Origin of the sequence: Affinundibacterium seohonense (genome assembly GCF_014284305.1) — a bacterium.
Classification (GTDB): domain Bacteria; phylum Pseudomonadota; class Gammaproteobacteria; order Burkholderiales; family Burkholderiaceae_D; genus Undibacterium; species Undibacterium seohonense.
In genome coordinates, this window is record NZ_JACOFW010000001.1 from 1 (window position 1) to 57,671 (window position 57,671).

Consider the following 57,671-nt stretch of genomic DNA (forward strand, 5'->3'; position numbering starts at 1 on the left):
TATCGAGGTGCAATGATGTAGTCGCTGAGGGAAGTATTGAAGTCGAAAAAGTGTTTCAGCAGTAATTGCGAATTTTTGAAGTGATGGCAAACAGGTTAGACCGGCGCTTGAATCACCAGCCTATTGAGAAGGCCCACTGTCTTGAAAGAGATAAGGTCGCTAGGGCGTTCTGGAGCAAGCGCGCAGATTCCATTATGGCTCGGGCGCGACGGTGCCCAGATAGAAGCCGGATATACGCGAGCAGTTACACCTTTTGTTTGAACAAAAAAATTTGCAATATTGGAGGAGTCCATATACGCAATAGCGTTAGCGTATTGCGCCGCAAGAAGGCTGTGCAACAATAAAAATGGTTGTTCACCTCAAAAAATCTCATTATTCAATGAAGATTTATGCATTCCATTCGGCGCAATACGCTGTCGCTATTGACGCCCTACATTTTGTTTCTCTCCAAATATTCATGCAGAAGAAACAAAATCACCAAACTCAATTCAAGTGCGTTTTTGGTTTTAATAGCAGCACTAGCCAGCGATTACCAGCAGCGTAAGCGGCACTCCAAACAGCAAAAAAACAAACCGCCGCCTTCAACATAAGATCTTCTCCTACGCCAATAAACAACAGCAATTATGTAGATCTAGCATCATCGCTGTAGAGATTAACGCCCAAATTTCAGCCGATTCTCTCCAAAAGTGTGGCGTCTCAGGTAATCACCCCACAAGCAGTGATCTATCTGCGATCCAGTAAGTTTAGTGTAAGACTTGCGGTCTAGAGTTCAGAGTCATAAGGAGAAGCACATACAAAAAGTGCGCTCTTTACCGAGGAAGGTTTGTTGTTCTGTGCTCTCTTTAAGAAAATAAAGATGCTAGTTCAACGACACGATTGGCGATAGATTAAACGCCAATTTTCCCCGAAAGATCTAGGTTTTCCGACAGATTGATTCGACCGTTTTTTAGTAAATCGGTATGAAGATTTGTGAAATTAGGTGGACAAACCGAGTACTAAAAAACTAAAAGGAGACATAGCATGAGTAATTCAGGTGTTGTAAATCAAGGTGTGAGTAGCTCACATACCGCAAGTCAGGATATGACAAAAGAGGAGCGTAAGGTTATTTTCGGATCCTCATTGGGAACCGTTTTTGAGTGGTATGACTTTTATCTGTACGGCACACTTGCTGCCATCATCGGTAAGAAATTCTTTACTGCTCTAGACCCAAATTCACAGATGATTTTCTCACTGTTGGCATTTGCCGCAGGTTTTATTGTTCGTCCGTTTGGTGCGCTGGTTTTTGGGCGTCTTGGCGACATGATTGGACGTAAATATACTTTCCTAGTCACGATCGTCCTCATGGGCGGAGCAACATTTGTCGTAGGTTTACTACCAGGCTATCAACAGATAGGTATCGCGGCACCGATCCTGCTAATACTTCTGCGCATGTTGCAAGGCTTAGCACTTGGCGGTGAATACGGCGGTGCTGCGACTTATGTGGCAGAACATTCGCCGCGCAATAAGCGCGGGTTCTATACCTCGTTTATTCAGACCACGGCAACATTGGGTCTATTTCTCTCATTGCTCGTTATCCTCGGATCGCGCACAATTGTAGGTGAAGAAGCGTTCGCAGATTGGGGATGGCGCATTCCGTTCTTGTTCTCAGCCATTTTGCTCGGCGTCTCAGTTTGGATTCGGATGACGATGCATGAATCTCCAGCTTTCGCAAAAATGAAGGCAGAAGGCAAGGTTTCTAAAGCACCGTTGACGGAGTCTTTCGGTAAATGGGGTAATCTTAAAATCGTCATTTTGGCTTTGGTTGGCTTAACGGCAGGACAAGCGGTTGTTTGGTATACCGGTCAGTTTTACGCCTTGTTCTTTTTGACGAATACCTTAAAAGTTGATAACGCTACAGCGAATTTGATGATTGCTGCGTCGCTTGTGATTGGCACGCCATTTTTTGTCGTGTTCGGTGCCTTGTCAGATAAGATAGGTCGCAAACCTATCATCATGGCAGGCTGTTTGATTGCTGCTTTGACGTATTTTCCTTTGTTTAAGGCATTGACTGAGGCAGCGAATCCAGCGCTTGCTGCGGCACAAGCGGCGAACAAGATTGTGGTCACTGCGAATCCTGCTGAATGTTCATTTCAATTTAATCCTACAGGTGTCGCTAAGTTCACAACGTCATGCGATATCGCCAAACAGGTCTTAGCAGCCAATTCAGGAAGTTATGAAACTGTTGAAGGCACTGGCGTTGCTACAATTGCGATTGGCAATACGATTATCGAATCCTACACATCAACTGGCCTCGCTGCTCCGGAAGCTAAAGCTAAAAAGGCAGCATTTGAGAAAGCGGTGACTTCTGCGTTAGTTGCTGCAGGATATCCTGCTAAAGCAGACCCAAAAGGAGTCAATAAGCCATTGGTCATTTTGATCCTGTCTATCTTAGTGATTTACGTCACGATGGTATATGGCCCAATCGCAGCGATGTTAGTTGAAATGTTCCCAACTCGCATTCGTTATACGTCAATGTCCTTGCCGTATCACATCGGCAACGGCTGGTTCGGTGGACTTTTACCTGCCACTGGCGTCGCGATTGTCGCCCAAACCGGCAATATGTATAACGGCTTGTGGTATCCAATCATCATTGCCAGTGTGACCTTCGTAATCGGTATGCTTTTCGTCAAAGAAACTAAGGATGTCGACATTTATGCAGGCGATTAATCGAGACCTCTGCATGAAGTAGACTAAGTCCTTAAAGTAGCCAAATGAAAAAATGCCCGTCATTCTGATCATTCTCAGAGCGGGCATTTTTTTTAATAACGCTTCGTTTTTTTTACTGTTGATTCTTATTTCTTAGGTCTGATCGACACATGTTTATGCTGCGCGAAATAGGAGGCGAAAGGCATGAAAATCGCTTGAGAAGTAACTAGTGATTCGATCCTGATGGTGCCAGCTCAAGAGAGTAGCCTATGCCACGCACGGTAGTAATTCTGATGTCGCCAATCTCCAACTTTTTGCGCAAGCGGTGCACGTAAACTTCGATCGCATTGCTACTGACTTCTTCCCCCCAGCTACACAATTTATCGATGAGTTGTTCCTTGCCGACCATTTTTCCAGCGCGCAGAACCAATAGTTCTAGTAAGGCCAATTCGCGCGCAGAGAGTTTGAGAAGTTCGCCATTGATGTGCGCCTCGCGATCGGCTTGATTGTAGGATAAGGATCCAAAGACAATGTGGTTGGTGTTGCCACTTCCTCGACGTGTCAATGCCCGAACCCGTGCAAAAAGTTCTGCCAAGGCAAATGGTTTGGCTAGATAGTCATCAGCACCGGCATCAAGACCGCGCACACAATCATCGACACCGTCACGACCGGTCAATATCAACACCGCTGTGTTGTTTTTTCGGTGTCGCAAACGTGTGAGTACTTCAATTCCGGATAGTCGCGGTAAGCTCAAATCAAGTATGAGCAAGTCATAAGCTTGTGACATTAAGGCAGCGTCCGCCATGGCGCCGTCTTCGACGTGATCGACCGCATAAGCTTCCTTGCGAAGGGCTGTCACCAATCCGAGCGCGATTGTTTGATCATCTTCGGCTAGCAAAATTCTCATGGGTGGATTTGGCAATGGGGCTGCGTTGAAAAAAAACGATTCTGCCACACTAATAGGCTCACTGCCAATGTGTTGTAAAAAGTGGATTTCAGCATTTCTCTAAAAAGCCACGTAAGACCAACGTAAGACCCACGTAAGGCTGGTTGGGTAAATTTGTCACAAGGAAGTTTTGCTGGTTAACCCTGTAGCGAGACTTTTACAAATATAAGTTTTACCCCAAAGAGGAGACCTTCATGTCAGTCATCAATTCAGTGTTAATCGAAAACCGTATTTTTCCACCTGCAGAAGCATTAGTAGAGCGTTCCACCATTTCTGGGAGAGTCGCTTACGATGCCCTCTGCCAAGAAGCAGAGACCGACTATTCGGGCTATTGGGCGCGTCTTGCCCGAGAACATCTGACATGGAAAAAGGAATTTACGACATCACTTGATGAAAGTAGAGCGCCATTTTATCAATGGTTTGCTGACGGAACTCTCAACGTCTCGTATAACTGTTTAGATCGTCATGTGGAGGCTGGGCTTGGTGATAAGCTGGCGATTATTTTTGAGGCAGATGACGGACAGCTTAGTCGTATCACCTATCAGCAGCTGTTGGCTAGAGTCTGCCAATTGGCAAATGCTCTTAGAGCAAGGGGTGTTAAACCAGGCGACCGCGTGTTGATCTATCTGCCGATGTCGATTGAAGGCGTTGTCGCGATGCAGGCATGTGCGCGAATTGGTGCCATTCATTCTGTGGTGTTTGGTGGTTTCTCTGCCAAGTCGATTCACGAACGTATCGTTGATGCGGGCACGGTGGCTGTGATTACCGCGGATGGACAGTGCCGTGGTGGGAAACGCATCCCATTAAAGCCTGCCGTGGATGATGCCATCGCCATGGGTGGTTGCGAGATGGTTCATTCAGTGATTGTATTTCAGCGTACCGGTGACGACTGCAGTATGCAGGCAGGGCGCGATGTATGGTGGCACGATGCAGTGCGAGAGCAAGCTCAGACCTGTGAACCAGAATGGGTTGGTGCTGAGCATCCTTTATTTTTACTCTATACGTCTGGCTCTACAGGAAAGCCCAAAGGTGTACAACATAGCTCAGGCGGCTATTTGCTGCACGCTGCACTGACTATGAAATGGACTTTTGATATTCAAGCGGACGATGTGTTCTGGTGCACGGCGGACATCGGTTGGGTCACTGGGCATACTTATATTGCCTATGGCCCGCTCGCTTGCGGAGCCACCCAGCTTATGTTTGAAGGTGTACCGACTTATCCAAATGCGGGTCGATTCTGGCACATGATACAAAACCACAAGGTCAGTGTTTTTTATACGGCACCAACCGCAATCCGCTCCTTGATCAAAGCAGGGGAAATCAGCCCAGAAACCCATCCAAAAAATTATGATCTCACAAGCCTGCGTATCCTCGGTTCGGTCGGTGAGCCGATTAACCCCGACGCTTGGATGTGGTACTACGAGCAGGTTGGTGGTTCGCGTTGTCCTATTGTCGATACCTTTTGGCAGACAGAAACTGGTGGCCATATGATCACCCCCTTGCCAGGCGTTACACCGCTGGTTCCAGGTTCTTGCACTTTGCCATTTCCTGGCATTCAGGCCTCTGTGGTGGATGAAACTGGGCTGGAGTTGGAGTGGGGTAAGGGCGGCCTGTTAGTGGTCAAGAAGCCTTGGCCTTCTATGATACGGACGATCTATGGCGATCCACAGCGATATGCGAATTCCTATTTCCCAGCGGATTTGGGTGGGAATCTGTATCTGGCTGGGGATGGCGCGATGCGCGATCCGAATACCGGTTATTTTACGATCATGGGCCGCATTGATGATGTACTCAATGTTGCAGGACATCGCATGGGGACGATGGAAATTGAATCCGCATTGGCATCGAATCCCTTGGTCGCGGAGGCTGCAGTCGTCGGTCGTCCAGACGATGTGACTGGTGAAGCGATTTGCGCCTTCGTGGTACTCAAACAAGCGCGTCCTAGTGGCGCCGAAGCTGCAGAAATTGCGAATCAATTGCGCAGTTGGATTACCAAGGAAATTGGGCCGATCGCTAAACCTAAGGACATCCGTTTTGGCGATAACTTGCCCAAAACCCGCTCCGGTAAAATCATGCGTCGCTTGCTGCGTTCACTTGCCAAAAACGAAGATATCACCCAAGATGTCTCAACCTTGGAAAATCCAGGGATACTCGATCAACTCAAGCAAAATGCCTGAGTCTAATTACTCGCTAAGGCTTGAACCCAGATTTGCCATTAGGCGCACCTGCGGTGCTATTTGTGTGCTGACGGCGCATTTTCGGTCATTTTTGTCGCTCTTCGTTGCAAATAGCTCGCTATTTGCTCCTCACTCGCAACAAAACTGCCTCGAAAAGTGCATCCGTCATCATCACAAATCCTAATCGAAAATCTGGGTTGAAACCGATGAAAAGGAGACACCCATGATACGTTCTCGTTTATCAAAGCAAAGACTGGCAGCTTTGTTTTTGCTTGGCTGCATTTGGTTTAACTACCCAGTGTTGTCGATTTTCGACAAGTCAGCCAGTATTTTCGGCATTCCCGTGTTGTATGCTTGGTTGATGGGGGCGTGGTTGACTTTGATCGTCCTGATGGCATGGGTCACCGAAGGAGCGAAGGACTAGGATGCTGCAGGGATGGCTGATTATTCTCGTTTCTTTGGTTTATCTCGCCGTTCTATTCTTAATCGCGTGGGTGGCAGACCGGCGTGCGGACGCCGGGCGTTCATTGATCGCCAATCCTCAGATTTACGCATTGTCGCTTGGCGTGTATTGCACCACTTGGACGTTTTACGGCAGCGTTGGTCGGGCAGCTTCGAACGGTGTGGATTTCTTGCCCATCTATCTTGGGCCGACACTGCTATTTGCATTGGCAGGTTTTGTGGTGTTGAAAATGATCAGGGTGTCCAAGGTCAATCGGATTACCTCAATCGCTGATCTGATTGCCTCGCGTTATGGGAAGAGCCAATTATTAGGTGGCTTGGTCACGGTGATCGCGGTGGTTGGCGTGGTTCCCTACATTGCGCTGCAACTTAAGGCAGTGTCGAATAGTTTTGGAATCCTTGTGCGCTACCCAGAAATCGTGATGCCAACCAGTATTGCGGCTGTGCCTCTACTGCAAGATGGGGCGCTCTATACTGCGGCAATTTTGGCCTGTTTCACGATCTTTTTCGGTACCCGACATCTCGATGCAACTGAGCGCCACGAAGGCATGGTAGCGGCGATCGCCTTTGAGTCAGTGGTGAAATTGTTGGCTTTTCTTGCCGTCGGTATTTTTGTCGTGTGGGGAATGCACGATGGTGTCGGTGACATATTTTCTAAGTTTAAAACCTTTAGCGCGATGCCGGCACCGGTCATTCCGCAAAGTAGCGCAACTGCTCATATGTCAGGCCATACGCCCTTGGTTTATGGCAGTTGGGGTGCCCTGGTGTTCTTGTCCATGCTGGCCTCGTTGTTGTTACCGCGACAGTTCCAGATTGCCGTGGTTGAAAACGTCAATGAGTCCCATCTAAAACGGGCGGTTTGGCTGTTCCCACTCTACCTATTTCTCATCAACTTGTTCGTATTGCCGGTGGCGATGGCAGGCTTGCTGTACTTTCCATCAGGCGTCGATGCCGATACCTTTGTCTTAACATTGCCCATGGCACAGCATCAACAAGCACTAGCATTGTTAGCCTATATCGGTGGGCTTTCTGCCGCGACCGGTATGGTGATCGTGGAAACCATCGCATTGGCGACCATGATTTGCAATGATTTGCTGATGCCCGTGCTACTACGTTTTGCACCCGTGCTGTTGTCAACGCACCGCAATTTGTCTCGCGTTTTACTCACTATTCGCCGTGTCGCAATCGTCTTGATATTGGCGTTGAGTTACGGCTATTTTCGATTTGCGGGTGAGGCCTACGCTTTAGTATCAATTGGTTTAATTTCTTTCGCCGCAGTCGCTCAATTTGCGCCGGCTGTATTGGGCGGTTTGTATTGGAAGGGCGGCACCCGCAATGGCGCAGTGGCAGGCTTGTTGGCCGGATTTTCAGTCTGGATGTACACCTTGCTACTGCCTTCGTTTGCCAAGTCTGGCTGGCTTCCCGCCAAGTTCATGGAGAGTGGTTTTTTCGGAATTGAGATGCTGCATCCCTTGCATCTGTTTGGGCTAAATGGTTTAGATGTCATCACCCACTGCATCGTTTGGAGTTTGTTGGCAAATCTGAGTGCCTACATCGGTGTTTCACTTATGCGCGCGCCCAACGTCGGAGAGGCGCGGCAGGCGAATTTGTTTGTATCACGCGGCTCTCAGGCTATGCATCCAGGTACTTGGAGTGGCGGTGCAAAACTTTCTGAACTGATCCCACTTGTGAGCCGCTTTTTGGGCGCTGAACACACCCAAGAAGCTTTTGCTCGCTATGCACAAGAACGGGGCTTTTCGAGTCCTGCCCAGTTGCCCGCAGATGCACAGTTGGTCAATTTTGCTGAAGCCTTGCTTGCTGGTGCCATCGGCTCAGCGTCGGCACGTGCCATGCTCGCATCGGTTGTCACGGAGGAGGCGCTGGACATGGAGGAAGTGATGAGTATTCTTGATGAAGCCTCACAGCTACGTAGTTATAGCCGCGAGATCGAGGAAAAATCACGTGAACTGACCCGCGCGACAGCCGAATTGCGGGATGCCAATCAGCGCTTGCAGCAACTCGATCAGATGAAAGATTATTTCGTCGCCACGGTGACCCATGAACTGCGCACGCCATTGACTTCGATTCGCCTATTTTCTGAAATTCTGCACGATGATCCTAGCATGACGGTCAATGAACGTACGCGCTTCCTTAGTATCATCGTCAGTGAGACTGAACGGCTTTCACGTCTGATTAATCAAATTCTCGATATGGCCAAATTGGAATCGGGGCGTGGAGAGTGGGTCATTAGCACGGTGGATGTCGCGGAACTTATTTTGTCAGCTAGCACAGCACTCACGGCAATCTCTGCAGAACGTCAGATTACGCTCAACATGGATCAGGTCGAATCTGGATTGATGGTGATGGCGGATAGAGATAGGCTAATCCAAGTGATGCAGAATTTGCTGTCCAACGCATTCAAATTTGTACCAGCGACAGGCGGTGTCGTAACTGTCTCTGCATATAGTATTGATAGCGATGTTCTTATCAGAGTGTGTGACAACGGACCCGGCATTAACGCCGACGACCATGAACTGATCTTTGAAAAATTTCATCAGGGTGCAGGTAATCGCGACTCTCTTACCGATAAACCAAAAGGCACTGGTTTAGGATTGCCAATCAGCCGACAGATCGTGGAACATTTTGGTGGGCGACTGTGGGCTGAGGCTGCACCGCAGGGTGCGAATGGCGCTTGTTTTTGCTTTACGCTGCCACGCCATGTCAGAGATCTCTGCACAACTGTAGCGAGCGGCTGAAGTTTGAGTCGAGAAGCGCACCTGTGCTAGAGCACAGCGAGCATCGCAGACTCAAACTTCGGCCGCGTAGTAAGTTGTGCAGAGGTCTCTATCAATAATAAACTTGATCAAGAAGGTGTGCTGTCATGAGTGAAACGAGATCTTTACGTGTCCTGATTGCCGACGATGAAGCTAACATTGTTATTTCACTTGAATACCTGATGCGAAAAGAAGGATATCAAGTAGCGACTGTAGCCGATGGAGAAGCGGCATTGAAAGTGGCCGCCGAATTCTCGCCCGATCTGGTTTTGCTAGACGTAATGATGCCGAGAAAATCGGGCTATGAAGTATGTGAAGCCTTACGCGCAAATCCAACGCATGCGCATTCGCGTATCATCCTACTGACAGCCTGCGGCCGCGATAGCGACATTGAACGGGGAATGGCCTTGGGCGCAGATGCCTACGTCACAAAACCATTTTCCCCCAGAGAGCTAATGCGAAAAATTAAAACGATCATGACTTGATGCGTAATTTTTGAGCCAAAAAGTAAGGTGCTCTACATCGGTCAAGGCGCTGGTATGCCGGCCTCTCGGTGGCAAGGCGCAAAACCATGCTTTACGAGCTTTGCGCGATTAATCACTAACAAGCCTCACCAATAAAAATCAAAAAACTCAATACTCAAGCAAGCTCGCTTTACCCCAGAAAATTCGATATGCCATCACCGTGTATCCAATGATCACTGGCAAAACGATACAAGCACCCACAAAGATAATCATCAAAGATTCAGGAGCGCTGGCTGCTTGCCAGATCGTGATTTTGTCAATGATGAGGTAGGGGAATAGGCTATATGCCAAGCCATGAAATGCTAGGAAAAAAATCCCAACCGTGCTGGCGAAGGGTGTCCAAATCCAACGGTGGTTGCCTTGTGCTAATTGCGTGGGGAGGCGCTTTAAAATTCTGTCTATCCACCAAAATAAAATGGCTGTGATCAGTGGAATGGGAAAGAGCAAGATGAAGTTAGGGAAGCTAAACCATTTTGCTGCAATGCTGGGACTGGCGAAGGGCGTGACGATGGAGATGGTTGCAATGCCGATGCCCGCTAGCCATAAACTGCGTCGTGCCCAGCTCGCCGCTTTGATTTGCAGTTGACCTTCCGACTTCATGAGTAACCACGTCGCGCCTAACAGGCAGTAAGCCGCCATCAGACATAAGCCGATCAAGCTGGCAAATGCATAGCTCCAAAAACTGCTTTGAAAACCGATGACCAACATGCCGAGCATGAAGCCTTGTGAAAATGCGGCGAGTATCGATCCAAGATGAAAAGCGAAATTCCATGCAGGCTTATTTTGCGCGTGGGCTTTGACCCGAAAATCAAAAGCAACACCGCGTAAGATCAAGCCAAGTAGCATGATCGCGACCGGTAAATACAGCGCGCCGAGGATTTGTCCGTGTGCGGTGGGGAAGGCGACTAACAAGATACCGACGCCTAGCACTAGCCAGGTTTCATTGGCGTCCCAAAAAGGGCCGATGGAAGCAATCATCATGTCTTTTTCTGAGTCTTCAGCATGACGCATCAAGATGCCGACGCCGAGATCGTAGCCATCTAAAATCACATATGCCAACATGGCCAGGCCCATGACGATCAGAAAGGCGAGCGGTAACCAACCCGCGGGTTGGGATAAATCGGGATGGAGTGGAGTGATCATGATTTATCCTCTGGATGTAGTTGATGCTGTGGTTGATGCTGTGCTTGATACTGTAGTGGCGCTTGTTGCGCTATCTGCTTTACGAGCTAGGTAGAACACCACCGAGATATACGAAATAATCAGGAACACATACAGCGTTAAATACATAATCAAGGTACTTGCTAACATCGGCACGGGAATCTTTGCTGCTGCCTCGGCGGTGGTGAGTACGCCTTGAACCAAGTACGGTTGGCGTCCAATTTCAGTGGTGTACCAACCCGCTAGCAACGCGACCCAACCAGAAAAACTCATTGCGACCAAGGCACGTGAAACCAATGCCGGTAGGGCTGGCTTACGCCATACATACCAAGACGCGAGCCAGGAAATAGCCAGCATCAATAAGCCCACGCCGACCATGATGCGAAATGCATAAAAGACAGGTGCAACTGGTGGATGTTTGCCGACAAAATCATTGAGTCCTTTGATCTCACCATTCATATCATGCGTAAGATAGAGCGATGCCAATTTGGGTATGGCGATTTCTGCTTTATTGACGCGTTCTTTCTGGTCTGGAATCGCAAATAAAATTGCTGGTGCGCCTTTTTGTGTTTCCCAAATGCCTTCCATCGCCGCGATTTTTGCGGGTTGATGTTGCAAGGTATTGAGGCCATGCAAATCACCGACCAGAATTTGTAGCGGAATCAAGATCGCGGCGAGTGTCACACCCGTTTTGATGCCAATCAGAATCTCACCACTCTGATCACTACTTCCACCTCGCAAATAACGATAGCTGCTGATGCCGGCGATCAAGAACGCTACGGTTAAACCAGAGGCCAGCATCATGTGCGTGAAGCGATACGGCATGGATGGATTGAAAATAATCTGCAACCAGTTGGTCGCGTGCGCTTGACCGTTGATTATTTCAAATCCGACGGGTGTATGCATCCACGAGTTTAAGGCAATGATCCAAAACACGGAGAGCGTTGTGCCACCTGCGACCAACATGGTAGCGATGGTATGCAGTCGTTCACCGACACGCTTTTGACCGAACAGCATAATGCCGAGAAAAGTCGCTTCTAAGAAAAACGCCGTCAAAATTTCGTAAGCGAGTAAAGGCCCAGCGATGTTGCCAACTTTTTCCATAAAGCCCGGCCAGTTGGTGCCGAATTGAAAGCTCATCGTAATGCCGCTCACCACGCCCAGGGCGAAACTCAGGGCAAATACTTTCACCCAAAAATAGTAGGCGCGTTGCCACTGTTCTGCCTGGGTGCGGTTATAGCGCCATTTGAAAAAGACCAGCACCCAGCCAAGCGCAATACTGATGCTGGGAAAAAGAATGTGAAAACTGATATTGGCGGCAAACTGGATGCGCGCCAACAGCATGGGGTCGAAGCTACTTGCGAGTTCCGCTGACATGATGAATTCTCTGAGTGTATTTGATCGGGTTTAGCTAATTTTTGGACTTGCCATCGAGGCGAAGACGATCGGTAAATTCTATAATCTTCACGACTTTTGAACCCATTTTCATCAGGGTTTGCAAGGTTTCTGGCGAGAGTTTTTCAACGTCGTCAAACCACGCGCTCGTCATTTCAATCAGATCGTGCATTTGTTGAATACGACCAAGTGCGTACTCTTCATCTTCGTTGGCATCGTTTTTGAGCAAGGCTTCGCGTAACATTGAGAGCGTCGGTTCAACTTCACGACGACGACGTTCTTCAACCAGGTTGCGGAAAATTTCCCAGACATCCTTCGGTGCTTCAAAGAACTCTCTGCGTTCGCCCGGAATGTGTACCAGCTTGACCAAGCGCCATGCTTGTAATTCTTTGAGGCTCATGCCGACATTGGAACGGGAGAAGGTCAACTCTTCAGCAATCTCGTCCGCACATAGTGGTTTTTCGCTGAGAAAAATTAGCGCGTAAATTTGCCCGACGGTACGATTAATGCCCCAGCGGCTGCCCATTTCGCCAAAATGTGAGATGAATTTTTCCTTGGTTGGACTGATGCTCATGATGGATCCTTGTTTGTAGTTCCCGTAATATTTGAATTTCCAGTAATTTCAGGAAATATAGCACGATTATTTTTTTCGCGTTTTTTGTGCGTGAATTTGAATAGGGGGACGAATCGTCTTGCGACTTTTGCGGTTAAAAGTGATAGCGTGCCGACGATAGTCGCTGTAATTTCTCTTTTTACGTGCTTGGCAAGGCCGTATTTACTAAGGAAAAAGTGGGAAAGAGATGAGGTGATCAGTTGCTAAGTAAGCGCAACTGATCTTGTTTGAAGTCGCTCAGCGAATGTTTGATAAATCTGCCGGCGGTTCATCACCAGCTAATACGCCTGCACCACCAGATAGGCCTTCCGCTTTGCGCATCAAATAATCAGTATGTTCATAGACATTCGGGCAACCAGTCTCCGCGATCAAAGTTTTGACGATGGCGACTTTCCACGCATCAACACCCGCCGCCTGAAATTGGCACGCCAGAAAACCATGTTGAATCGCGTGGTATTCGACGACAAGGCCCGGCAGTTGATCTTCTTCCGCATTGATCAATCGTTGTGGTTTTCCTGGCTTCGCCTGTAGTGGCAGACGCTTCGCCAATGCTGCCTGAATGCGGCGTTTGAACATGGCATGGTCAACTGCTTCGGACTCATCAAAGCTCCAGACCCGCGCTCGAATTTGCGATTGTGGACTCCAGCCTGCGCGCGCTAAAAACTCGTTTTTCGACGAGCGTACTAAGCAGGTCGCACCGAATTTCATTTTCTCGTGAAATTTACCATCGACGCGTTCAATTGCTGAAAGATAGATCCAGGGATCTTTTTCTAACAGGCTTTTTTCTTTACCTTGTTTGATCGTAATGATGAGCATAGCTTAATTGAATAATGAAGGAATGAAGCGACGTTGCAAGACAGCTTACTGGGATGATGTGATGCTGTTATTGCGCCACTTACCAAGTGCTGCGATGTCGGCCTTTGGTCCAATCGGGTTTGTGTTTGATAGATGCAGCGGGCGTTGTGGGACTATTGCGATCGTTAATGTGAATTTCTTCTGTCGTCATAAAGATGTAGCGATTGCCAATGCGGCCACGATAGACGCTGTGCGCACCTGCGATTTTTCTGGTCGCCGCCGCTAATTTCCATGCGTCGTCCATGCTGCACTTGATGCTAGGCGCTTTAAATAAAGCTTGTCGCTGTGTTTGTCCCCAAAGTTTAGCCAGATCGGCATGCTGGCGAATTGTTGCTGGGAGTGTCGTTTGTGACCAACCCCAAATAAAGCATTCGCTCGCCTCATCGTAGACGCCAATGGTTTGGAAATGGCTGGTACCGGTGCGATCTCCGGCAAATTGAAACACGATGATGCCAGCTTCTAAATCTGCGGACCAGCCTTTTTCTTTGCCAAATTGCCAGCTTGAGGCGTGCTGCGAATGTTGGGCGAGCATTTCTTCATGCGCTGTTGCAATGAAGGCGTCGGCTTCGGGCGAGGGTGCAGAACCAAAGAGCCGAGGTAAAAGTTGACGGAAGAATTTTAAGAAGTTACTCATAAATGCTAATAAAAAACCTAGTAAAATCAAAAACTTGTGTTTTTGTAGGTGCTTTTTTGGGGGTGTCCGGCATTATAACAGGAGGTTTTTCTTTATCCTTTTTATGCACTAGATTGCTTAATCTAAGCGACATTGAGCCTATACTTTTCTGATTTGATCGGTAAAGCGTTTGAGTTATTGCTATTGAAAAAATGATTTCTACGCTTACAATTTGGCAAGTTCAATTTGTGAATTGTTAGTATATCCAGGAGGCTCCTATGAAAGACCACTTTGAAAAACTTGGCCAATTGGCGTTGCAGTCGGCTAGCAGTGCGGGACGTGGTTTGACTAATGTGCAAAATCTGGCACAAGATATTACGCAGGTGACAGGCAAAGACGTATTGAATAAGGCGGTTCAGGTAAGCTCATTGGCGATGGTGGCAGGTAAGTCAGTGCAACAATCCTTAGTGAATGCCATGGAGCATGAGACGACTGTGGCAATGATAGAGCAGGTGAAGGAAAAAAGTTTGCTATTAGCAGATAGCGCGACTCACGGCGCCAAACTTGTGGGCAATCAAGTTGTTGATGGCATGAGAAAAGTCGAAGTTACATTAGAAGAACACCACCTTGAGATCAAGGAAAAAACCGAGACGGTTTCTATGGGATTTGGCATCGCCGCAGGCGTCGCAACTGGTGCCGCAATGATTGGTACGCCTATCTTGGTTGCAGCGGCGCCAGTGATTGGTGTCGTAGCAACGGTGACAGGGGCGGTAGCTGGTGGCGCGCATTTTTATTCGAAATGGAAAACAAAAAAGGCGCAAGCCAATCAGAATCAGGCCGATGTACCCAACCCAATTGAACGTGAAAATGAATCTGAAAATGCGCGTGGAAACGGAATGGATACCCAATAGTTCTCAGTGATTCGAAGCAAGTTAACCCCATACTCCCGCATCGAGTGAATATCGGATTACATCGGGTGTCAGAATTTTATTCTGAAATTGATTTGATTCAAACCATGTACGAGGAAGATGATCATGCTGGCGTAAAGCATCGCAGCAAATACCCCAAGATTGCCTTGCAAGGAGCGTAATGGGGAATGCCAATGCAGTAAACCCAAAATTGCTTCAATTATAAAAGGTAGTAAATAGCAAATTATAGGATTGATCGCCGCGGGTTTTACAAGCAGCATCCAGCTTTGTATTTTCCGCAGATCCATGAGCCAATAGAGAAAGCTAAACACTGCGATGCAAATCCCTGCTGAATAAAAGCACCAAGACGGTGTCGCGTAGATTTTTGAAATTTTGAATTCGGGCCTTAAAGCACTAGCCACAAGGACGAGTACAAACATCAATCCAAATGCGCGTATAAATCTCATCGCTTGTTTGAGGGAAGCATCTTCTGCAAAGAAAATCAAACTACACACGATACCGGCAAGCACAATACTGCTGTGCGCGGCGTGTGCATCGAGTGCCGCCAGTAATTTTAGCAGATCATTATCGGCAGCGAGATTGCTGAAGGCCTTGCTGTGCAATAGTAAATAGAGCATGGTGCACAGAGCTATCGATAGCGTGAGCAGTCCTTGATGCCCCCGACAGATTTGGTAGATCACACAGGAAATCAGATAGGCCCACCCAATCAGCCCTAAAATTCCCCACCACTGCGGCGACATCATTTGGGTGCCATCAGTGCCGCCACGATAAAGCAGAGCGAGTACGATCAATATGACGATGCCAGACACAAATAAGATGTGATTGAGAATCGCTTGTTTGAATTGGTAGACACCCCAGATCAACATAAATCCCAGATACGATAACAATGACCACATTGGAATGGATATCGGCATCGAAGCCTGGTGATACCCAGCTTCTGCGTTGACCATAAATAAGCCCATAATAATTAAGGCTGCAGCACGTGTGGCAATGTGACTGTTTAAGCTAAATCGGCTTGCTCCTTTGGCGATACGGTAGTTGATCCCAAAGGGAATCGACATACCGACAATAAATAAAAACGCCGGGAATACAATGTCAGGAAAGCTCATCGCATCGGCATCCGCGGGCATGTGTTTAAGCCAGATCGATATCCCATTAACGCTTGCTAGTTCATTGACGATGATCATAATCAAAAAGGTGATGCCACGAAAAGCGTCAATCGAGATGACACGTTGATTCTGTAACGTGTTGATGGGATTTAGCATAGAAAACAAACTTTCAAATTGCGAAAATAAAATGTACGGTGGTAATGTGAGAAATGTAAAAAGATAGTTTAAAAGACTTAAGTTCTCGTAAGCCATAATTTGACATAGTGCCAAGCAGCAATTTACTCTCGGCAATCATAAACAACAATGCATAGAACTACTTTCTAATCTAAGTAAATGTACTTACTTATGGCGTGTGTGGATTCCCTTTGAAAACGAATTGCGGCACACTGCAGAGTCTGACCTTATTTGAATTTATTCGAACTTATTCGAACTTATCTGAATTGCCTAATCCCACATGAAAACGAATGACTCTAGATTCAGAAATGTTTGGCGACAGTTTTTTTTATCAGGCTGTTTGTTTTTGTCTGTTGGAGCAACAACGACATCGGTCAACGCATCTGAACTCAACATTTGGATCATGTCCACCACAGCGCAACCGCAGCAAGATATGCGTGAAATCTTGCGTCCCTATTTGGCGAGTCATCCGCATTTGCGGGTCAATGTCACGGTATTAAATTGGGAAAACGCGTGGGCCAAAATTAGTGCAGCCGCCGCTTCGGGTCAAGGTCCTGATTTGTTGGAATTGGGTAGTACCTGGGTCGCTGCTATTTCTGCAAAAGACGCACTTGAGCCCATTAGTTTGGCGCAGCAAAATGAGGTCGGCGGTGAAAGGGCTTTTTTCCCCGCCTTATGGGTAACGACACATCGACATAATCAAGGACAAGTCTTTGCGATTCCTTGGTATGCGGGTGCACGTGTTGCCTATTATCGGAAAGACTTATTTAAAAAAGCGGGGGTGAAAGCCAGTGAGGCGTTTGCGAATTGGAGTAGCTTTAAACAGGCGATGCAAAAGATTAATGGTGTGAATTTTGAGGGAAAGAAGGTCGCAGCTTTAGGATACCCAGGGAAAAATGATTCAGATATTTTACATAATTTGGCACCGTGGATCTGGAATGCTGGCGGCGATTTCTTAAGTCCAGATCGCAAGTCATCGAGTATTTATTCCCCCGAAACCTTACAGGCCATTAGTTACTTTACTAGCTTTGCTGCGGAAGGCTTGGTACCGCGTTCGGCGCTAGAAAAAGATTCCGTACAGATCGAGTCTGGATTTTTTGCGAATCAATATGCGGTGATTTTTAGTGGGCCTTGGGTTTTGAAAATGTTGAACACGCCAAAGGCTAAAGGTGGACAATTAGAAACCGCAGCGGCTCAAAATTTTGCCGTAGCTTCCTATCCGGCAGGTATCAAGGGGAATCAAACTTTTTTCTCAGGCTCGGATCTGGCGATGATGAAGTCTTCGAAAAATAAAGAAGAAGCCTGGAAGTTATTGCAGTATTTGGTTTCACGTCCAGCTCAAGTTAAATTCAGTCAATTGTCTGGCATGCTGCCGGCACGCTTGGATGCGGCCAATGATCCGTCTTTAACCAAAGATTTGCACTACGCTGAATTTATTCAACAAGTTAAACTAGGACGACATTATCCCGTGGTCACTGCATGGGGACAATTGGAAAACGTGTTTCGAATTCACATAGCGAACATTGTGACCTCATTAAATCTAGCGCCTGCAGGCGCAACGACCACATCCGCGCAAGCGACGATCAAAAATAATTTGCAACAGGCGTCACAGCAAGCCAATGCAATTTTGAAAGCGCAACCTTAACATTCAACACATGCATAGGCCGGAAAGCGTCGCCGGATTTATTGCCATAGACTGGGTGGAATGTCGCGTAATTTTGCTGCCAATTCCATACTGGTACGGACATTTAATTTTTGGCAAATATGCAGTCGATGTGCTTCTACCGTTTTAGGACTGATAGAAAGGTGATCGGCGATTTGCTTGCCTAAGTAGCCAGCCACAATCTCGGTCAGTACCATTCTTTCTCTTTGCGTCAATTCAGCGATTTCTTTGAGTAAGCCGGCTTGCCCTTGGTAAACGCTACGTGCAGAGGCATCGCTAGCAAAAGCGCGACTGATCGCATCGAGTAGGCTGCGATGGTCGGCAGGTTTTTCGAGAAAATCCACAGCGCCTTGTTTGAGTACTCGTACCACCAAAGGAATATCACCGTGTCCGCTCAAAAAAATCACAGGCGGCAAATAACTGTTTTGTTGTTTGCTACGTCGGATCAACTCGTCAAATAATTCTAAACCATTGGTACCTGGAATCCTTACATCAATCAATAGGCAGTTGAATTGACTGGGGTCAGCGTGTGCAAGAAAGTCCGTCGCGCGTTCAAATTCACTTGGGATCCAATTACGTGTCTCGAGTAGCATTGCTAGTGAGTTGCGAACACTAGGATCGTCATCAATAATGGCAATTTTTGACTGACTTGTGTCAAGGCTGAGTGCGGACGGAGGAGACGATTCTGTTGGGGTCATAATGGTACCGTGGAATTTGACGTTGACTGAGTTAGCGGTGGCGTGTGTAACGGTGCAGGTTGATATTGCTGTGCTGCGGTATTTTGTAATTTTAGTGGCAAACGGAAGCGAAAAACTGCACCGCCGTCAGCTTGGTTTTCTGCCCAAATCTTTCCGCCATGATTTTCAATGACCGTTCGGCAAATTGCCAGACCTAATCCCATGCCTTCCGCTTTGGTAGTGTAGAAGGCTTGAAATAATTTATCTGCTTCGATGATGCCTTGTCCTTGATCTTGGATGCTCACAGTCACATAAAGTGCGTCTTGTTCAACCGTGATTATTAAATTTTGTCCTGGCCTTGCACTGGTCGTTGTTTCGATTTGGTCCATCGCTTCTAAAGCATTACGCATCAGATTAAACAAGACCTGTTTTAGCATCACGGCATCGCAATCGATAATCAAATTCTGTGCTGAGGATTGTAATTGAATTTGCACTTGCTGCCGCTTTGCCTGTGCTTCGACTAGCTCGATCGATTCTTGTATGAGGATGGATAAAGAATAGGGTTCATGCGGTGCTGCACTTTTTTGTATGAAGCTACGCATACTGCGCATGATTTTTCCTGCTCGGCGAGATTCTTCGCCCATCTTTTCGATTGCTTTTCGAATTTTGGGCGATTGCACATCCTCTGTTTGCATCAGGCTTTCGGCGGCAGCGGCGTAGTTAGCGATGGCTGCCAGAGGTTGGTTTAGCTCATGCGCCATGCCAGAAGCGAATTCAGCCAAACTCGATAATCGTGCTGTGTGTTGAATCAATTCATCGCGTTCCCGTAATGCTTGTTGAGCCGCCCGACGCTCTTTTAACCAGCGTCGTAGTAAACGCAATAACCAAATGATGAGGATGCCAAAGGCCAATACCGCGACCGCAAGCGAGATTAGTAGGCTGTCAAAATGTTGTGTCGTACGAATACTCGTTTTTAAGGCTAAGCCCGTATTGGCGGGGCCAAAATCGAGCCGATTTACCTCAGCGCTATGGACCACAATGCCACCTTCGCTTGGGGATAATTGTTTATCGTTTTTATCGACCAGGCTGAGATCGTAGCGTTGCACAAACCACCACGGTACTTCTTGGGTCAGCAGCTTATCTAAATCGTAAGTGATCAGGATATTGCCGTCGTGTAGTGGGTCGTTTGGATTGGGGAGCGCGAGCACCCATAACGGTGCAAACTGTTCGATTACGCGGCTATAGGCGGTTGCGTTTAGTTGTTGGCTTTGATGAATGGCTTCGCTCACCAATGGATCATTTAGCGGGGGCAAATTACTAGGTCTTTGTTCGTACTCTGGCAATCCAAGGACGCGTTGTTGATTGCGATCGATAAATTCGATGGCGAGAATCGCGTGATTGTCTTTGATCAGACTATCAGCACGATGTAGAAATTCTTCGCGGGAGCTGCTTGAAGTAGGCTTTAAATCGAGCACCCAGTTTTGCAACATGATTTGCTGATTTTCTAGTTTGTTGGTAATGATTTGTTCCATCCACAGCAAATCGAGAGATGATTGCCGTTCGGTGGTGGCACGTTTCTCTGCGTACCAGAGCCAGCCTAGCGTGCTCGAGACAAACAAGCCGACGGTTAGAAATAGCATCATTCCTATCCAGGTCCAGCGGTTGTTGAATAAACTTTGGCGCGCAAATCGCATGATTTTCCCCGAGTGCTGTGATAGTGCGCCGAAAGAGGATAGGCGCTTTAATACAGCAGCGCATAATTTATCACTCACAACTTGGTTTTGCAAAATTGCTTGTGCTGACGAGGATTTTATTGGCTTAATTTTTGGTACTTTCCGAAAGCAAAGTATTGAAAAAAAACGGCAAATTTCATTGGGAAATTTGCCGTGTAAAGCCAGATCGTAATACAGTCTTAGCTCCTGTTAACTGGGACAGCTAATCCAGTATCTTTGCTGTGGCAATGGGGGAGACTCAGCAAAAGGAACTAATTGGTAACACGTCCTGGGGGAAGCTATATTAACTTTTCCGGTTTTTCTGTTTGACTATGTGTTGATTTTTTGAATCGAACTACGCCTTAGTAATTGACCGTTGCGCGTAGGCCAAACATTCTTGGTGGGTTATAGCTATTAAAGGTATAACCACCAGCGTTGCCTTGCCCCATCCAGTTTTTGACAATATTATTGCTCAGGTTTGTGCCCCATAATTCCACATTCCATTTGTCGTCATGCCCAGCCAATTTGATGGCAGCGCTCCAATTTGTATAGGCATCTTGGTAGTCGCCAATCACCCGATTGTCCAGATTGCGAACCGTAAAATACATGCGACTTTGGTAGCGCATGCCAATCGAAGGTGTCAGTACCCAGCCATTGTCTAACTCAAAGTCATGTGAGTAGTTGATCGCATAAGAATATTTTGGTGCCATTGGCAATTGATTGCCAACCACATCGCGAATTGCACGACCACGTTTACTTGGATCATTACCTAAGTATAGTGGCGCACAGGCTTCAGCACCAAATTCCTGGCGGTAACCACACATCCAGTTGTCGTCGTAAGTCGGATATGACAGGACCTTTGAATCGAGTACAGAGGCATAACCGGATAAAGTGCCGCCGACCCAAGGTCGGGCTTTGTATTCGATCTCTAGACCTTGAATTTTTGAGTTGCCAATGTTCTCGGTTTTCCATGCTGTCACGACATCACAGGCTGGATTCCAATCTGGACAAGTTTCCTCAGCACGCAACTTTCGTTGACCCACTGCATTCATCCCTGTGACATGCATATCGTTATATTTCGTGTTGAAATACACGACGCTGAGGTCAAGCTTGTTGTTGAAGTGTCGGCCTTTGTAGCCAAATTCAAAGTTTGTAGTTAACTCGGGATTGTATTCAAGATAGCTATATTTTTGCGTTCCGCCATCGACACAAGTGCCGCCACCGCAAGTATCGAATTTATCACCGAAGCCACCCGGACGATAACCCGTCGCAGCAGAAGCAAAAATCATTGTCGACTTATCTATGTCGTATTGTAGGCCTAAGCGGTAAGTCGGCTTTTCCCAGCTTGCTTTATGCGTATTGACCACCGGATCAGGGAAAACGCCAACACCAGCAAACGGGCCCATACCAGTCGTTAAATCAGTGCCGTTATGTGGTGTGCCTGTACCAGGTGCTTTTGGGGTAAATTTGCCATTGTAGTACCAAGGCGTATCCGCGCTCCATAATCCAGCACTGACACCACCGAGATCTTCACGACTGTCTTTGCTTTGGCGGAAACCCACAGTTGCTGATAATTTTTCCGCGAGCTTAATATCTGCTTGGGCAAATAAGGCTTTGGAATGGACTTGACGATCAGGTTGGGCATAATACTGCGCTTGAGGCATGCCCCAAGGTGCGGCAACCAGATTATCCTGCGCAAAATTAATGGCATTTTTTTCCGACATGTTGAAGACGCCAGCCACATACCGCCATTGATCAAAATTTTGCTTGATCTGAATTTCGTTAACCAGTGATCGATAATTGGAATCTAGTGTGTAGCTAGCCCAGTCGAGTGCATGCTGCGCGCCCCAATTGCCCCAAGGTTCCATGACCCCAACATCGGAGGCGAGGAATGTTTGTCCGCCATCGTCGTCATGGTGCTGTACACGTTTTTGCACGGCATAAGCAACTTTATAGCCTAATTCAGTTTGGTGTGAGAGCTTCCACACGAGATTGCTTCGATAGGTGTCGATGCTCATATCAAGTTTGCCGGGCACATTAATTTTGGCGTACCACTGACCTTGCGGGCCGCATGCGAAGCGCGTGCCAGCTGCCATTTTGCAATCTTTTAAGCCAACTTCGCCAGCACCAGAGTTTTGATAGTGTTCGAAACCACCAGTCCATTCAAGATCTTTATCAATCGCCCAACGTGCGGTTAAGCGCGTCGCCCATTGATCAGAATTGCTGTAATAGTCTTTGGGCGATAGTTGACGGTTTAGGCGTTGATCTACGTCGGGCTTACCATCAGGGGTGAACTTAGAACCACCATTGCCATCAGAAAGTAAAACGCCGCGATCACTTAAATCGCGTTCTTGATTAATGTAGCCATCGCGCTTATCTACCATCACAGCGGCTCGTAGTGCAAAATTGTCGCTGATACCAAAATTGTAGACCGAGCGTAATTCCTTACCATTGTAGTTTGCGAAATTAAGTGAGCTCCAGCCATAATTCGTTTTGAATTCAGGCTTCGCTGGGAGGATGTTGACCACACCTGCTGTGGAATTTCGGCCAAATAGAGTACCTTGTGCGCCACGTAAGACTTCGACTTGATCGAGATCAAACATCAGAGCCAGCGAGCCCTGAGGACGTGGTGAATAAATGCCGTCGATGTGAATACCGACGGCTGGATCACCGATTTCTGTGAAGTTGGTCGACGTTACACCGCGGATTGAAACTAAAACACCCGAGTCGCCGCTGGACAAGCCAAACTGCACGTTAGGGATGGAGCCGCTGAGATTTAACAATTCTTTGACGTTCGCTCGTAATAGATCTTCGGCTTTCAGTGCTGTGACGGCGACTGGTGTTTTTAGCAAAGACGTAGCTTGTCGGGTTGCCGTGACAATCACTTCAGGAATCGTATCCTTTTTGTTGTCTTCGGTTTTATTGGCGTTACCAACTTCTTGGGCATCGGCTTGAATACTTAGCATTGCACAGGCGCTGGCGATCGCCAGGTGCATGATGGATCTTGATGTTCTGAGGCGGGGCATCTTGGCTCTCTCGAAAATATATCAATTTGTCATAGATATCGAGCAGTTTGAACTCCCCCAACACGCTCGATGCGAAGCTCATTACTGATAATAAACTCAATAGTAATGAGGCTTGTCGTAGTGTTATCGGAGTTGGTCACGGTCGCAATTGAGAAATTTACTCCTGCTGCTAGGTAATTTCACCTAGCTTTGAGATTTCGTGTGGCAACTTGGCCGATTAGCGGCTCTTGAGACTTAGGAAAAGCCATTGGGGGTGCCTATTTTTTTCGTTCGACGTTTGTTGCAAATTTGTTGTAAGTTGGCACGTTATTGTCGCTACCTTCAGACAATCGCCTTCGCTGCCATCACGCCACTGCGCACAGCAGCTTCTAATGTCGCTGGATATGCAGATTCGGTAAAATCGCCAGCAATCATCAAATTGCGAAACGTCGTTTGATTGGTGGGACGTTTTAGGTTTGGTGTACAAGAAAATGTGGCGCGCTTTTCAGTGATCACTTTTGTCCACAGTGCTTGGGCTAGCTCAGGTATCCCTAACTGTTGTGCAAGTTGCTGCATTATGGCTTGCGCTAAATTCGCATGCGATTGTTCAATGGCGCCAGTCGACGCACTGACCACGACCGCCATCAACCCGCTCTGTGTAGCATTAAGCTGACCGCGATCAAAGATAAATTGACCCCAATAATTTTTCGTTGGTTCGTCAGCTAAAGCAAAAAAAGGGCGACTAAGTTTGACTGATTCGGGATATTGCAAATAGCAAGTCGTGATTGGTTCGTATTCAAATGCCATTTCCGAACTCGCGAACTGTTCGTCATCTGACGACAAAGGCCGCAGTGTCCCCAACAGCCGCGCGCATTGGTCTGGATTGGTCGCAACGATTACGCAGTCAAAAATCGAACTATTCGAACGCTCTTGCGTCAACTCAGGCAACTGCCATCGGTGATTTTCTGTTGGTACTAGCGTGTGAATAGCTAAACCGTCAATCACTTCACCACCGTGTTGTTTGACATAAGTCGCTGCGGCCTCAGGCAATAGGTGGGTTAAGTCAACTCTCGGTATCAACATATCCGATGCTAATCGATTAGCTCCCAAACTATCTCGCAATACGTTTAAGAATATTTGTGCTGATGCACGTTCTGGCGGCGTATTGAGTGCAGCGATGCAGAGTGGGTTCCACATCAGTCGACAAAGCCGTTCAGTTTGCTCGTAGCGTTGAAGCAGCTCACTCACGGTACAGTCTTGATTGAGTTTCCAGTCCATCCAGCGGGCGGTGGTGGAAAACCTGGCCAACGCCATTTTGTCTTCGCGATTTAAGCCTCGTGTCTTTACAAGTGCGAATATGAGATGCAGCGGGGCGGGTAACTTGGGTGCGATAAACTGCATGCCAGTTTGGTGGGGATACACCATTTGTAAAGGCAGGCGCAAAAGTGTTTTACTTTGATCGATTTTTAACAGTCGCATCAAGTCTAAGCAAGCAGTATAAGCCCCAAGCATAATGTGCTGCCCATTATCAAGCAGCTGATCTTGGATTTGAACCGCGCGTGCCCGTCCACCTAAAGTGCGGGAGGCCTCGATCAAAGTAACCTTATGCCCTTGTCGGCAAAGCGTGACCGCCGCAGCGCAACCTGCCCAACCAGCGCCGATCACGGCGACGCGTTTATTTATTGTCTTAGCCACGGATATACGTTTTCCATGCCAGCCATAATTTTCGGATTGGTGTCAGCGATATTCTTTGCTTTAATACCTGAAATTGTTCCTGTTGAATCTCAACTAATAACGCACGATAGATCGCTGCCATGATTAAACCAGTGCGCTGTGCTCTCCGGTCCTCCGCAGGAAGCAGCGCCATTGCATCGTCATAGAGTTGTTGTGTGCGTTCATATTGAAACTGCATCAGTGCAACAAATTGTTCGCTATGGCGAGCATTCAAAATGTCGCTCGCGGGCACATTGAATTGTTGCAATTCGTTGACCGGTAAATAAATTCTACCTTTGCGGGCATCTTCGCCAACATCGCGAATGATGTTGGTCATTTGAAATGCCAGCCCAAGTTTTTCGGCAAACTGCTTACTTTGCGGATTTTTAATGCCAAAAATGCTGGCAGAGAGAATGCCAACCACTCCGGCAACATGCCAGCAATATTTTTGCAGAGCGATAAAGTCGAGGTAGCGATTTTGATTTAAATCCATTTCCATGCCATCAATGACAGCCAGCAAATGCGCACCGTCGAGTTGATAGGTAGCGATGTGGGGTTGTAAAGCCTTGGTGACAGGGTGCGTGGGTTCGTGTTTTAGCATCGCATGAATTTCTTGGCGCCACCAAATTAGCTTATTACGAGCAACTGCTTCGTCGGTACAATCATCGACGACATCGTCAACTTCACGGCAAAATGCATAGAGGGTCGTAATGGCACGTCGCTTTTCTTGGGGTAGAAAAAGGAAGCTATAATAAAAACTTGAGCCGCTCTGAGCGGCTTTTTCTTGGCAATATTCGTCTGGAGACATGCTGGATTTTAAGTGCGAGAGATAAGTTAAGGCGTAATGCTAACCGACTGCGTGACTAAGCACAAACAATGTACTTACATAGGGCACGAGATTTCTTACAATATATTGATAAAAAAATGCTCTAGGCATGTTGTACAATGCTGGCTTATTCTGCAAGCCCGTCTTGTTGGCAACATGATGTTAGATCGTTCATTTATCGTAATAAAGGTAGATTCATTTTGATTAAATTTAATAAAAAGACTGCGCTTCTCGCTTCCTTGTTTGCAGGAATCTTGGCCGGTTGTGGTGGTTTCGTGTATACGACCGTGGGCGGTACCGTAAAAGGTTTGACAGCGACTGGTAGTTATTTGGTTTTGGTGAATGAAACCGGTTATACGCAACCACTTTCGGTTGATGGAAGTTTTTCCTTTCGTGTGGCCAGTAACGCTACTTACAATATCACTGTCGGTCAGCAGCCGAATCCTGTCAATTGCACAGTCAGTAATGGCAGCGGTAAGATGAGTGGTGAGACGCCAGTAACAAACATTGCGGTGAATTGTGTGCCAAACGTATCCGTTTCAGGAACTTTGACTGGTTTGGCGACTGGGCAGTCTGTGACTCTGAACTTGAATGATGTGACACAGACGGCTTTGACTGCAGACGGTAACTTTGTTTTCCCGACCTATGTTGTGAATGGGCAAACATACACTGCTAAAGTGAATTTGCCGCCGGTTGGTAAAGTTTGTAAGATTCAAAATGCAACTGGAACCGCAAATATCAGCAGTCCACCAACAAATATGGCTGTCGCATGTACTACAGGTGTTCCTGTTGGCGGTACGCTAACTGGGTTGAAGTCAGGTAACTTTTTGATCTTGACTAATACACTACCTGATGGAACAAAGGATTCACGTAACATGTTAGCGGACGGTGTATATACCTTTAATTTTAGCTTGGCAGATGGCGATGCGTATGATGTACAAGTCTCGACTCAGCCAACAGGACAGAAATGTACCGTGACAAATGGTCAAGCTAAGGCGTCAATCGCCAATCCAGCACCGGCAAGTGCGATTAGTGTCAGTTGTGTCGCTGCATAAAAGCTATTTTTAGCACATGGATGTTTAAAAAAGCCAGGATTTCCTGGCTTTTTTTAATTGATGCAAATGATTAGTTTTTGATTTCGTTATGACTTTCCGAAATTCAAGTCAATCTGCCTTACATCCGCAAAGCTCGCCACAAAAGTCGTGCGCCATCTTTTGAGTTAATTGTTGGGCGTTGTGTAAAAATATCCATCTTGATGCATTCAATTTTCTCCAAAATACGTAATCCACCCTGAACGACAAGACGTAACTCGAAACCAAGTCTGCCTGGTAGTCTCTTGCACAGTGGGCTGCCAGCGAGCATCAAATCTCGCGCGCGTTGGATTTCGAACTGCATTAAGTTTCGCCAGTCTTGATTGCAGTTTCTGTTGGCAATCTGTTGTGCTGTAACTTGAAATTTATGTAAATCTTCAAGAGGCAAATAAATACGGGATTTTTCCCAATCAATTGCGACGTCTTGCCAAAAATTGATTAGTTGAAGTGCGGTACAGATTTGATCGGATTGTTTTAAATTTTCTGGGCTACCTTCCTTATATAAACTAAGCATGATGCGACCAACCGGATTGGCGGACCGATTACAGTAGTCGATCAAATCGCTAAAATTTTGATAGCGCTTGCAAATGACGTCCTGTTTAAAAGCAGAGATCAGGTCAAAAAAAGGGGCTATCGGTAGTTGATACTCTGCAATGACTTTCGCCAACTCTTGGAAAAGTACATGATCGCTATTTTGTTTGTTTTGAATTAAGTTTAATTCATTTTCGTAGCGAGATAGTGCGGTGAGTCGAATGTCATCACTAACATCCCCTTCATCAGCGAGGTCGTCTGCGCTGCGGGCAAACGCATAAATCACCCTGACTGCAGGGCGCAAGCGGGCAGGCATTAGCCATGATGCTACAGGAAAATTTTCGTAGTGTTCTATGCTCATGAAAGCAATCGTACCTATTAAAAATAAATGACTCGAAAGTCATTGGCAAGGAAAAGAAACCTTATTATAATTACTAACCCGCGAGTCAGTTATTGTAATTTGGCGCTGTTCATAGCAATGATATCGTGCTATTAATACTTAGACTTGTGCGGTGTAAAGTTTTTTGATCTCGACGTAATAAATCGGCCTTCGTTCATTCGGCGTTAATGGTGCATCGTTGCAGATCAACGTAGTCGTCCCAATAGAAATACAAACGTAAACGCTTCATTTTTTGCTTGTTGACGGAATCGTAAAGGAAAAATCACGTGTCAAACTCCCCATCACGCACGCGCCAGTTAGTTGCGCTTCCAGTGCCATCTTCAAAAGTTTTATCTGTTATTAGTTTGTTGTGTCTTGTTTTACTCGTTGCCTGTTCAAAAAAAGTAGAAAAGACGGAAGACATTCGACCGGTGAGGACGATCAAGGCGAGCTTGGCAGGCAGTGAAATTTCAACTGAGTTTTCAGGCGAAGTTAGGGCGCGGGTTGAATCACGCTTAGGGTTTCGAGTCCCCGGCAAAATAGTGGCTCGTCATGTCGAACTTGGTAGCTTGGTGAAGCGTGGACAGGTGTTGATGCAGCTTGATCCGCAAGATTTGTTGCTAGGCCAAGCGCAAGCGAAAGCAGGACTATCAGCAGCGGAAAGCAATCGAGATTTGGCAAAAGCGGAATTAAAGCGGTACCAAGACTTAAGAGAGAAAAACTTTGTGGCTCAAGCGGTGTTAGATGCCAAAGAAACTACCTATAAAGCCGCTCAGGCTAGTTATGAACAGGCAAAGGCAGGATTTTCGAATCAATCGAATCAAGCAGCTTATGCGAACTTAATGGCAGATGTTGATGGTGTCGTGACCGCGATTGAGGCAGAAGTTGGTCAGGTCGTTTCTGCTGGTACGTCCGTAGTTCGGGTTGCTAAAGCGGGCGATATGGATGTGATTGTTGGTGTGCCAGAAGATAAAATTAACTCAATTCGTCAAATGACTGACGTCACCGTAAAACTTTGGGCAAATAGTGGTGAAATCTATCCGGCAAAATTGCGCGAACTGTCGCCAATTGCAGATCCTGTTACGCGAACTTTTGTCGCCAAGATCGCTTTGCCAGATACGGCTAAAGAAGTTCGGCTAGGGATGACGGCAAGTGTCTCATTTGGCATGAAGAGTCCTGTCTCAATGATACCTCTACCATTAACGGCCTTGCTTCAAGAGAAAAATATTAGTTCTGTGTGGGTAGTTGAATCTGGTGTGGTCAGATTGGTGCCTGTTCAAATTGCATCAACTAGCGGTGAGGATCTTTTGATTTCTGGAGGCATTCAGCCAGGTCAAACCATTGTGACAGCAGGCGTCAATTTATTGAAAGCGGGGCAGAAAGTACGCATACTTGGCGTTGAGTCTGAATCTGGTGCCAGTGACGCTGGCTCCGCCTCAGGAGCCGCTAAATGAGCCAGGATCATCATGATAAAGGCGGATTTAATCTGTCGCGCTGGGCATTGGAACATATTCCATTAACACGGTATTTGATGGTGGCCTTGTTGTTAGGCGGGATATTTAGTTTTGCCAAATTGGGGCAAGATGAAGATCCTCCTTTTACCTTTAGAGCGATGGTTGTGCGTGCAGTATGGCCTGGTGCGACAGCTCTGCAAATGGCGGAGCAGGTGACAGATAAGCTAGAGAAGAAACTGCAAGAAGCTCCCTACGTTGACAAAATTCGTAGCTACTCGAAACCCGGTGAGACGCTAATTATTTTGCAATTGCGCGAGTCGACGCCGCCAAAAGAAACCGCACAAACTTGGTATCAAGTGCGAAAGAAAATTGGTGATATAAAAGGTACCTTGCCAGCAGGTGTGGTTGGACCATTTTTCAACGATGAATTCGGTGATACCTACGGCTCTATTTTTGCGATATCTGCTGACGGCTTCAATTATGAAGAGATGCGTGAATATGCAGACTTCGTGAGGCAGCAATTCTTACGCATACCAAAGGTTGCGAAAGTTGAGATGTTTGGTGTGCAAGAAGAGAAAATTAATATCGAGTTCTCGCAAAAGAAGTTTTCTCAGTTGGGCGTGCCATTTGAGGCGATCGTTGCACAAATTAACTCTCAAAATTCGATTGATGCAACTGGCGTATTGACGACGTCCTCGAGCAATCTCCAGGTTCGTATATCTGGCGCGCTGTTGACGGTCAAAGATCTTGAAAATTTACAATTACGGGCCAATGGAACGACCTTCCGTTTGGGTGATTTTGCTGTCATTAAACGTGAATACAAAAATCCACCCGTAGATAAAATGCGCTTCAATGGTAAAGAAGTTATTGGCTTGGGCATCTCAATGGAGAAGGGCGGGAATATCATTGAGTTAGGCAAGAATCTGGATAAAGAAGTTGGCGCGATTAAATCTCAGTTGCCTATTGGTATACAGTTGGATCGTGTTTCAGATCAGCCGAAAATTGTTGCCTCATCGGTTGGTGAGTTTGTAAATACTTTGATTGAAGCTGTCGTGATTGTATTAGCTGTGAGCTTTCTATCGCTGGGTTTGCATACGAAGCCTTGGCGTTTGGATGTGTGGCCGGGTTTGGTTGTTGGTTTGACGATACCTTTGGTGTTGGCGGTCACTTTTTTGTTTATGCGCATCTTAAATATCGATCTGCATAAAATTTCGCTTGGTGCATTGATTATTGCACTCGGTTTGCTGGTGGATGACGCTATCATCGCGGTCGAGATGATGGTGCGCAAAATGGAAGAGGGCTTCTCCCGATTCGACGCAGCGACCTTTGCCTACACTTCAACGGCAATGCCAATGTTGACCGGAACCTTAATTACAGCCGCGGGATTTTTGCCAATTGGACTAGCAGAGTCTGCTGCTGGTGAATATACGTTTTCGATGTTTTCGGTAAATGCATTGGCGCTGCTTATTTCTTGGTTGGCGGCAGTATTGTTTACGCCTTATCTCGGTTACTTGTTGTTGCGCGTCAAACCCCATTCCGGTGCTGACGGGCATCACGAACTATTTGATACGCCGTTCTATTCTCGCTTTAGGGTTTTGGTTAATTGGTGTGTGACTTGGCGCAAGACGACTATCGCTATTACCTTAACGGTGTTTGGATTGGGCGTGTTCGGATTTAAGTTTATCGAGCAACAGTTTTTTCCGGACTCCAGTCGTCCTGAGTTGATGGTGGAATTGTGGTTGCCGGAAGGCTCGTCTTTTGCAGCAACCGAAGCGCAAGCGAAGAAATTTGAAGCTTTCATCCAGAAACAGCAAGGTGTCGAGAGTATTACCAGCTATGTGGGTACAGGTAGTCCTCGTTTTTACTTACCATTGGATCAGATTTTTCCGCAAACAAACGTGACACAAATCGTTGTTTTACCCAAAGATTTGAAGTCGCGCGAAGCTTTGCGCTTGAAAATTAATCAGGCGTTTAAAGAGGACTTTCCGGAGGTGCGCGGTCGCGTAAAATTGTTGCCGAATGGACCTCCTGTGCCGTATCCAGTTCAATTCCGTGTTACGGGTTTGGAAGTGGCAAAGGTGCGTGAGGTTGCTGATCGCGTAAAGTCAGTGATGCATGCAAATCCAAATGCGATCGGTGTAAACGACAACTGGAATGAGTCGGTTAAAACAGTTCGCATAGACATGGATCAGGATAAATTGCGAGCATTGGGCGTGACGTCGCAAAACGTGATGCGCGCCGCGAATACGATTTTGACTGGTACGACAGTCGGTCAATTTAGAGAGTCTAATAAATTGATTGATATCGTAGTTCGTCAACCAGTTGATGAACGTTCCACAGTACAGGCACTTAGTAACGCGAATATCCCAACGGCAAGCGGAAAGACGGTGCCGCTCTCGCAAGTGGCGAAAATTTCTCTAGCTTGGGAGCCTGGCGTGGTTTGGCGAGAAGGACGTGAGTGGGCGGTTACCGTGCAGTCGGATGTGGTCGATGGCATTCAAGGCCCAACCGTATCTGCGCAAATCAATCCGAAGTTAGATGCAATTCGAGCCACTTTATTGCCTGGTTACAAAATTGAATTGGCTGGGGCGGCAGCTGATAGTGGTAAGGCGCAGCAGTCAATTGCAGCAAATGTTCCCTTGGTGATTTTTATTATCTTCACTTTGTTGATGTTGCAGTTGCATAGTTTTTCGCGCTCGGTGTTAGTGTTTTTGACTGGTCCCCTTGGAGTGGCTGGAGCTGCCATGGCATTGTTGCTTTTGCAGCGTCCATTTGGTTTCGTCGCTCAACTCGGCGTGATTGCGCTGTTTGGTATGATTATTCGAAATTCGGTAATTTTAATTGATCAGATTGAGCAAGATAGAGCGGCAGGTGTTCCTGCTTGGGATGCGATTGTTGAAGCGGCAGTTCGGAGGTTCCGTCCAATTATTTTGACGGCAGCAGCGGCTGTGTTGGCAATGATTCCTTTGTCTCGATCGGTGTTTTGGGGGCCAATGGCAGTGGCTATTATGGGTGGTCTGATTATTGCTACCGCCTTGACCTTACTATTCTTGCCGGCTCTGTATGCAGCTTGGTTCAGAGTTAAGGAGCCAGTCAAGATTGTTTAATTAAGAAATGCTGCATTTTTGTCTGAACTCTCATTTTTGCGGAAAAGCGTTGAGTATTAGAATAAAAAATGCAGTCGTTTCAATTTCAATACAAAAAAATCGAGACAAGTTTGGATAAAATCTAGTAGAATAGTTGGTTGAAATTGAAATGCCACAGCACACGTTACGGGCGACAATGCAATTAAAGTCGCCCTTTGCTTTTGTGCTGGTCTTTCTACCGGAAGGTGTTTTCATCCCGCGAGGATGGCGAAATTGGTAGACGCACCAGGTTTAGGTCCTGACGCCAGCAATGGTGTGGGGGTTCGAGTCCCCCTCCTCGCACCACAGACTCTTTATATTTGGACGATTTTCATGGCAACTGCAGTTGAAACTTTAGAAAAATTAGAACGCCGTATTACGCTCACATTCCCTATTTCAGAAATGCAACCGGAAATTGAGAAGCGTTTGAAAGTGCGTGCACGTTCAGCAAAAGCCCCTGGCTTCCGTCCAGGTAAAGTCCCGATGAAAATGGTCGCGGCTCAATATGGCTATCAAGTTGAAAATGAAGTTCTCAACGAGAAAGTTGGTATTGCTTTCAGCGAAGCAGTTAAAGAAAATAACTTGCGCGTTGCTGGTTATCCACGTATCGAACCAAAGAAAAGCTATTCTGAAAATTATTTTACTTTTGATGCTACTTTCGAAGTGTATCCAGAGTTTGTTGTAGGTGACTTGTCGGATGTTGAAGTGACTCAGGTTAAAACTGATGTTACCGATGCCGAAATCGATAAGACCATCGATATTTTGCGCAAACAACGCGTGCATTTCCATGTTAAGGGTGAGCAAAGCGCGCACGGTGATGGTGGCGCGGATCAATCAGCACAAAGTGGTGACCGCGTTACAGTTGATTTCGTCGGTACGATTGATGGCGTTGAATTTGCTGGCGGTAAAGCAGAAGCATTTGCTTTTGTCTTGGGTGAGGGGCGTATGTTGCCAGAATTTGAGGCTGCAACACTCGGTTTGAAAGTCGGCGAATCTAAGGTTTTTCCGTTGTCTTTCCCTGAGGAATATCACAGCAAGGATGTTGCTGGTAAAACTGCGGAATTCACTGTGACTTTGACGAAATTAGAGTGGGCTCATTTGCCAGAAGTGGATGCTGAGTTTGCAAAGATGTTGGGCGTTGAAGATGGTGATCTGGCTAAAATGCGCACTGACATCAAAGAAAACCTCGAACGTGAAGTCAAAGGTCGTGTCAAAGCAAAAACTAAAGATAGCGTGATGGACGCATTGGTGAAGGCGGTTGAATTTGATGCGCCAAAAACTCTTGTCGATCAAGATGCAGAACGTTTGGCTGAAATGACGCGTCAAGATATGGCGCAACGCGGTATGAATGTACAAGGCGTACCATTCCCAACTGAATTGTTTAGTGCTCAAGCAGAGCGCCGTGTGCGTTTGGGATTGATTTTGGCGGAGTTGGTTAAGGCAAACCAATTGCAAGCAACTGCTGATCAAATTAAAGCGCAAGTTGAAGATTTCGCACAAAGCTACGAAGATCCGCAGCAAGTCGTGAAGTACTACTACAGCGATCGCAACCGTTTGGCAGAAGTGGAAGCCCTTGTATTAGAAGAAAACGTCGTCAACTATGTGTTGGGTAAGGCAAAAGTGAGTGATTCAGTTTTGCCGTTCGACGAACTGATGGGTAATAACGCAGCATAATAAGATAGGGAACTTCATGACAGGCATCATTCATAACTCTGGTTTGGAAGCAAATATGCTTGGCATGGTGCCAATGGTCGTTGAGCAAAGCGGGCGTGGAGAGCGTGCGTATGATATTTATTCTCGTTTGCTCAAGGAACGTGTGATCTTCCTGGTTGGTCCAGTGAATGATCAGGCAGCAAATTTAATCGTTGCGCAGTTGTTGTTTTTGGAAAGTGAAAATCCGGAAAAAGATATCTCACTTTACATTAATTCTCCAGGTGGTTCGGTATCTGCTGGTATGGCGATTTTTGATACGATGCAGTTTATTAAACCGGATGTGTCGACACTGTGCACGGGTTTAGCGGCATCCATGGGCGCTTTTTTGTTGGCGGCTGGTGCTAAAGGAAAACGTTTTTCTTTGCCTAATTCCCGTATTATGATTCATCAGCCTTTGGGTGGCGCGCAAGGTCAAGCATCAGATATTGAGATTCAAGCACGTGAAATTTTGTATTTGCGCGAGCGTTTAAATGGTATTTTGGCTGAGAAAACTGGTCAAAGTATTGAGCAAATTGCTAAAGATACAGATCGTGATAATTTCATGTCTGCAGATACAGCAGCTGAATACGGTTTGATTGATAAAGTATTGACGCATCGCGTTTAATGTTTTTGTTTGGATTCTAATGAAAACGCCCGCAACCATCAGGTGCGGGCGTTTTCTATTTCTGTTTAAGAAATGTCGATTGATGTTCGTGAAAAACTTCTATTTTGTGTAGGGGATTACGGTGAAGATTCGTTTTTTTGCAGTAATATAACGGTCATAGACTACTTCGTTAAAAATTATTAAAAAGTATTATGTCAGATAAAAAAAGCACCTCCGCGGAAAAGTTACTTTATTGTTCGTTTTGCGGTAAGAGTCAACATGAAGTAAAGAAGCTGATTGCGGGTCCATCGGTCTTTATTTGTGATGAATGTATCGACTTATGTAACGATATTATTCGTGATGAAATGAGTGCATTGGAGCCAGTCGCCTCATCAAAATCCGACCTGCCAACGCCAGTTGAGATTACAGAATTGCTTGATCAGTATGTGATCGGCCAAGAAAAGGCCAAACGTATTTTGGCCGTTGCTGTTTATAACCATTACAAGCGTCTCAAGCATCTTGGTAAAAAAGATGAAGTGGAGCTCGCTAAAAGTAATATTTTGCTGGTAGGTCCGACAGGTTCGGGGAAGACTTTGCTGGCGCAGACCCTTGCACGGATGTTAAATGTCCCGTTCGTGATAGCAGATGCGACAACGTTGACCGAAGCTGGATATGTTGGTGAAGACGTAGAAAATATCATTCAAAAGTTGCTGCAAAACTGTAATTATGAAGTTGAGCGTGCCCAAAAGGGTATTGTGTATATCGATGAAATAGATAAGATTTCACGCAAAGCTGAGAATCCTTCTATTACTCGCGATGTGTCAGGTGAGGGTGTGCAGCAAGCATTGTTGAAGTTGATCGAAGGCACGATGGCGTCGGTGCCACCACAAGGTGGTCGCAAGCACCCAAATCAAGATTTTATTCAAATCGATACCACCAATATCATGTTTATTTGTGGTGGTGCATTCGATGGATTGGCTAAGATTATTTCTGATCGGTCTGAAAAAGGCGGCATAGGATTTGGCGCTAGTGTAAAGAGTGAGAGCCAAAAGAGCGCGAGTGAAGTGATCTTGGATGCGGAGCCGCAGGACTTAATTAAGTTCGGCATTATCCCCGAATTGGTAGGTCGTTTGCCAGTGATTGCGACCTTGATGGAGTTGGATGAAACTGCATTAATCCAAATTTTAGTTGAACCGAAAAATGCTCTAATCAAGCAATATGCAAAATTGCTTGAGATGGAAGGCTGTGAGCTGGAAATTCGTCCTTCTGCTTTGCAGGCGATTGCGAAGAAGGCGATTGCACGTAAAACTGGTGCGCGTGGATTACGTTCCATTCTTGAACATGCTTTGTTGGACATTATGTTTGAGCTGCCTAGCGAAAAGAATGTTTCTAAGGTAGTGATTGACGAGAACACGATTAACAACGGCGGTAAGCCATTGTTGATTTATAACGAGCAACCTAAGGTTGCTGGTGCGTAAGTCGTTTTGCTGCAAATTTGATTAAAGTTTGTCGGAATTATGGGGTTTTCCCTGTGATTCCTGAAAATAAGCAGTACAATTTACTGAAACAATAGAAATATCTGGCTTCAATCGAAAAGCTACCCAGGGAATTTCTCTGAGTGGCTTTTTTTATTGTTTTTTTGGGATAACGGGCTTGAGTTTTAGCCTAGTGCGCCAATCTAGTTAATGAAAGTTTTTTTTAAAGGTGCGCCATGACAACTTCCACAATTACTGAACGTACAGAATTACCATTATTGCCATTGCGCGATGTCGTGGTATTCCCCCACATGGTGATCCCATTATTTGTTGGTCGTCCTAAATCAATCAAGGCTTTAGAAGCTGCGATGGAGCAGGGCAAGAGCATTATGCTGGCAGCGCAAAAAGCGGCTGCAAAAGACGAACCGTCTGCTGATGATATCTATGAAATTGGCTGTATTGCCAATATTTTGCAGATGTTGAAACTACCGGATGGTACTGTCAAAGTGTTGGTCGAAGGCGCGCAGCGTGCTCGCATACACAAAATTACCGACTCTGATTCCCATTTCATTGCAGATTTGACGCCGATCACAGCGGAAGATGGCGATGATTCTGAAGTTGAAGCGATGCGTCGAGCGATCGTGCAGCAATTTGATCAATATGTAAAACTGAATAAGAAAATTCCGCCAGAAATTTTGGCATCGTTATCAGGGATTGACGATGCAGGACGTTTGGCCGACACGATTGCAGCCCATTTGCCATTAAAGTTGGAACAAAAGCAGGTCATTCTTGAGATCTTTAGTGTGGCTAAGCGTCTTGAACATTTGCTTGGGCAACTTGAAGGCGAGTTGGATATTCTTCAAGTTGAGAAACGCATTCGTGGACGTGTGAAACGCCAGATGGAAAAATCTCAGCGCGAATACTATTTGAATGAGCAAGTCAAAGCGATCCAGAAAGAGCTCGGTGAGGGTGAAGAGGGCGCAGATATTGATGAGCTCGAAAAGAAAATCACTGCAGCGAAGATGCCGAAAGAGGCGCGTGATAAAGCGATGAATGAGTTGAAAAAACTCAAGATGATGTCGCCGATGTCAGCTGAAGCAACCGTCGTACGTAATTATATCGATACGATCGTCAATTTACCTTGGAAGAAAAAATCCAAAGTGAATAATGATCTGAGTAATGCGGAAAAGGTGTTGAGTGACGATCACTATGGCCTAGATAAGGTCAAAGAACGCATTTTGGAATATCTCGCTGTGCAACAGCGCGTTGATAAATTGAAAGCGCCGATCTTGTGCTTGGTTGGACCTCCGGGTGTAGGTAAGACCTCATTAGGTCAATCCATAGCGCGTGCAACGAATCGTAAATTTGTTCGTATGGCTTTGGGTGGTGTGCGTGATGAAGCGGAGATCCGTGGTCATCGTCGTACTTACATTGGTTCGATGCCGGGTAAGATTTTGCAGAGCTTGTCCAAGGCCGGCGTTCGCAATCCATTATTTTTGTTGGATGAAGTCGATAAAATGGGGGCGGATTTCCGTGGCGACCCATCTTCCGCGTTGTTGGAAGTTTTGGATCCAGAACAAAATCATACTTTCTCAGATCATTACATTGAAGTGGATTTTGATCTGTCCGATGTGATGTTTGTGGCGACTTCGAACTCTTACAATATTCCAGCGCCTTTGTTGGATAGGATGGAAGTGATTCGTCTGTCTGGCTATACAGAGGATGAAAAGGCCAGTATCGCTTTGCGTTATTTATTGCCGAAACAGGTTAAAAACAATGGCTTGAAAGAAGAAGAAATTACGGTTTCTGAATCTGCGATTCGCGACATCATTCGTTATTACACGCGCGAAGCTGGGGTGCGTTCACTGGAACGTGAAATTTCTAAGATTTGCCGCAAAGTGGTCAAGATGTTGTTGTTGAAGAAGAGTGAAAAGAAAGCCACGATTTCTTCGAAAAATCTGGATAAATTCTTGGGTGTACGTCGTTATGATTTTGGTGTGGCAACCAAAGAAAACCAAGTTGGGCAAGTTGTGGGATTGGCGTGGACGGAGGTCGGTGGAGATTTGTTGACTATCGAAGCCGTTTCTATGCCAGGTAAGGGCGCGACAATTCGCACAGGTACGCTTGGTGATGTCATGAAGGAATCGATCGAAGCGGCGCGTACCGTTGTTCGTAGCCGCGCTGCTCGTTTAGGTATCAAGGCAGATGTGTTTGAGAAGACGGATGTGCATATTCATGTACCCGAAGGCGCGACACCGAAAGATGGCCCATCTGCAGGTATTGCGATGACGACAGCGATGGTCTCGATATTTACGGGGATTCCAGTCCGCGCTGATGTCGCAATGACCGGTGAAATCACTTTGCGTGGTGAGGTGTTGCCGATTGGTGGCTTGAAGGAGAAGCTGTTGGCAGCGCATCGTGGTGGAATTAAGACGGTGTTAATCCCAGAGGAAAATGCAAAAGATTTGACGGAAATTCCAGATAATGTCAAAAACAAGCTGGAAATTATTCCAGTTCGCTGGATTGATAAAGTCTTAGAAATCGCGCTAGAACGTCAACCTGTTCCATTGACTGAAGAGGAGATGGCAGTGCCAGCGGTTGCAAAAACAGAGGCAACTCCAGACACTTCAGCGATTAAGCATTAAGCGTTATTTAAAAAAGTCGCTATTGATAAAAAATGCCTGATGTCTTCATCGGGCATTTTTTTGTAATCATTGAATTATCAATGCTGGTCACACAATTCTTATATTGATGATTAGTGGTGGTCACTCTGATTTTTGTCTGAGGTACTGATTTGTCTTTACCTGATCACCAGCTACGCATTAACCCAACCGCTAATCCTTCTAATGCAAAATCGGGCTCATTTTCGTTGATTATAATTGGTGGAAAGTCGGGGTTTTCTGCCTGTAATTCAACACCGTCTGGCGTTTTTACATAGCGTTTGACAGTCACATCATCTCCAATGCGTGCAACAACTATTTGTCCGTTTCGGGCACTATCGGTTTTTTTGACGGCTAGCAAGTCTCCATCCATGATGCCAATGTCGCGCATTGATAGGCCCCGCACTCTAAGTAGGAAATCAGGTTTTGCTGAAAAAAGGGCGGGGTCGACCTGGTAGCTTGCTTCGACATGCTCAGTTGCTAATATTGGTGATCCAGCAGCGACGCGCCCAATTAGCGGTAAGCTTAATTGTAACGAGGGCGTATTTTGTTGCATCATCGGGGTACTTCGACCCAAATTCGATAACTCTGATTCTAGAAGTCTGATGCCGCGTGAGGTGCCTGCGGCTATTTCAATGACCCCTTTGCGTGCTAAGGCCTGAAGATGTTCCTCTGCTGCATTAGTGGAACGGAACCCTAATTCGTTTGCTATCTCAGCTCGGGTTGGAGGGAATCCCGTATTTTGAATTGCATCTTTTATGAGGTTGAGGATTTGTTCTTGGCGAGCTGTGAGCTTTAACATAGTTATTCCGATTAATTCTTGATTAAGCTTTAATGTGCTGTATATATAACCAGACTGTATTTTTATACAGTAAATGTTTGAATGCAAGTGATTTTGGGTTTAAATTTAATTTGTTTTGCAATTTGACTGCGTGCGGCGGATTTCTCGGGTGTGAAAATGTCAATATGACTTTCTCAAAAGAAGTAAATTGGCCATCTGCTTGATATTGAGCTGGAAGTGCGTTATCATCGTGGGCTGTCCTCTTCCTGCACTCGTCTTGACGCCGAGGCAGGCTTTATTTTTGTCCACAAGGAGAAATTATGCGTCATTATGAAATCGTATTTATCGTACATCCCGATCAAAGCGAGCAAGTTCCTGCAATGATCGAACGCTACAAGGCTAGCGTAACTACACGTGGCGGCCAAGTGCACCGCGTTGAAGATTGGGGCCGTCGTCAATTGGCTTACATGATTCAAAAATTGGCTAAAGCTCACTATGTTTGCATGAACATTGAGTGCGACGCTGAAACTTTGCTTGAGTTGGAAACAGCATTCAAATTTAATGATGCCGTTTTACGTCACCTCACAGTAAAAATGAAAAAAGCAGAAACAGCTCCTTCTCCAATGATGAAGTCTGTGCAGAAAGAAGATTCTGCTAAGGCACAACGTGTTGAAGCTCCAGCAGCTTAATAATTTTGACTAAGAGCGTGTAAGAAGCTGTAAAAACATAGTAAATCAAACTTGTGAATCAACTTATAGTCGTAGCCTCAGTTGTAGAGAAATCGGTGTTGCGTTATACCCCTGCGGGAATACCCATTGCCACAGCAACTTTGATTCACGATTCTAAGCAAGAGCAAGCAGGCGGTCAGCGCCAAGTTGAATTTGAAGTGCCAGCAATTGCTGCTGGCGAAATTTCAAAACGATTCTTGGAGATTGAATTGGGCGTCTCTATGATTTTTACAGGATTTTTAGCACGTAAGAACCGCAACAGCAAAAGTCTCGTTTTTCATGTGACTGAATTTCAGGAAGCTGAAGTTGAAGCGCGAAACGAAACAAATTTACTAGATTAGGAGCCTAAAATGGCATTCGGTAAAAAATTTGATAAAAGCAAATTAAAACAAAAGCGTCAGCAACAAAATCCATTGTTTAAACGTAAAAAGTTCTGCCGCTTCTCAGCAGGCCACGTAGCTGCAGTTGACTACAAAGACATCGATACATTAAAAGATTTCATCCAAGAAAACGGCAAAATTATGCCTGCACGTTTGACTGGCACTAAAGCTTTGTATCAACGTCAAGTTGACACCGCAGTTAAGCGCGCACGCTATTTAGCGTTGTTGCCATACACTGATTTGCACACAGCGTAATTGACGACCGTAATTAGGAGAAAAACATGCAAGTTATTTTGATGGATAAAGTCGTTAATCTCGGCAACCTGGGTGATGTAGTTCGTGTTAAAGATGGTTACGCTCGTAACTTCTTGATTCCACAACGTATTGCTCGTCGTGCGACAGCAGCTGCGATCGCTGAATTCGAAGCGAAACGTGCTGAATTGGAAAAAGCAGCAGCAGCTAAATTGGCTGAAGCACAAGCGCAAGGCGAAAAATTGAGCGGTTTGACAGTTCAAATTTCCCAAAAAGCGGGTGTTGATGGTCGTCTGTTTGGTTCTGTAACAAACTTCGATATCGCTGAAGCGTTGGCGAAACAAGGTTTCACAGTTGAAAAAGCGCAAGTGCGTTTGCCAGCTGGTCCTTTGAAGACGACTGGTGATCACTCTGTCTCAGTTGCATTGCACACTGACGTTGTGGTTGACGTAATCGTTGCAGTATTGGGCGAGCACGCTTAAACTTACTTTAAGTTTTCGTTCTTTCGAGAGCAAAAAAAGCCGGGGTATCCCGGCTTTTTTTATGGGTAAAATGGATTTGTAAAAATGACTTGTGTAAGCGTTATCAGCTCTGAAAATTCGTCTCTTTGAATGTGGTGATTGCCATACTTCTTCTTTTTTTGCACTCGAATAAAAAGGTATAATGCGCACTATGAAACATGCTCCTGATCCTCAGCTAGACTCCCTCCGCGTCCCTCCACATTCCATCGAAGCAGAACAATCGGTTCTGGGTGGTTTGCTGCTTGATAACGCCGCTTGGGATAGGATTGCTGACTTTATCGGTGAAGAGGATTTTTATCGCTTCGATCATCGTGTAATTTTTCAAGCCATTGTTAAGCTAATCAACTCCTCACGTCCAGCCGACGTAATTACGGTTTTTGACTATTTAAATGCTGCGGGTAAGGCGGACGATGTTGGTGGCCTGACGTATTTGAATGCCTTGGCACAAAATACTCCTTCGGCTGCAAACATTCGCCGATATGCTGAGATTGTGCGAGATCGTGGCGTGTTGCGCAAGCTGATTACCGCTGCGGATGAGATTGCCGGACAAGCCTTGAGTCCTCAAGGTAAAGAAGTAAAACAAATGCTAGACGAAGCAGAGGCAAAGATCTTTGCAATTGCTGAGGAAGGTTCACGTGGTGCTCAGGGATTTCAGGCAATTCAACCTTTGCTGACACAAGTTGTTGAACGAATCGATGAGTTGTATAACCGCGATCACACCAGCGATATCACGGGTGTGCCGACTGGTTTTGTCGATTTAGATCGCATGACCTCAGGCTTGCAACCAGGTGATTTAATTATCGTCGCAGGGCGTCCATCGATGGGTAAAACCGCGTTCTCCATCAATATTGGCGAAAACGTCGCCATCGATAGTGGTTTGCCAGTCGCTGTTTTTTCGATGGAGATGGGCGGCGCGCAGTTGGCGATGCGTATGCTTGGCTCTGTGGGTAAACTAGATCAACATCGTTTGCGTACAGGACGACTAATTGATGAAGATTGGCCACGTTTAACTTACGCCATTCAAAAAATGAATGAAGCGCAGTTTTATATTGATGAAACGCCAGCTTTGAGCTCAATTGAATTGCGTGCTCGCTCGCGTCGTCTGTCGCGTCAATGTGGTAAGTTGGGTTTAATTATTATCGACTACTTGCAACTGATGTCAGGAAATTCGGGTGGCGAGAATCGTGCTACAGAAATTTCTGAAATTTCTCGTAGTATGAAGGGCTTGGCTAAAGAATTGGGATGTCCAGTAATCGCGTTATCCCAGTTAAACCGATCGCTAGAGCAACGGCCGAACAAGCGTCCAGTTATGTCTGATTTGCGGGAATCTGGTGCGATTGAGCAGGATGCTGACGTTATTTTGTTTATTTATCGCGATCAGGTTTATAACCCTGATTCTCCGGACAAAGGCACGGCCGAAATCATTATCGGTAAACAACGTAACGGGCCAATTGGTAGTGTTCGTTTAAGCTTCTTGGGTGAATATACGAAGTTTGATAATTATATTGGTTCATTATCGATTTACAGTGACAATGAATAATTCGGTCTCTCCGGCTATTTTTTTGTAGTTCTTTTTTTGCAGTAACCACTAAGTCAGATGATCTCCACAATCCGATAGACGGCAAGTAGAGACTTATTATAAAAATTTTCTATTTTCAGGGAAATAAAAATGTTTGGACGATTAATGCCCACCGAGGGTAAATTTTTTGATCTTTTCAATCAGCACGCAGAGTTATGCGTCAAAGGTTCGAAAGAGATGGTCGCATTGATGACCAATTTTGATGATTTGGAAATTCGTGTACATGCGATCGAAGGTATCGAAAAACAAGCTGACACGGTCACTTACGCAGCAATTGAATTGCTACATAAAACCTTCATTACGCCGATAGATCGTGACGATATCCATAAGCTCATCACTAAGATGGATGACATTTTAGATTTGTTGGAAGATGCGGCGCAAACCATTTCCTTGTACGACATTCGTGAAATTACGCCAGAAGCGCAACGCTTGGCTGAGCTATGTTTAGCATGCGCTCTAAAGGTCAAAGATGCGGTTGCACTATTGCACAATATGGATAATTCCCGCCAAATTTTGACGATTTGCGAAGAGATTGATCGTCTCGAGTCTGATGCGGATCACGTGATGCGTGCCGCGATGTCGAAGTTGTTCCGCGATGAACCAGACGTACGTAATCTGATTAAGCTGAAAGCGATTTACGAAATTCTAGAGACTGTTACCGATCGTTGTGAAGATGTGGCGAACATTATTGAAGGCATTATTGTTGAAAACGCATAATCTGCCTGTCCTTTAATCTGTTTGTCCTTTGCATCGTCAGTTCTGCGATGCATGAAAAGAAAGTTCACATCTATGGAAACTTTAACTCCGACTTTGACGGTCATCATTCTTTTGGTGATCTTAGCTTTACTTTTTGATTTTATGAATGGGTTTCACGATGCGGCAAATGCCATTGCCACAGTCGTGTCTACCGGTGTATTAAAGCCAGGCCAAGCCGTGGCGATGGCTGCCATGTTTAATGTGTTGGCGTTCTTTGTATTTAGTTTGTCTGTAGCGAAAACGATAGGCAAGGGAACGATCGAGCCTTCAGTTATTGATCATTACGTGATATTTGGCGCCTTAGTTGGTGCGTTATTCTGGAACTTGGTGACGTGGTATTTCGGTATTCCATCCTCATCTTCGCACGCACTAATTGGAGGATTAATTGGTGCTGCAGTCGCCAAAGGCGGGACGGATACCTTGATTGCAGGTGGACTGTATAAAATCATTTCATTTATCGTACTATCTCCATTGATCGGTTTTTTCCTAGGCTCACTTATGATGCTAATTGTGTCGTGGCTGTTTGTGAAGTCAACGCCGAGTAAAGTCGATAAATGGTTCCGACGTTTGCAGTTAGTTTCCGCCTCGGTGTTTAGTCTAGGACATGGCGGTAATGATGCACAAAAGACTATGGCGATTATCTGGATGTTGCTGATCGCGACTGGTTACTCCAAAGCATCTGATGCAGCGCCGCCATTGTGGGTAGTCTATTCATGTTATGCAGCGATTGGATTTGGTACTTTGTTTGGTGGTTGGCGCATTGTGAAAACGATGGGGCAGAAAATCACTAAATTGAAACCTGTTGGTGGTTTTTGTGCGGAAACTGGTGGTGCTGCAACCTTGATTTTTGCAACGATTTTCGGGATACCTGTATCCACTACGCACACAATCACGGGCGCCATTGTTGGTGTTGGTTCTGCTCAAAAAATGTCTGCTGTTCGTTGGGGCGTTGCGGGTAACATCGTTTGGGCTTGGATTTTGACGATTCCGGCATCAGCCTTTGTCGCCGCGATCGCATGGTGGGTTGGAACAAAGATACTGTAATTCTTGACCTGTTCTGTATGAAAAAAATCCCAGACCAGTCTGGGATTTTTTTTGCTATTGTGAAAAGAGGGTTGTGCCCATCTATGCGAGTAATCTGACCAAATCACATTTGTTTAAAGAGATGTACAAAGCTACGGCTAACTTCAAGTTTCTCCGTTAATCCTTTAATTTGCACTAAGTGCCGTCCTCGCATATCGCGTACTACCCCCGAAATAGCCTTGGAATTGACTAACGTTGATCGATGAATTTGCCAGAACAAATGTGGATCAAGCTCGTCTGCTAAGTCGCGAACTGGCTTGCGAATCAGCGCTTCATAGCTCGCTGTTTGCACTCGCGTGTATTTCTCGTCAGACTGAAAAAATAAAATATCTTCAACGGGAATCAGACGTAACTCTTGACCAATTGATGCCTGTATCCATTGTAGATAATTGGGTTTCGGTGCAATGCCAAGTTGCTTTGCTAGTTGAGCCAGCATATTGCTCATGTCATTTGGTTCTGCTGCGGTGTTTAAGCGTGCTTTCAGTCGTTCGACGGTTTTACTTAGGCGTTCTGTGTCGGCCGGTTTTAAAACGTAGTCAACCGCGCCTTGATCGAATGCCTCGACTGCATATTGGTCATACGCTGTAATGAATACAATATGCGCTTTTGTACCGATTTCTCTCGCTGCTTCCAATCCGGTTTTTGCCGGCATCCGTATATCTAAAAAGGCGAGGTCAGGCTTAAGCGATTCCACTAACTGGATCGCTTCTTCGCCATTCTTGGCCTCATCCAAGATTTCTAGTTCAGGCCAAACTTGTTGCAGGCGTAAGCGGAGTTGGTCGCGCATCAGTCTTTCATCGTCAGCGATAATGGCAGTCGGCATATTTCTCTCTCTTGATTTGTTGATGCAAAGTTAATTATTTGGCGAGTTCATAGGGAATCTCTATGGTAACGCAGACACCACTAGGCTTGTTAGGGGAAATAATCATTTGTGCTTTATCTTTGTAAATTAATTTGAGGCGTTCGCGAATATTTTGTAAGCCTAACCCGGTGCCATTACTTGGGACTGCACCAAAACCGAGGCCATCGTCGCTGACAGTGACACGTAATTTATCTTGTTGTAGTTCGGCGCGAAATTGCAAAGTTCCACCTTCAGTTTTTACTTCTAGACCATGTTTGATCGAATTTTCAACCAAGGATTGCAGCATCATTGGTGGAAAAGAAGCTTTCCTGAGGTCGTCAGGCATAATGAAGTCAATGTTGAGTCGTTCCTCCATGCGCATCTTCAATAATTCGAGATACGCTTTTACCATATCTGCTTCGCGACCTAGATTGGTTTTCGCGGCATTTTCTCGCATTTGGGGCAGAACGGCACGTAGGTAAGCGATCAGACTGCGTTGCATCTTAGCGGCGCGTGGTGGATCAGTCTCAATCAAAAACTCAACTGAGGCCAGTGTATTGAAGAGGAAATGTGGTTCAACCTGCGCTTGCATCATTTGCATTTGCGCTTCACTCACTTGACGCAATAGTGATTCTCGCTCGGCAGTGGCATTGGCTTGTTTTGCTTGCTCTTCCGCCCGAACTTTTCCACCAAGGAGCGCTTTCATGCCAAATAAGCCAAAAACTAAAAGTAGGACAAAGTTCTGAAACCAACGTGAGGATTTGGTCTTTTCTTCATCCGACGCTTCCGCTGCTGCAGTATCGGCAGCACGTTGCATTTCGGCGCGAATTTCTCGGGCCAATTCTTTCGGTAATTTAATATGAACATCGTCCTTACCAAAAGTGATGCCTGGTGATTCTGATTCTGTATTTGATGTGGGTAAGTCGCTCATAGTCGATTCGACTTTGGACGCAATTTTCTCTTGATTCTCATCTACAATCTGCCAACCAGAACTATCAATGTCGACCCGCTTGCTATTCCCATAATTCTTGGGGGCTTTTATGCGAATCCCTGTATTGTCAATTTCAAATTTTTTATCATCGATAGCGATGCTATTTGCTGACGTATTGAGATTTTTCTTTTGTACCTTTCTGATTTTTTTGGTTTCTTCAGATGAAAAAAAAGTGTTTTGAATTATGTCTGCAGATGCGAGTAACAACACTGCGAACAGAAAGAACTTCCACCATGACAATTTGCTGACCCAGGTCGCCGTGTTATCAAAAGCGACATTCAGCCATGCTAGTGTGCTTCGCATCACAAATTTGAGCGTTTCTTGTGTTTTGGGATCCATGATGTTTGCTATTGAATAGATGTTTGCAACTCTGTAAAGCTTTGGCTTAATGAGTTTAGTTAGTCTTGTGTGATGTTACTTTACTTAAACGTAACGATTCTGTGGGATGGTTTGCGACGAGACGACAAAATTGAGGCATAGAATGTAAGCTTGCCCATTGTTCAAAGCTACTTAAGCAGGGATAGGCAATTTGCAGGTTGTTGCATGGCTCGTTAAGCCAAAACATCGATATTTTTGGACTTGATTGAACAGTGCTTTTTTAATTGTTGGCAATCCAGGCACGCAGGTCGGCTTTGGCAAGTGGACGCGCATACAGGTAGCCTTGAGCTAAATGGCAACCGAAGGATAGCAACGTATCAGCCTGATGTTCGGTCTCGACACCTTCAGCAATGACCTTAATATTCAAGCTTTGACTCAATTGCACAATCATTTTAGCAATACTGCCCTCGCCAGATTTATCACTGATCTCGTTGACAAATGCGCGATCAATTTTTAACTTATCGACATTCAGTTTTTGTAGGTGGCTAAGTGAAGAAAATCCAGTGCCAAAGTCATCAATTGACACTTGAGCGCCTAAACGTTTGATATGTTGTAGAGTTTGAATTAATAATTCCGGATCTGTCATCGCCATCGACTCTGTGATTTCAAGTTCGACGCATTGTGCTGGTGCTTGAGTATCGTTGAGTGCGCGTTCTAAGCTTTGTAAAAACAATGGGTGAGAGAATTGTGCTTGCGATACGTTGACCGCCATTTTGAAATCGGTGAAACCAAGAGCATGCAATTCCATTAATTCAAAGCATGCACTACGTAATACCCACTCACCGATGTCCACAATTAAACCAGAATATTCTGCAATTGGGATAAATTGGTCAGGTGGGACGAATTGGCCATCCTCAGTTTTCCAACGCAGCAGCGCTTCAGCACCAATCGCTCGACCTGTACGCATATCGATTTGTGGCTGGTAAACGACGAACAATCTTTCATTTTCGAATGCTGCCCTCAAGGCATGCATCATCCTCACGCGTTCACGAATTTCGACGCCCATATCGACCGTAAAATAGGTATATGACGAGCGTTGATGTGATTTTGCACGTTTTAATGCAATATTGGTATCTTTTAAGGCATCAGAACTACCGCCATCGTAGTTGCCAAGACGTACCAATCCAATTGTTGATGAAAGTTGGACATCTTGTTGGTCCACATTGAATGGATGATGGAAAACTTGCGCGATATTTTCTGGGCACACCAAATATTCGTTGCCAAGGAGGGCAAAAGTATCGCCGCCAACTCGAGCTAAATGGCAGGCTGTGCCAAAATGATTGAGCAAACGATTTGCGACTGCACATAACAGCATGTCACCAAATTGATGACCCAGAGCGTCGTTGGTTTCAGCGAAGTGGTCAATATCAATCAAGGAAAGGACACTTTTATCTTTGATTGGCGCACTCAAAGTTTCATTTAAAGTCTGCAATAATCTAAGGCGATTTGCTAATCCGGTGAGGGGATCAAAATACGCAAATTTATGCAGCTTTGAGGTCAGCATGATATTACTAAGACCAACGGCAACATTGCTACAGAATACATCAAGTAATCGTTTATCAAGTTCATTTATCTGCGTTTGTAAAAAAACACAGATATTTCGTTGACCAACATTGTCAAAATATAGGACGCTGCCTTTGCTGGCAAATACGTTACTTCTCAAATCTAGGCTTTGTTGGAGAATTTCGCGTAATTCCGAATTGCCGTTCCGCGCGATATCATGTTCAACGTATGAAATAAAGCTATGGCTGCCAGCGATCACAGTAAATTGATCGACTTTGTTCGACTCATCATTCTCGCCGGAACTGCAAATTAATCCCTCGACTTTTCGACCTAACAAGATTGCGATTTGTTGGAGAATGCCAGTTGCAAAATTCTGCAAACCTTTTTGCGACATCAATTCTGTACTTGCGTTGACAATCAGTTCTAAGCCTCGTTGATTTGCCGTAATGGCACAAATTTGCTCATACGACCGAATCGCCGAAGTCACCGTGGTGTAGAGTTTGGTTCTGGTGAGCTCCGATTTGGTTTTGTAGTCATTAATGTCGTAGTCGCGGATCGCATCGATCTCGGGAGCATAGCCTGGCTGTCCTGTTCGAAGGATGATTCGAACATCATGTAAGCCCAAAGTCTTGCGTACGTAATTGACTAAAGTTAGTCCGGCATCCTCTTGTTCCATCACGACATCGAGCAAGATGACGGCGATATTGGTTTCGTGCGAAAGAATTTCTCTTGCTTCGGTGGCAGAATACGCATGCAAAAAATTCAGAGGACGATTTTGGATTTCAAGGTTACCAAGTGCAAACATGGTCGCAGAATGAACATCGGGATCGTCATCAATGATCATGACGCGCCAACCAGGTTGATGCTTGTTTATGTCGTTCAGTTGATCATCACTCAACTCGTCCATAAATACCAGCGCATCGTCATTAACATGATTCATTTCGCTCATCTGTATTTAAGCTCCAATGGAGGTGAGAATGTTTTCGTTTGCGTATTCGGTATCATCATTTTCTTATGATGAATGTTGCTCCAGTATAAAACAACTAGGACTAAATAAACTGTTGGTTTGCTGCAAATGTCTGGTTTAATTCGTTTTTTTTAAAGAATAGCTCTTGGTTTATAAGCTTCAGCTCTGAACATTCATAGTAAGGCTGATAAAATATGCCTAATTTATATATTTTTATAGTGAAAAACATGTCTGGAAATACCTTTGGTAGCTTGTTTACAGTAACAACTTTCGGTGAGTCTCATGGGCCAGCCATAGGTTGCATCGTTGATGGTTGCCCTCCCGGGCTTGAATTGAGTGAAGCAGATATTCAGCCAGAACTGGATAGACGTAAGCCAGGCACCTCACGTCATGTCACGCAGCGTCAAGAGGCTGATCGAGTCGAGATCTTGTCCGGTGTATATGAAGGTAAAACTACCGGTACGCCGATTGCATTGCTGATTCGCAATGAAGACCAACGCAGTAAAGATTACGGAAATATTGTTGAAACCTTTCGGCCAGGTCACGCTGATTTTACCTATTGGAATAAATACGGTATTCGCGATCCTCGTGGTGGCGGTCGCTCGTCTGCTAGATTGACTGCGCCAGTGGTTGGTGCCGCGGCCATTGCAAAAAAATGGTTATTCCAAAAATTTGGTACGACATTTCATGGTGGTATGACTCAGCTTGGTGAAATCGTGATTCCGTTTTCATCTTGGGATTTTGCTGCGCAAAATCCTTTCTTTGCACCGACAAATGATGCTGATGTCATCGCAAATCTTGAGTCTTATATGGACAATCTGCGAAAAGATGGCGATTCAATTGGTGCTCGGATTGATGTCGTTGCTAATAATGTGCCAGTCGGCTTAGGCGAGCCTATTTACGATAAGTTAGACGCAGAGATTGCTTACGCAATGATGGGGATCAACGCAGTCAAGGGAGTGGAGATCGGTGCGGGCTTCGCTTCAATAGCGCAACGTGGTTCCGAACATGGTGATGAAATCACGGCGGAGGGCTTCCAAAGCAATAATTCGGGCGGAATTTTAGGTGGTATTTCAACTGGCCAAGAGATTCGTGTCTCGATGGCGATAAAGCCGACGTCATCCATACGCACTCCAAAGCGTTCTATCGATAAACTTGGTAATCCCGTGATGGTTGAGACTTTTGGTCGCCATGATCCATGCGTTGGTATTCGTGCTACGCCAATTGCTGAGGCAATGTTAGCTTTGGTATTAATGGATCATGCCTTGCGTCATCGTGCTCAATGTGCAGACGTAAAGGTGGATTAAATTAAATATTTAACATGTTTTTTATGCGTGAATGAATGAAGTGAAACTTTCAGTTTTACTTCATTTTTGAGAAAAATATCCCAAATAATCAACGGCGATTCGTCTGGATAATGATAATTTTTGGTTTTATGTTCTGTGGAATTTAAAATTATTGAATTTTATTTCGTTGATTTGGTTCTGAAAAAAATGGTTTAGACGGTTTTGCGTTGCACAATTGTGGCATAATCAAAAGTTGATTTTCAGCTTTATGAATTTTTTAATTTCAGGCACCGATTATGGCCAAAACGCTTTACGACAAACTTTGGGAATCCCACCTAGTTCACACAGAAGATGACGGAACATCGATACTCTACATCGATCGCCATCTGTTACATGAAGTTACCAGCCCTCAAGCATTTGAAGGTCTTAAACTTGCCGGGCGCCAACCATGGCGCGTTTCCGCAAATCTGGTCGTGGCGGATCACAATGTTCCAACTACCAATCGTCAAGATGGTATAGCTGATCCGACGTCGCGCTTGCAGGTAGAAACACTAGATGCGAATGCTAAACAATATGGTTTAACTTATTTCGCGATGAATGATCTGCGTCAGGGTATCGTGCATGTGATTGGGCCTGAACAAGGCGCGACTTTGCCAGGCATGACGGTGGTTTGTGGTGACTCCCATACTTCTACGCATGGCGCATTTGGCTGCCTGGCACATGGTATAGGCACTTCTGAAGTCGAGCACGTCTTGGCTACGCAAACTTTGTTAGCAAAAAAATCTAAGTCAATGCTAATTCGTGTTGATGGTGACACGCCATCTGGCGTCACAGCAAAAGATATTGTACTGGCGATTATTGGCAAAATTGGCACGGCGGGCGGTACTGGCTATGCGATCGAATTTGCAGGTGCAGCAATTGAGCGACTTTCTATGGAAGGTCGAATGACCGTCTGTAATATGGCAATTGAAGCTGGGGCACGTGCCGGTATGATTGCCGTTGATGAAACGACGATTGATTATGTAAAAGGGCGCCCACTGACCCCGACTGGTGCGGATTGGGATCAAGCGTTAAATTATTGGCGTACTTTGCATTCGGATGCTGGGGCTCAGTTTGATACTGTAGTGACTTTATCTGCGGAAGATATACAACCTCAAGTTACTTGGGGAACATCGCCTGAAATGGTGGTGGCAATTGACGGACAGACGCCAGATCCGTTGTTGGAGCAGGATGCTGTGAAGCGTGATGCCATTGAGAAAGCGCTCGCTTATATGGATTTGCGTCCGAATATGCCCATCAGCGAAATTCAGATTGATAAAGTGTTTATCGGTTCTTGCACCAATTCGCGGATAGAAGATTTGCGTGCGGCTGCTAAGGTAGTCGCTGGCAAAATGCGTGCGACAACTGTTAAGTTGGCAATGGTGGTACCAGGCTCAGGCTTGGTGAAACAGCAGGCCGAGCTAGAAGGTTTGGATAAGATATTCATCGATGCAGGATTTGAATGGCGTGAACCTGGTTGCTCGATGTGCTTGGCGATGAATGCCGATCGACTAGAACCGGGTGAACGATGCGCTTCAACATCGAATCGCAATTTTGAAGGTCGTCAGGGGCAGGGGGGGCGTACCCATCTTGTTTCTCCGGAGATGGCTGCCGCAGCAGGAATCGCAGGTCATTTCGTCGATGTGCGCACCTTTGCATAAATAACTCATGAATGGAAAATGAAAATGAAAAAATTGACGGCACTTTTTACTCTATCCATGATTCTGCTGGGATTGGTAGGTTGCAACACAATTCAAGGTATCGGTAAAGATGTGAAAAAAGCGGGTGAAGTTGTCGAAAGCGCTGGGAAAAAATAGTCATGAATAAATTTACTTTGCTCAATGGGCTGGTAGCGCCGTTAGATCGTGCCAACGTCGACACCGATGCGATCATTCCTAAGCAATTTTTGAAGTCGATTAAACGTACTGGTTTCGGGCCTAACTTGTTTGATGAATGGCGTTATCTGGATCACGGTGAACCGGGTGTTGATAATAGTGGGCGTCCATTGAATCCTGATTTTGTGTTGAATCAAGCTCGCTACCAAGGTGCTTCGATCTTGCTTGCGCGTAAGAATTTTGGCTGCGGATCTTCGCGTGAACATGCACCTTGGGCGCTCGATCAATTTGGATTTCGTGTGATAATCGCGCCAAGTTTTGCTGATATCTTCTTCAATAACTGCTTTAAGAATGGATTGCTACCTATCGTCTTAAGTGAAGAAATCGTTGATAGCCTGTTCAATCAAGTACGTGCGAACGACGGATTTGAACTGACAGTTGATTTGGAAACGCAACAAGTTATTTCAAAAAGCACTGACGAGTCGTTTTCTTTCGATGTCGACGCTTTCCGTAAATACTGCCTGCTGAATGGCTTAGATGATATTGGTTTGACTTTGGTTCATGCCGAGAAAATCAAGACATTTGAAACCGCTCATATCAAGGCGCAACCTTGGTTGGCGTCAGTGATTTAAATATTTAATCAGTTTAATCTTACATAAATTTAAGCATGAAAATTGCCATTTTGCCGGGTGACGGTATTGGTCCTGAAATCGTTGATCAGGCCGTTAGAGTTTTAAAAGTTTTGGGTGAGTCCTTTGAAATGGAATTCGCCCCTGTTGGGGGGGCTGGGTATGAAGCCGCAGGACATCCATTGCCAGAAGCGACACTGAAATTAGCGCAAGATGCAGATGCGGTTTTGTTTGGAGCCGTGGGTGATTGGAAGTACGATAGCCTTGATCGGCCGCTGCGTCCTGAGCAGGCAATTTTAGGCCTGCGTAAAAACTTAAATCTTTTTGCGAATTTGCGTCCAGCGATTTTGTATCCAGAGTTGGCAGGTGCTTCGACTTTGAAGCCAGAAGTAGTTTCTGGTTTGGATATTTTGATAATTCGTGAGTTGACTGGTGATATTTATTTCGGTCAACCACGTGGTGTGCGCGAATGTCCTGATGGTCCATTCAAAGGTCAGCGTGAGGGTTTTGATACGATGCGCTACGCGGAAGGTGAAATTCGTCGCATCGCGCACGTTGCGTTTCAAGCGGCACGTAAACGTGATAAACGTTTGACCAGTGTGGACAAGGCTAACGTACTGGAAACTTTCCAATTTTGGAAAGACATCATGATTGAAGTGCATAAAGAATACCCGGATGTCGCTTTGGATCACATGTACGTTGATAATGCAGCTATGCAATTAGTCCGCGCGCCGAAGAAGTTTGACGTGATGGTAACGGGAAATATGTTTGGTGATATTTTGTCAGATGCCGCCGCGATGTTGACGGGCTCAATCGGGATGTTACCGTCCGCCTCTTTGGATGCGAACAATAAAGGTTTGTATGAGCCGTCGCATGGTTCTGCGCCGGATATCGCTGGTAAAGGCATTGCCAATCCACTGGCTACAATTTTGTCCGCTGCAATGATGTTGCGCTACTCTTTAGGAAAAGTCGAGCAGGCTGATCGTATTGAAGCTGCTGTGAAAAAAGTGTTGACCCAAGGCTTGCGTACGCCAGATATTTTCGAAGATGGCTGCACCAAAGTTGGCACCTCTGAAATGGGTGATGCAGTAGTGAGTGCGTTAGGTTGATTTTTATGTGAAACAGGGAGACCTGTAATTTTTAGGGAAAGATGATGAAACTAGTTGGTTTGGTCGGTTGGCGTGGAATGGTTGGTTCGGTCCTCATGCAGCGTATGCAAGAAGAGGGTGATTTTGCTCATATAGAACCCGTGTTTTTTTCAACTTCTAACACCGGTGGCGCAGCGCCAACGATGGCGAAGAATGAAAAGACGTTGAAAGACGCAAATGATATTGATGCATTGAAAAAATGCGACATTATTATTACCTGCCAAGGCGGCGACTATACCTCTGAAATTTTCCCTAAATTACGTGCCGCCGGTTGGAATGGCTTTTGGATTGATGCCGCGTCTACGTTACGAATGGAAAATGACGCGATTATCGTTCTCGATCCTGTTAATTTGGATGTGATTAAGAGTGCATTAAGTCGTGGTGTGAAAAACTACGTTGGTGGTAACTGCACCGTGTCTTGTATGTTGATGGGTTTAGGTGGTTTGTTCCAGCATGGCTTGGTCGAATGGATGTCGTCAATGACATATCAAGCGGCATCTGGCGGCGGCGCACAGCACATGCGTGAATTGTTGACCCAGTTCGGCTCGATCAACGCAGAAGTTAAAGCATTGCTCGATGACCCAGCGGCAGCGATCTTAGAAATCGATCGCAAAGTTTTGGCGAAGCAGCATAATTTTAGCACTGACGAGACTAAGCAATTTGGCGTACCTTTAGCCGGCAATTTGATTCCTTGGATTGACAAAGATTTGCATAATGGCGTTTCTAAAGAAGAATGGAAAGCTGGCGCTGAAACAAATAAAATTCTTGGATTGGGCGAAGCATTCGGTTCTAAAGCGATTCCAGTTGATGGCTTATGTGTGCGTATTGGCGCTATGCGCTGCCACTCGCAGGCTTTGACGATCAAGTTGACCAAAGACGTGCCGCTCGACGAAATTACCGATATGCTTGCGCAAAACAATCCATGGGCGAAAGTCGTGCCAAATACGCGTGAAGACTCTATGCGTGATTTGACTCCTGCGGCGGTTACTGGTGGCTTGGCGATTCCGGTGGGTCGTCTACGTAAGATGCAGATGGGCGGTGATTACCTGTCTGCATTCACCGTTGGTGATCAATTGTTGTGGGGGGCAGCTGAACCTTTACGTCGTATGTTGCGTATTTTGATCGAAAAATAAATTCTGTTCAGGTGGATTGGTAAAGGAAAAAGGAATGAATTTCATTCCTTTTTTTTATCGATTCAATTGTGAATTGTAGAAATTGTCTAGTGGTAACAACGAAATGACTGTGAAAGTCGTATTTCAGCTCTTAATGTATTTACCATATCTAGAATTCACGTTAAGCTTGCGCGACAAGTTGGGTAATGTTATCTTGGATTAACATACCTTTCGTTTATGCAATTTTTCACTTTTGTGTTGTGAAAATTGTATTGGCTAAATTTCCCAGGAAATGTTCTAAAAATGCATAATTACAAACGCTTACCGATAAGTTTTTTAGGATGCAAGGTGCTGAAAGCTGCTGCCTTATCTTCATTGCTTGTCTTCTCAAATGCATATGCGACTGGGCTAGGAAAGTTGACAGTGCTATCCTCACTTGGTCAACCATTGCGGGCAGAGATTGAATTAACGTCGCCGAATAAGGAGGAAATTAATTCCTTGGTGCCACGAGTGGCATCAATCGAAGCTTTTAGGCAGGCGAATATTGAGTTTAATCCTGCACTGTTGTCTTTGCGATTTGCCGTTGAGCAGCGCGGCAATTCTTATGTTATCCGCGTCACCTCCACCCAAGCGATGAATGAGCCTTGGGTTGATTTTTTGTTGGAAATGAATGCCAGCAATGGAAAGTTGGTACGTGAGTATACTTTTTTGCTTGATCCTGCTGAGCTCGCTTCTGGACAGTCTGCACAAATCGCTAACCCTAGCGGCTCAATAAAATCTCAAGCGCCGATGCAAGCTTTGCCAGCAGAGTTAAAAGATAAAACGGCGAATGTCGACAGTAACACTATTAAGCGTACTTCGATAAAAAACACCGCTCCGTCAAACTCAGCTAGTACTGAAGGACGTCAATATCAGGTTAAGCAAGGCGATACGCTAATGCGCATCGCTTCGGCAAATTTAAATGGTGTTTCGTTAGATCAGATGTTGGTTAGTATTTATCGAGCCAATCCACAAGCTTTCGTGGGCGATAATATGAATCGCCTTAAAGCTGGGCAAATTTTAACGATTCCTGATGCAGATACTGTGCGTTCGAATTCGCCATCTGATGCGCATTTGGTAGTGCAAACACATTCGGTAAACTTTAATGCATATCGTAATAAGCTGGCTGGTCAGATTTTGACAGCGCCATCGGAGTCTGTTGCGCAAAAAAAACAAGCTGCCAGTGGAGCTATAACTGCAAAGGTTAAAGAAGTTCCGACGGCTGCCAACGAGGCAATAGATAAGTTAAAGTTGTCCAAAGTTGCTGATGCAAATGCAAAAAAAGCGCCAGTCAAAGGATTGACTGAAGAGGATAGGATTGCCAAAGATAAAGCTCTAGCAGAAGCGAATGCAAGAATAAAAGAATTAGAAAAAAATGCGAGTGAGATGAATAAGCTTTTGGCTATGCCTACCAAAAGTGTAGCTGCACAACCCTCTGTTCCGGCCGCGAGTGCGGCTACCGCTGCATCTAAATCTGTGCAGAAACCTGTTGAGGCTACAGTTGCATCTAAGCCAGCTTTGGCAACGGCGGTTGCGAGTGTTTCAGCATCAGTTTCAGCCCCGGCTCCAGCTGTTGCTAGCGCAAGTATATCGAAAACGGAAGCGGCCTCTGCGAACTCAAAGGCGTCCACTTCAGCTAGTGTAGCTGCGGCGAGTGCTGCCAGCGTGGCGAGTACACCAAAGCCGAAACGACCACCTTCACCACCACCAGCACCTATTGAGGAAGAGTCTAGTTGGTTTGATTCAAAATATTTAATTGCCGCAGGTTTACTCGCTGCAATTGGTGGTGCGATCGGTGT

Annotated in this window: 45 protein-coding genes and 1 tRNA gene (1 of these 46 running past the window's edge); 29 read left to right on the forward strand and 17 right to left on the reverse strand. The window is 45.7% G+C overall.

All coding sequences use genetic code 11. The annotated features are described in order from the left end of the window. The first annotated feature begins 1,020 nt into the window (after positions 1-1,020). Positions 1,021-2,706 carry an MFS transporter gene (locus H8K52_RS00005; RefSeq protein WP_246464162.1) on the forward strand — a complete coding sequence of 562 codons (1,686 nt, stop codon included), beginning with the start codon at positions 1,021-1,023 and terminating at the stop codon, positions 2,704-2,706. A 205-nt stretch (positions 2,707-2,911) separates the two neighbouring features. Here the strand turns inward: H8K52_RS00005 and H8K52_RS00010 are convergent, their stop codons facing one another. Continuing rightward, positions 2,912-3,592, reverse strand: a complete 681-nt coding sequence (locus H8K52_RS00010; RefSeq protein WP_186920473.1) for a response regulator transcription factor — start codon at positions 3,590-3,592, stop codon at positions 2,912-2,914. A gap of 233 nt (positions 3,593-3,825) precedes the next feature. Here H8K52_RS00010 and acs point away from each other — a divergent pair, with 233 nt between their 5' ends. The 4 genes from acs to H8K52_RS00030 all read left to right on the forward strand — a co-directional run bounded on the left by acs (position 3,826) and on the right by H8K52_RS00030 (position 9,529). Continuing rightward, on the forward strand, positions 3,826-5,808 hold the full coding sequence (acs, locus tag H8K52_RS00015) for an acetate--CoA ligase (protein WP_186920474.1): 1,983 nt from the start codon (positions 3,826-3,828) through the stop codon (positions 5,806-5,808). Between the two features lie 223 nt (positions 5,809-6,031). Continuing rightward, complete coding sequence (locus H8K52_RS00020; RefSeq protein WP_186920475.1) at positions 6,032-6,232, forward strand: hypothetical protein; 201 nt, start codon at positions 6,032-6,034, stop codon at positions 6,230-6,232. 1 nt (position 6,233) lies between these two features. Further along, a complete protein-coding gene (locus H8K52_RS00025; RefSeq protein ID WP_186920476.1) occupies positions 6,234-9,026 on the forward strand; it encodes a sensor histidine kinase in 2,793 nt (930 codons plus the stop codon). Between the two features lie 125 nt (positions 9,027-9,151). Then, entirely contained in the window at positions 9,152-9,529 is a 378-nt protein-coding gene (locus H8K52_RS00030) for a response regulator transcription factor (protein ID WP_186920477.1), read from the forward strand. A 147-nt stretch (positions 9,530-9,676) separates the two neighbouring features. Here the strand turns inward: H8K52_RS00030 and H8K52_RS00035 are convergent, their stop codons facing one another. The 5 genes from H8K52_RS00035 to H8K52_RS00055 all read right to left on the reverse strand — a co-directional run bounded on the left by H8K52_RS00035 (position 9,677) and on the right by H8K52_RS00055 (position 14,226). Continuing rightward, the gene (locus H8K52_RS00035) at positions 9,677-10,711 is read right to left on the reverse strand and encodes a cytochrome d ubiquinol oxidase subunit II (protein ID WP_186920478.1); all 1,035 of its coding nucleotides are present in this window, start codon (positions 10,709-10,711) and stop codon (positions 9,677-9,679) included. Positions 10,712-10,714: 3 nt separating this feature from the next. Next, positions 10,715-12,106: a cytochrome ubiquinol oxidase subunit I gene (locus H8K52_RS00040; protein ID WP_186920479.1), complete on the reverse strand. Its 1,392-nt coding sequence runs from the start codon at positions 12,104-12,106 to the stop codon at positions 10,715-10,717. Between the two features lie 34 nt (positions 12,107-12,140). Then, complete coding sequence (locus H8K52_RS00045) at positions 12,141-12,698, reverse strand: GbsR/MarR family transcriptional regulator (protein WP_186920480.1); 558 nt, start codon at positions 12,696-12,698, stop codon at positions 12,141-12,143. 276 nt (positions 12,699-12,974) lie between these two features. Continuing rightward, positions 12,975-13,553, reverse strand: a complete 579-nt coding sequence (locus tag H8K52_RS00050; RefSeq protein WP_186920481.1) for an SAM-dependent methyltransferase — start codon at positions 13,551-13,553, stop codon at positions 12,975-12,977. A 79-nt stretch (positions 13,554-13,632) separates the two neighbouring features. Beyond that, entirely contained in the window at positions 13,633-14,226 is a 594-nt protein-coding gene (locus tag H8K52_RS00055) for a DUF6882 domain-containing protein (RefSeq protein WP_186920482.1), read from the reverse strand. Positions 14,227-14,483: 257 nt separating this feature from the next. Between H8K52_RS00055 and H8K52_RS00060 the strand changes: the two genes are divergently transcribed. Next, the gene (locus tag H8K52_RS00060; RefSeq protein ID WP_186920483.1) at positions 14,484-15,116 is read left to right on the forward strand and encodes a hypothetical protein; all 633 of its coding nucleotides are present in this window, start codon (positions 14,484-14,486) and stop codon (positions 15,114-15,116) included. Positions 15,117-15,184: 68 nt separating this feature from the next. On the opposite strand, the gene H8K52_RS00065 is transcribed toward H8K52_RS00060, so the two are convergent. Continuing rightward, positions 15,185-16,399: a DUF5009 domain-containing protein gene (locus H8K52_RS00065; RefSeq protein WP_186920484.1), complete on the reverse strand. Its 1,215-nt coding sequence runs from the start codon at positions 16,397-16,399 to the stop codon at positions 15,185-15,187. 421 nt (positions 16,400-16,820) lie between these two features. On the opposite strand from H8K52_RS00065, the gene H8K52_RS00070 reads away from it, so the two are divergent. Then, a complete protein-coding gene (locus tag H8K52_RS00070) occupies positions 16,821-18,062 on the forward strand; it encodes an extracellular solute-binding protein (protein WP_186920485.1) in 1,242 nt (413 codons plus the stop codon). A gap of 38 nt (positions 18,063-18,100) precedes the next feature. Here the strand turns inward: H8K52_RS00070 and H8K52_RS00075 are convergent, their stop codons facing one another. The 5 genes from H8K52_RS00075 to hpnD all read right to left on the reverse strand — a co-directional run bounded on the left by H8K52_RS00075 (position 18,101) and on the right by hpnD (position 25,995). After that, the gene (locus H8K52_RS00075) at positions 18,101-18,778 is read right to left on the reverse strand and encodes a response regulator transcription factor (RefSeq protein ID WP_186920486.1); all 678 of its coding nucleotides are present in this window, start codon (positions 18,776-18,778) and stop codon (positions 18,101-18,103) included. Further along, complete coding sequence (locus H8K52_RS00080) at positions 18,775-20,451, reverse strand: sensor histidine kinase (RefSeq protein WP_186920487.1); 1,677 nt, start codon at positions 20,449-20,451, stop codon at positions 18,775-18,777. The genes H8K52_RS00075 and H8K52_RS00080 overlap by 4 nt, the downstream gene beginning before the upstream one ends. Before the next feature lie 380 nt (positions 20,452-20,831). Continuing rightward, complete coding sequence (locus H8K52_RS00085) at positions 20,832-23,495, reverse strand: TonB-dependent receptor (RefSeq protein ID WP_186920488.1); 2,664 nt, start codon at positions 23,493-23,495, stop codon at positions 20,832-20,834. Positions 23,496-23,816: 321 nt separating this feature from the next. Then, positions 23,817-25,169, reverse strand: a complete 1,353-nt coding sequence (hpnE, locus tag H8K52_RS00090) for a hydroxysqualene dehydroxylase HpnE (RefSeq protein ID WP_343044111.1) — start codon at positions 25,167-25,169, stop codon at positions 23,817-23,819. Then, positions 25,162-25,995 (reverse strand): presqualene diphosphate synthase HpnD, encoded by an 834-nt coding sequence (gene hpnD / locus H8K52_RS00095; RefSeq protein ID WP_186920489.1) that lies wholly within the window; start codon positions 25,993-25,995, stop codon positions 25,162-25,164. The genes hpnE and hpnD overlap by 8 nt, the downstream gene beginning before the upstream one ends. 218 nt (positions 25,996-26,213) lie before the next feature. On the opposite strand from hpnD, the gene H8K52_RS00100 reads away from it, so the two are divergent. Then, entirely contained in the window at positions 26,214-27,068 is an 855-nt protein-coding gene (locus tag H8K52_RS00100; protein ID WP_186920490.1) for a hypothetical protein, read from the forward strand. 118 nt (positions 27,069-27,186) lie between these two features. On the opposite strand, the gene hpnC is transcribed toward H8K52_RS00100, so the two are convergent. Next, a complete protein-coding gene (gene hpnC, locus H8K52_RS00105) occupies positions 27,187-27,996 on the reverse strand; it encodes a squalene synthase HpnC (RefSeq protein ID WP_186920491.1) in 810 nt (269 codons plus the stop codon). Between the two features lie 305 nt (positions 27,997-28,301). Here hpnC and H8K52_RS00110 point away from each other — a divergent pair, with 305 nt between their 5' ends. From H8K52_RS00110 to lon, 7 genes are all read left to right on the forward strand, one after another. After that, positions 28,302-29,468 (forward strand): efflux RND transporter periplasmic adaptor subunit, encoded by a 1,167-nt coding sequence (locus tag H8K52_RS00110; RefSeq protein WP_186920492.1) that lies wholly within the window; start codon positions 28,302-28,304, stop codon positions 29,466-29,468. Next, positions 29,465-32,575, forward strand: coding sequence for an efflux RND transporter permease subunit (locus tag H8K52_RS00115; protein WP_186920493.1), 3,111 nt, complete (start codon positions 29,465-29,467; stop codon positions 32,573-32,575). The genes H8K52_RS00110 and H8K52_RS00115 overlap by 4 nt, the downstream gene beginning before the upstream one ends. 237 nt (positions 32,576-32,812) lie before the next feature. Continuing rightward, positions 32,813-32,899 (forward strand) — tRNA-Leu (locus H8K52_RS00120). A gap of 27 nt (positions 32,900-32,926) precedes the next feature. Continuing rightward, the gene (gene tig, locus H8K52_RS00125; RefSeq protein ID WP_186920494.1) at positions 32,927-34,267 is read left to right on the forward strand and encodes a trigger factor; all 1,341 of its coding nucleotides are present in this window, start codon (positions 32,927-32,929) and stop codon (positions 34,265-34,267) included. A gap of 16 nt (positions 34,268-34,283) precedes the next feature. Next, on the forward strand, positions 34,284-34,910 hold the full coding sequence (clpP, locus tag H8K52_RS00130; protein WP_281387898.1) for an ATP-dependent Clp endopeptidase proteolytic subunit ClpP: 627 nt from the start codon (positions 34,284-34,286) through the stop codon (positions 34,908-34,910). 191 nt (positions 34,911-35,101) lie between these two features. After that, positions 35,102-36,367, forward strand: a complete 1,266-nt coding sequence (gene clpX / locus H8K52_RS00135) for an ATP-dependent Clp protease ATP-binding subunit ClpX (protein WP_186920495.1) — start codon at positions 35,102-35,104, stop codon at positions 36,365-36,367. A gap of 233 nt (positions 36,368-36,600) precedes the next feature. Then, the gene (gene lon, locus H8K52_RS00140; protein ID WP_186920496.1) at positions 36,601-39,009 is read left to right on the forward strand and encodes an endopeptidase La; all 2,409 of its coding nucleotides are present in this window, start codon (positions 36,601-36,603) and stop codon (positions 39,007-39,009) included. A 163-nt stretch (positions 39,010-39,172) separates the two neighbouring features. Here lon and lexA read toward each other — a convergent pair whose 3' ends face one another. Continuing rightward, positions 39,173-39,826, reverse strand: coding sequence for a transcriptional repressor LexA (lexA, locus tag H8K52_RS00145; protein ID WP_186920497.1), 654 nt, complete (start codon positions 39,824-39,826; stop codon positions 39,173-39,175). Positions 39,827-40,125: 299 nt separating this feature from the next. On the opposite strand from lexA, the gene rpsF reads away from it, so the two are divergent. The 7 genes from rpsF to H8K52_RS00180 all read left to right on the forward strand — a co-directional run bounded on the left by rpsF (position 40,126) and on the right by H8K52_RS00180 (position 45,065). Next, complete coding sequence (rpsF, locus tag H8K52_RS00150; protein ID WP_186889824.1) at positions 40,126-40,494, forward strand: 30S ribosomal protein S6; 369 nt, start codon at positions 40,126-40,128, stop codon at positions 40,492-40,494. A 53-nt stretch (positions 40,495-40,547) separates the two neighbouring features. Then, positions 40,548-40,874, forward strand: coding sequence for a primosomal replication protein N (gene priB, locus H8K52_RS00155; RefSeq protein WP_186920498.1), 327 nt, complete (start codon positions 40,548-40,550; stop codon positions 40,872-40,874). Positions 40,875-40,883: 9 nt separating this feature from the next. Next, the gene (gene rpsR, locus H8K52_RS00160) at positions 40,884-41,168 is read left to right on the forward strand and encodes a 30S ribosomal protein S18 (protein WP_186889822.1); all 285 of its coding nucleotides are present in this window, start codon (positions 40,884-40,886) and stop codon (positions 41,166-41,168) included. A 26-nt stretch (positions 41,169-41,194) separates the two neighbouring features. Beyond that, positions 41,195-41,647, forward strand: coding sequence for a 50S ribosomal protein L9 (gene rplI, locus H8K52_RS00165; RefSeq protein ID WP_186920499.1), 453 nt, complete (start codon positions 41,195-41,197; stop codon positions 41,645-41,647). 190 nt (positions 41,648-41,837) lie between these two features. Beyond that, complete coding sequence (locus tag H8K52_RS00170; RefSeq protein ID WP_425507513.1) at positions 41,838-43,226, forward strand: replicative DNA helicase; 1,389 nt, start codon at positions 41,838-41,840, stop codon at positions 43,224-43,226. A 129-nt stretch (positions 43,227-43,355) separates the two neighbouring features. Continuing rightward, positions 43,356-43,982, forward strand: coding sequence for a DUF47 domain-containing protein (locus tag H8K52_RS00175; protein WP_186920501.1), 627 nt, complete (start codon positions 43,356-43,358; stop codon positions 43,980-43,982). 72 nt (positions 43,983-44,054) lie between these two features. After that, a complete protein-coding gene (locus H8K52_RS00180; RefSeq protein WP_186920502.1) occupies positions 44,055-45,065 on the forward strand; it encodes an inorganic phosphate transporter in 1,011 nt (336 codons plus the stop codon). A 103-nt stretch (positions 45,066-45,168) separates the two neighbouring features. Here H8K52_RS00180 and H8K52_RS00185 read toward each other — a convergent pair whose 3' ends face one another. From H8K52_RS00185 to H8K52_RS00195, 3 genes are all read right to left on the reverse strand, one after another. Next, on the reverse strand, positions 45,169-45,927 hold the full coding sequence (locus H8K52_RS00185) for a LytR/AlgR family response regulator transcription factor (protein WP_186920503.1): 759 nt from the start codon (positions 45,925-45,927) through the stop codon (positions 45,169-45,171). A 34-nt stretch (positions 45,928-45,961) separates the two neighbouring features. Further along, entirely contained in the window at positions 45,962-47,275 is a 1,314-nt protein-coding gene (locus H8K52_RS00190) for a sensor histidine kinase (RefSeq protein ID WP_186920504.1), read from the reverse strand. Between the two features lie 259 nt (positions 47,276-47,534). Further along, positions 47,535-49,757 carry a bifunctional diguanylate cyclase/phosphodiesterase gene (locus H8K52_RS00195; protein ID WP_246464164.1) on the reverse strand — a complete coding sequence of 741 codons (2,223 nt, stop codon included), beginning with the start codon at positions 49,755-49,757 and terminating at the stop codon, positions 47,535-47,537. A 254-nt stretch (positions 49,758-50,011) separates the two neighbouring features. Here H8K52_RS00195 and aroC point away from each other — a divergent pair, with 254 nt between their 5' ends. The 7 genes from aroC to H8K52_RS00230 all read left to right on the forward strand — a co-directional run. Further along, complete coding sequence (gene aroC, locus H8K52_RS00200) at positions 50,012-51,091, forward strand: chorismate synthase (protein ID WP_186920506.1); 1,080 nt, start codon at positions 50,012-50,014, stop codon at positions 51,089-51,091. A 275-nt stretch (positions 51,092-51,366) separates the two neighbouring features. Further along, positions 51,367-52,770 (forward strand): 3-isopropylmalate dehydratase large subunit, encoded by a 1,404-nt coding sequence (gene leuC / locus H8K52_RS00205; protein ID WP_186920507.1) that lies wholly within the window; start codon positions 51,367-51,369, stop codon positions 52,768-52,770. 24 nt (positions 52,771-52,794) lie between these two features. Then, a complete protein-coding gene (locus tag H8K52_RS00210; RefSeq protein WP_186920909.1) occupies positions 52,795-52,926 on the forward strand; it encodes an entericidin A/B family lipoprotein in 132 nt (43 codons plus the stop codon). Positions 52,927-52,928: 2 nt separating this feature from the next. Next, a complete protein-coding gene (leuD, locus tag H8K52_RS00215; protein WP_186920508.1) occupies positions 52,929-53,576 on the forward strand; it encodes a 3-isopropylmalate dehydratase small subunit in 648 nt (215 codons plus the stop codon). A gap of 35 nt (positions 53,577-53,611) precedes the next feature. Then, positions 53,612-54,682 (forward strand): 3-isopropylmalate dehydrogenase, encoded by a 1,071-nt coding sequence (gene leuB, locus H8K52_RS00220; protein ID WP_186920509.1) that lies wholly within the window; start codon positions 53,612-53,614, stop codon positions 54,680-54,682. 44 nt (positions 54,683-54,726) lie between these two features. Further along, positions 54,727-55,854, forward strand: coding sequence for an aspartate-semialdehyde dehydrogenase (gene asd / locus H8K52_RS00225; protein WP_186920510.1), 1,128 nt, complete (start codon positions 54,727-54,729; stop codon positions 55,852-55,854). A gap of 282 nt (positions 55,855-56,136) precedes the next feature. Next, positions 56,137-57,671 carry the 5' portion of a FimV/HubP family polar landmark protein gene (locus H8K52_RS00230; RefSeq protein ID WP_186920511.1) on the forward strand. The gene runs 1,276 nt beyond the window's last position, so 1,535 of the gene's 2,811 nt are visible here — the first part of the coding sequence; the start codon lies at positions 56,137-56,139; its stop codon lies beyond the right edge, outside the window.

Bases quoted from the DNA above. Each gene is read 5' to 3' on its own strand.
- H8K52_RS00065 (WP_186920484.1), bottom strand. From the start codon at position 16,399: ATGCTAAATCCCATCAACACGTTACAGAATCAACGTGTCATCTCGATT.
- H8K52_RS00190 (WP_186920504.1), bottom strand. From the start codon at position 47,275: ATGGATCCCAAAACACAAGAAACGCTCAAATTTGTGATGCGAAGCACA.
- H8K52_RS00005 (WP_246464162.1), top strand. From the start codon at position 1,021: ATGAGTAATTCAGGTGTTGTAAATCAAGGTGTGAGTAGCTCACATACC.
- acs (WP_186920474.1), top strand. From the start codon at position 3,826: ATGTCAGTCATCAATTCAGTGTTAATCGAAAACCGTATTTTTCCACCT.
- H8K52_RS00035 (WP_186920478.1), bottom strand. From the start codon at position 10,711: ATGATCACTCCACTCCATCCCGATTTATCCCAACCCGCGGGTTGGTTA.
- H8K52_RS00020 (WP_186920475.1), top strand. From the start codon at position 6,032: ATGATACGTTCTCGTTTATCAAAGCAAAGACTGGCAGCTTTGTTTTTG.
- H8K52_RS00030 (WP_186920477.1), top strand. From the start codon at position 9,152: ATGAGTGAAACGAGATCTTTACGTGTCCTGATTGCCGACGATGAAGCT.
- leuD (WP_186920508.1), top strand. From the start codon at position 52,929: ATGAATAAATTTACTTTGCTCAATGGGCTGGTAGCGCCGTTAGATCGT.
- lexA (WP_186920497.1), bottom strand. From the start codon at position 39,826: ATGTTAAAGCTCACAGCTCGCCAAGAACAAATCCTCAACCTCATAAAA.
- H8K52_RS00175 (WP_186920501.1), top strand. From the start codon at position 43,356: ATGTTTGGACGATTAATGCCCACCGAGGGTAAATTTTTTGATCTTTTC.
- leuC (WP_186920507.1), top strand. From the start codon at position 51,367: ATGGCCAAAACGCTTTACGACAAACTTTGGGAATCCCACCTAGTTCAC.
- H8K52_RS00185 (WP_186920503.1), bottom strand. From the start codon at position 45,927: ATGCCGACTGCCATTATCGCTGACGATGAAAGACTGATGCGCGACCAA.
- rplI (WP_186920499.1), top strand. From the start codon at position 41,195: ATGCAAGTTATTTTGATGGATAAAGTCGTTAATCTCGGCAACCTGGGT.
- leuB (WP_186920509.1), top strand. From the start codon at position 53,612: ATGAAAATTGCCATTTTGCCGGGTGACGGTATTGGTCCTGAAATCGTT.
- H8K52_RS00010 (WP_186920473.1), bottom strand. From the start codon at position 3,592: ATGAGAATTTTGCTAGCCGAAGATGATCAAACAATCGCGCTCGGATTG.
- H8K52_RS00070 (WP_186920485.1), top strand. From the start codon at position 16,821: ATGTCCACCACAGCGCAACCGCAGCAAGATATGCGTGAAATCTTGCGT.
- H8K52_RS00050 (WP_186920481.1), bottom strand. From the start codon at position 13,553: ATGCTCATCATTACGATCAAACAAGGTAAAGAAAAAAGCCTGTTAGAA.
- rpsR (WP_186889822.1), top strand. From the start codon at position 40,884: ATGGCATTCGGTAAAAAATTTGATAAAAGCAAATTAAAACAAAAGCGT.
- H8K52_RS00045 (WP_186920480.1), bottom strand. From the start codon at position 12,698: ATGAGCATCAGTCCAACCAAGGAAAAATTCATCTCACATTTTGGCGAA.
- H8K52_RS00170 (WP_425507513.1), top strand. From the start codon at position 41,838: ATGAAACATGCTCCTGATCCTCAGCTAGACTCCCTCCGCGTCCCTCCA.
- tig (WP_186920494.1), top strand. From the start codon at position 32,927: ATGGCAACTGCAGTTGAAACTTTAGAAAAATTAGAACGCCGTATTACG.
- hpnC (WP_186920491.1), bottom strand. From the start codon at position 27,996: ATGAGCATAGAACACTACGAAAATTTTCCTGTAGCATCATGGCTAATG.
- H8K52_RS00210 (WP_186920909.1), top strand. From the start codon at position 52,795: ATGAAAAAATTGACGGCACTTTTTACTCTATCCATGATTCTGCTGGGA.
- rpsF (WP_186889824.1), top strand. From the start codon at position 40,126: ATGCGTCATTATGAAATCGTATTTATCGTACATCCCGATCAAAGCGAG.
- H8K52_RS00060 (WP_186920483.1), top strand. From the start codon at position 14,484: ATGAAAGACCACTTTGAAAAACTTGGCCAATTGGCGTTGCAGTCGGCT.
- H8K52_RS00055 (WP_186920482.1), bottom strand. From the start codon at position 14,226: ATGAGTAACTTCTTAAAATTCTTCCGTCAACTTTTACCTCGGCTCTTT.
- asd (WP_186920510.1), top strand. From the start codon at position 54,727: ATGAAACTAGTTGGTTTGGTCGGTTGGCGTGGAATGGTTGGTTCGGTC.
- H8K52_RS00040 (WP_186920479.1), bottom strand. From the start codon at position 12,106: ATGTCAGCGGAACTCGCAAGTAGCTTCGACCCCATGCTGTTGGCGCGC.
- H8K52_RS00075 (WP_186920486.1), bottom strand. From the start codon at position 18,778: ATGACCCCAACAGAATCGTCTCCTCCGTCCGCACTCAGCCTTGACACA.
- H8K52_RS00085 (WP_186920488.1), bottom strand. From the start codon at position 23,495: ATGCCCCGCCTCAGAACATCAAGATCCATCATGCACCTGGCGATCGCC.
- H8K52_RS00180 (WP_186920502.1), top strand. From the start codon at position 44,055: ATGGAAACTTTAACTCCGACTTTGACGGTCATCATTCTTTTGGTGATC.
- aroC (WP_186920506.1), top strand. From the start codon at position 50,012: ATGTCTGGAAATACCTTTGGTAGCTTGTTTACAGTAACAACTTTCGGT.
- hpnD (WP_186920489.1), bottom strand. From the start codon at position 25,995: ATGTCTCCAGACGAATATTGCCAAGAAAAAGCCGCTCAGAGCGGCTCA.
- clpX (WP_186920495.1), top strand. From the start codon at position 35,102: ATGTCAGATAAAAAAAGCACCTCCGCGGAAAAGTTACTTTATTGTTCG.
- H8K52_RS00025 (WP_186920476.1), top strand. From the start codon at position 6,234: ATGCTGCAGGGATGGCTGATTATTCTCGTTTCTTTGGTTTATCTCGCC.
- lon (WP_186920496.1), top strand. From the start codon at position 36,601: ATGACAACTTCCACAATTACTGAACGTACAGAATTACCATTATTGCCA.
- H8K52_RS00115 (WP_186920493.1), top strand. From the start codon at position 29,465: ATGAGCCAGGATCATCATGATAAAGGCGGATTTAATCTGTCGCGCTGG.
- clpP (WP_281387898.1), top strand. From the start codon at position 34,284: ATGACAGGCATCATTCATAACTCTGGTTTGGAAGCAAATATGCTTGGC.
- H8K52_RS00080 (WP_186920487.1), bottom strand. From the start codon at position 20,451: ATGCGATTTGCGCGCCAAAGTTTATTCAACAACCGCTGGACCTGGATA.
- H8K52_RS00195 (WP_246464164.1), bottom strand. From the start codon at position 49,757: ATGAATCATGTTAATGACGATGCGCTGGTATTTATGGACGAGTTGAGT.